This is a genomic window from Bradyrhizobium sp. SZCCHNPS1003, from assembly GCF_032381555.1.
GTDB lineage: Bacteria > Pseudomonadota > Alphaproteobacteria > Rhizobiales > Xanthobacteraceae > Bradyrhizobium.
The window spans coordinates 1-57,671 of sequence record NZ_JAUHIU010000009.1; the positions used below are offsets into that span (position 1 = coordinate 1).

47 protein-coding genes (1 of these 47 running past the window's edge) are annotated in these 57,671 nt (G+C 66.0%); 28 read left to right on the plus strand and 19 right to left on the minus strand.

Translation table 11 applies throughout. The annotated features are described in order from the left end of the window. The first annotated feature begins 462 nt into the window (after positions 1 to 462). From QX126_RS15790 to QX126_RS15805, 4 genes are all read left to right on the plus strand, one after another. Positions 463 to 1,083, plus strand: a complete 621-nt coding sequence (locus QX126_RS15790) for a glutathione S-transferase family protein (protein ID WP_315782128.1) — start codon at positions 463 to 465, stop codon at positions 1,081 to 1,083. A 162-nt stretch (positions 1,084 to 1,245) separates the two neighbouring features. Continuing rightward, positions 1,246 to 1,839 (plus strand): biliverdin-producing heme oxygenase, encoded by a 594-nt coding sequence (locus tag QX126_RS15795; RefSeq protein WP_315782130.1) that lies wholly within the window; start codon positions 1,246 to 1,248, stop codon positions 1,837 to 1,839. Continuing rightward, positions 1,836 to 4,370 carry an HWE histidine kinase domain-containing protein gene (locus QX126_RS15800; protein ID WP_315782132.1) on the plus strand — a complete coding sequence of 845 codons (2,535 nt, stop codon included), beginning with the start codon at positions 1,836 to 1,838 and terminating at the stop codon, positions 4,368 to 4,370. Before QX126_RS15795 ends, QX126_RS15800 begins: the two co-directional genes overlap by 4 nt. A gap of 433 nt (positions 4,371 to 4,803) precedes the next feature. Next, positions 4,804 to 5,820, plus strand: a complete 1,017-nt coding sequence (locus QX126_RS15805; RefSeq protein ID WP_315782134.1) for a hypothetical protein — start codon at positions 4,804 to 4,806, stop codon at positions 5,818 to 5,820. Positions 5,821 to 5,823: 3 nt separating this feature from the next. On the opposite strand, the gene QX126_RS15810 is transcribed toward QX126_RS15805, so the two are convergent. After that, entirely contained in the window at positions 5,824 to 6,957 is a 1,134-nt protein-coding gene (locus QX126_RS15810; RefSeq protein WP_315717257.1) for a site-specific DNA-methyltransferase, read from the minus strand. A gap of 384 nt (positions 6,958 to 7,341) precedes the next feature. On the opposite strand from QX126_RS15810, the gene QX126_RS15815 reads away from it, so the two are divergent. Then, entirely contained in the window at positions 7,342 to 8,262 is a 921-nt protein-coding gene (locus tag QX126_RS15815) for a neutral zinc metallopeptidase (protein ID WP_315739946.1), read from the plus strand. A 9-nt stretch (positions 8,263 to 8,271) separates the two neighbouring features. After that, the gene (gene moaB / locus QX126_RS15820; RefSeq protein WP_315739947.1) at positions 8,272 to 8,835 is read left to right on the plus strand and encodes a molybdenum cofactor biosynthesis protein B; all 564 of its coding nucleotides are present in this window, start codon (positions 8,272 to 8,274) and stop codon (positions 8,833 to 8,835) included. Between the two features lie 40 nt (positions 8,836 to 8,875). Here the strand turns inward: moaB and QX126_RS15825 are convergent, their stop codons facing one another. From QX126_RS15825 to QX126_RS15840, 4 genes are all read right to left on the minus strand, one after another. Beyond that, complete coding sequence (locus QX126_RS15825; RefSeq protein ID WP_315757052.1) at positions 8,876 to 9,289, minus strand: hypothetical protein; 414 nt, start codon at positions 9,287 to 9,289, stop codon at positions 8,876 to 8,878. A 136-nt stretch (positions 9,290 to 9,425) separates the two neighbouring features. Then, positions 9,426 to 10,355: a helix-turn-helix domain-containing GNAT family N-acetyltransferase gene (locus QX126_RS15830; protein ID WP_315782136.1), complete on the minus strand. Its 930-nt coding sequence runs from the start codon at positions 10,353 to 10,355 to the stop codon at positions 9,426 to 9,428. A gap of 64 nt (positions 10,356 to 10,419) precedes the next feature. Beyond that, complete coding sequence (locus QX126_RS15835; RefSeq protein ID WP_315739950.1) at positions 10,420 to 10,992, minus strand: glycosyl transferase; 573 nt, start codon at positions 10,990 to 10,992, stop codon at positions 10,420 to 10,422. Between the two features lie 176 nt (positions 10,993 to 11,168). Next, entirely contained in the window at positions 11,169 to 13,586 is a 2,418-nt protein-coding gene (locus QX126_RS15840) for a phosphoketolase family protein (protein ID WP_315782138.1), read from the minus strand. Between the two features lie 190 nt (positions 13,587 to 13,776). Here QX126_RS15840 and QX126_RS15845 point away from each other — a divergent pair, with 190 nt between their 5' ends. From QX126_RS15845 to QX126_RS15860, 4 genes are all read left to right on the plus strand, one after another. Continuing rightward, positions 13,777 to 14,955, plus strand: coding sequence for a PA0069 family radical SAM protein (locus QX126_RS15845; protein WP_315739952.1), 1,179 nt, complete (start codon positions 13,777 to 13,779; stop codon positions 14,953 to 14,955). Positions 14,956 to 14,974: 19 nt separating this feature from the next. Beyond that, entirely contained in the window at positions 14,975 to 15,424 is a 450-nt protein-coding gene (locus QX126_RS15850) for a VOC family protein (protein ID WP_315782140.1), read from the plus strand. Positions 15,425 to 15,499: 75 nt separating this feature from the next. Continuing rightward, positions 15,500 to 16,354, plus strand: a complete 855-nt coding sequence (locus QX126_RS15855) for a ribonuclease HII (protein WP_315782142.1) — start codon at positions 15,500 to 15,502, stop codon at positions 16,352 to 16,354. A gap of 209 nt (positions 16,355 to 16,563) precedes the next feature. Continuing rightward, positions 16,564 to 18,072 (plus strand): glycosyltransferase family 39 protein, encoded by a 1,509-nt coding sequence (locus QX126_RS15860; protein ID WP_315782144.1) that lies wholly within the window; start codon positions 16,564 to 16,566, stop codon positions 18,070 to 18,072. Between the two features lie 122 nt (positions 18,073 to 18,194). Here QX126_RS15860 and QX126_RS15865 read toward each other — a convergent pair whose 3' ends face one another. Further along, complete coding sequence (locus QX126_RS15865; RefSeq protein ID WP_315782146.1) at positions 18,195 to 19,016, minus strand: uracil-DNA glycosylase; 822 nt, start codon at positions 19,014 to 19,016, stop codon at positions 18,195 to 18,197. Positions 19,017 to 19,318: 302 nt separating this feature from the next. Here QX126_RS15865 and QX126_RS15870 point away from each other — a divergent pair, with 302 nt between their 5' ends. From QX126_RS15870 to QX126_RS15880, 3 genes are all read left to right on the plus strand, one after another. After that, positions 19,319 to 20,977 (plus strand): electron transfer flavoprotein-ubiquinone oxidoreductase, encoded by a 1,659-nt coding sequence (locus QX126_RS15870; protein ID WP_315782148.1) that lies wholly within the window; start codon positions 19,319 to 19,321, stop codon positions 20,975 to 20,977. 241 nt (positions 20,978 to 21,218) lie between these two features. Further along, positions 21,219 to 23,015, plus strand: coding sequence for a tetratricopeptide repeat protein (locus QX126_RS15875; RefSeq protein WP_315782150.1), 1,797 nt, complete (start codon positions 21,219 to 21,221; stop codon positions 23,013 to 23,015). Between the two features lie 169 nt (positions 23,016 to 23,184). Further along, on the plus strand, positions 23,185 to 24,087 hold the full coding sequence (locus QX126_RS15880; RefSeq protein WP_315782152.1) for a 4-(cytidine 5'-diphospho)-2-C-methyl-D-erythritol kinase: 903 nt from the start codon (positions 23,185 to 23,187) through the stop codon (positions 24,085 to 24,087). Between the two features lie 305 nt (positions 24,088 to 24,392). Here QX126_RS15880 and QX126_RS15885 read toward each other — a convergent pair whose 3' ends face one another. After that, entirely contained in the window at positions 24,393 to 25,403 is a 1,011-nt protein-coding gene (locus QX126_RS15885) for a polyprenyl synthetase family protein (RefSeq protein ID WP_315782154.1), read from the minus strand. A gap of 151 nt (positions 25,404 to 25,554) precedes the next feature. Between QX126_RS15885 and QX126_RS15890 the strand changes: the two genes are divergently transcribed. The 6 genes from QX126_RS15890 (at position 25,555) to glyS (ending at position 31,692) form a co-directional block, all read left to right on the plus strand. Continuing rightward, positions 25,555 to 25,782 carry a DUF2007 domain-containing protein gene (locus tag QX126_RS15890; RefSeq protein ID WP_315739960.1) on the plus strand — a complete coding sequence of 76 codons (228 nt, stop codon included), beginning with the start codon at positions 25,555 to 25,557 and terminating at the stop codon, positions 25,780 to 25,782. Further along, positions 25,775 to 26,539: a tRNA1(Val) (adenine(37)-N6)-methyltransferase gene (locus QX126_RS15895; protein WP_315782156.1), complete on the plus strand. Its 765-nt coding sequence runs from the start codon at positions 25,775 to 25,777 to the stop codon at positions 26,537 to 26,539. Before QX126_RS15890 ends, QX126_RS15895 begins: the two co-directional genes overlap by 8 nt. 242 nt (positions 26,540 to 26,781) lie before the next feature. Next, the gene (locus QX126_RS15900) at positions 26,782 to 27,684 is read left to right on the plus strand and encodes a S49 family peptidase (RefSeq protein ID WP_315782157.1); all 903 of its coding nucleotides are present in this window, start codon (positions 26,782 to 26,784) and stop codon (positions 27,682 to 27,684) included. A 107-nt stretch (positions 27,685 to 27,791) separates the two neighbouring features. Beyond that, the gene (locus tag QX126_RS15905) at positions 27,792 to 27,983 is read left to right on the plus strand and encodes a hypothetical protein (protein ID WP_315739963.1); all 192 of its coding nucleotides are present in this window, start codon (positions 27,792 to 27,794) and stop codon (positions 27,981 to 27,983) included. Positions 27,984 to 28,111: 128 nt separating this feature from the next. Continuing rightward, on the plus strand, positions 28,112 to 29,050 hold the full coding sequence (locus QX126_RS15910; RefSeq protein WP_315782159.1) for a glycine--tRNA ligase subunit alpha: 939 nt from the start codon (positions 28,112 to 28,114) through the stop codon (positions 29,048 to 29,050). 353 nt (positions 29,051 to 29,403) lie between these two features. Then, positions 29,404 to 31,692 (plus strand): glycine--tRNA ligase subunit beta, encoded by a 2,289-nt coding sequence (glyS, locus tag QX126_RS15915; protein WP_315782161.1) that lies wholly within the window; start codon positions 29,404 to 29,406, stop codon positions 31,690 to 31,692. 259 nt (positions 31,693 to 31,951) lie between these two features. Here glyS and QX126_RS15920 read toward each other — a convergent pair whose 3' ends face one another. Beyond that, the gene (locus tag QX126_RS15920; protein WP_315739966.1) at positions 31,952 to 32,305 is read right to left on the minus strand and encodes a DUF1236 domain-containing protein; all 354 of its coding nucleotides are present in this window, start codon (positions 32,303 to 32,305) and stop codon (positions 31,952 to 31,954) included. Between the two features lie 250 nt (positions 32,306 to 32,555). Here QX126_RS15920 and QX126_RS15925 point away from each other — a divergent pair, with 250 nt between their 5' ends. The 3 genes from QX126_RS15925 (at position 32,556) to QX126_RS15935 (ending at position 37,703) form a co-directional block, all read left to right on the plus strand. Beyond that, positions 32,556 to 32,711, plus strand: coding sequence for a DUF3096 domain-containing protein (locus tag QX126_RS15925; RefSeq protein WP_012042558.1), 156 nt, complete (start codon positions 32,556 to 32,558; stop codon positions 32,709 to 32,711). Positions 32,712 to 32,818: 107 nt separating this feature from the next. Then, entirely contained in the window at positions 32,819 to 35,782 is a 2,964-nt protein-coding gene (gene ppdK / locus QX126_RS15930; RefSeq protein ID WP_315782163.1) for a pyruvate, phosphate dikinase, read from the plus strand. Positions 35,783 to 36,221: 439 nt separating this feature from the next. Continuing rightward, entirely contained in the window at positions 36,222 to 37,703 is a 1,482-nt protein-coding gene (locus QX126_RS15935) for a cell wall hydrolase (RefSeq protein WP_315782165.1), read from the plus strand. Positions 37,704 to 37,707: 4 nt separating this feature from the next. Here the strand turns inward: QX126_RS15935 and QX126_RS15940 are convergent, their stop codons facing one another. From QX126_RS15940 to QX126_RS15950, 3 genes are all read right to left on the minus strand, one after another. Next, positions 37,708 to 40,053, minus strand: coding sequence for an ABC transporter substrate-binding protein (locus QX126_RS15940; protein ID WP_315757114.1), 2,346 nt, complete (start codon positions 40,051 to 40,053; stop codon positions 37,708 to 37,710). 152 nt (positions 40,054 to 40,205) lie between these two features. Continuing rightward, positions 40,206 to 41,099 (minus strand): hypothetical protein, encoded by an 894-nt coding sequence (locus QX126_RS15945; protein WP_315782167.1) that lies wholly within the window; start codon positions 41,097 to 41,099, stop codon positions 40,206 to 40,208. A gap of 850 nt (positions 41,100 to 41,949) precedes the next feature. Next, positions 41,950 to 43,548 (minus strand): L-aspartate oxidase, encoded by a 1,599-nt coding sequence (locus QX126_RS15950; protein WP_315782169.1) that lies wholly within the window; start codon positions 43,546 to 43,548, stop codon positions 41,950 to 41,952. Positions 43,549 to 43,905: 357 nt separating this feature from the next. Here QX126_RS15950 and QX126_RS15955 point away from each other — a divergent pair, with 357 nt between their 5' ends. From QX126_RS15955 to QX126_RS15975, 5 genes are all read left to right on the plus strand, one after another. After that, the gene (locus tag QX126_RS15955) at positions 43,906 to 45,153 is read left to right on the plus strand and encodes an MFS transporter (RefSeq protein WP_315739972.1); all 1,248 of its coding nucleotides are present in this window, start codon (positions 43,906 to 43,908) and stop codon (positions 45,151 to 45,153) included. A 64-nt stretch (positions 45,154 to 45,217) separates the two neighbouring features. Then, the gene (locus QX126_RS15960; RefSeq protein ID WP_315782171.1) at positions 45,218 to 46,204 is read left to right on the plus strand and encodes an MDR family oxidoreductase; all 987 of its coding nucleotides are present in this window, start codon (positions 45,218 to 45,220) and stop codon (positions 46,202 to 46,204) included. Between the two features lie 114 nt (positions 46,205 to 46,318). Then, positions 46,319 to 47,002, plus strand: coding sequence for a hypothetical protein (locus tag QX126_RS15965; RefSeq protein ID WP_315782173.1), 684 nt, complete (start codon positions 46,319 to 46,321; stop codon positions 47,000 to 47,002). A 176-nt stretch (positions 47,003 to 47,178) separates the two neighbouring features. Next, on the plus strand, positions 47,179 to 47,412 hold the full coding sequence (locus tag QX126_RS15970) for a DUF6894 family protein (protein WP_315739975.1): 234 nt from the start codon (positions 47,179 to 47,181) through the stop codon (positions 47,410 to 47,412). Positions 47,413 to 47,870: 458 nt separating this feature from the next. Further along, the gene (locus tag QX126_RS15975) at positions 47,871 to 49,559 is read left to right on the plus strand and encodes a methyl-accepting chemotaxis protein (RefSeq protein WP_315776182.1); all 1,689 of its coding nucleotides are present in this window, start codon (positions 47,871 to 47,873) and stop codon (positions 49,557 to 49,559) included. A gap of 12 nt (positions 49,560 to 49,571) precedes the next feature. Here the strand turns inward: QX126_RS15975 and QX126_RS15980 are convergent, their stop codons facing one another. From QX126_RS15980 to QX126_RS16010, 7 genes are all read right to left on the minus strand, one after another. Beyond that, a complete protein-coding gene (locus QX126_RS15980) occupies positions 49,572 to 52,256 on the minus strand; it encodes a DUF2339 domain-containing protein (protein ID WP_315782174.1) in 2,685 nt (894 codons plus the stop codon). Positions 52,257 to 52,449: 193 nt separating this feature from the next. Then, a complete protein-coding gene (locus QX126_RS15985) occupies positions 52,450 to 52,956 on the minus strand; it encodes a tyrosine phosphatase family protein (RefSeq protein WP_315739978.1) in 507 nt (168 codons plus the stop codon). A 101-nt stretch (positions 52,957 to 53,057) separates the two neighbouring features. Continuing rightward, entirely contained in the window at positions 53,058 to 53,282 is a 225-nt protein-coding gene (locus tag QX126_RS15990) for a hypothetical protein (protein ID WP_315739979.1), read from the minus strand. Beyond that, entirely contained in the window at positions 53,279 to 53,518 is a 240-nt protein-coding gene (locus QX126_RS15995; RefSeq protein ID WP_315717219.1) for a hypothetical protein, read from the minus strand. Before QX126_RS15995 ends, QX126_RS15990 begins: the two co-directional genes overlap by 4 nt. A 1-nt stretch (position 53,519) precedes the next feature. Further along, entirely contained in the window at positions 53,520 to 54,137 is a 618-nt protein-coding gene (locus QX126_RS16000; RefSeq protein WP_315782176.1) for an HD family hydrolase, read from the minus strand. Beyond that, a complete protein-coding gene (locus QX126_RS16005) occupies positions 54,134 to 54,763 on the minus strand; it encodes a DNA-3-methyladenine glycosylase I (protein ID WP_315782177.1) in 630 nt (209 codons plus the stop codon). The genes QX126_RS16000 and QX126_RS16005 overlap by 4 nt, the downstream gene beginning before the upstream one ends. 9 nt (positions 54,764 to 54,772) lie before the next feature. Further along, positions 54,773 to 55,657: a folate-binding protein gene (locus QX126_RS16010; protein ID WP_315782179.1), complete on the minus strand. Its 885-nt coding sequence runs from the start codon at positions 55,655 to 55,657 to the stop codon at positions 54,773 to 54,775. A 198-nt stretch (positions 55,658 to 55,855) separates the two neighbouring features. On the opposite strand from QX126_RS16010, the gene QX126_RS16015 reads away from it, so the two are divergent. Then, positions 55,856 to 57,190: a dihydroorotase gene (locus QX126_RS16015; RefSeq protein ID WP_315782585.1), complete on the plus strand. Its 1,335-nt coding sequence runs from the start codon at positions 55,856 to 55,858 to the stop codon at positions 57,188 to 57,190. A gap of 132 nt (positions 57,191 to 57,322) precedes the next feature. On the opposite strand, the gene QX126_RS16020 is transcribed toward QX126_RS16015, so the two are convergent. Then, positions 57,323 to 57,671: the 3' portion of a protein phosphatase CheZ gene (locus QX126_RS16020; protein ID WP_315739983.1), read on the minus strand. The gene runs 173 nt beyond the window's last position; only the last 349 of its 522 coding nucleotides appear in the window; its start codon lies off the right edge, out of view; its stop codon occupies positions 57,323 to 57,325.

Here is a 57,671-nt window from a genome sequence, read left to right on the forward strand (position 1 = left end):
GTCCGGTTCGATGAGCGGGGAAGGGAAACGGGGCGTTGCCGAATGGCCCAAGCCACCGCGCCCTTCCTCGACTCTACACGTAAAGCCCATCGCGCAGGGAATGCCGGATGACCGGCTGGACCTGTGGTGACTGCCGCCTGCTTATCTTTCTGCAGGCGGGCCATGGGTTGCGGCCAGCACCCGGCATTCCCTGCGCCCTCCTCGTTGCGAGGGTCCCTCTCGGCAACACCTCGGGCGCTGCGCGCCGCGAGAGGGTGAGGTCATGTCCTTCATCGGGATGTCCTTCATCGGGATGTCTGTCGTCGCATCGCCATCGATCGGCCCGGGTCGTGTCCGGATCCGCGCGGGTCGAGCACGCGGCCCGCAGAATGCAGATCGCCCATGACGGCGCACGCGGGCGGCCAGGGGTGGACGGTCTGGTTGGGTGCAGATAGGGTCGGACATCATCTGTCAGGGATCACCATGCTCAAGCTCTATGTCGCGCCGGGCACCTGCGCGCTCGCTTCACACATCGCGCTCGCCGAGACCGGCGCCGACTACGTCGCCGAGAAGCTCAGCTTCAAGACCAACCAGCAGAACAGCCCGGACTATCTCGCGATCAATCCCAAAGGGCGCGTGCCGGCGCTGGTGACGGAGCAGGGGGTTCTGACCGAGACGCCGGCGATGCTCGCCTATGTCGCGCAGCGCTTTCCGGAGGCGCGGCTTGCGCCGCTCGACGACATCTTCGCCTTTGCCGAGGTGCAGTCGTTCAACAGCTATCTCTGCTCGACGGTCCACATCGCCCATGCGCACAAGATGCGGGGCTATCGCTGGGCCACCGAAGAGTCCTCCTTCGCCGACATGAAGAAGAAGGTGCCGGAGACGATGAGCGCCTGCTTCGCGCTGATCGAGCAGAAGATGCTGCGCGGCCCGTGGGTGATGGGCGAGCAGTACACGATCTGCGATCCCTATCTGTTCACGATCGCGCAATGGCTCGAAGGCGACGGCGTCGACATCAACGCCTTCCCGAAGGTCGCCGCCCATTTTGGCCGCATGTCCGGGCGGCCGGCCGTCAAGAAGGCGCTGGCCGAGCTGGCGGGCTGACGGCCATCCTCGAGGCCATGGCGTCGGAACAGCCGCCCGCCAGCACGGCGCATCGGGAGAGCGGAAAAAATAGCAGCGCGAAGCCGGAACCCAGCTCCGGCCATCGACGTTGCAGGAGGCCGTGGCGCGCCTGCGACCGATCTCCTTTTCTGGGACCCCTTGATGTTGCCGGCTGCCGTTTCAGATGACCGTTTGCGCGCGACCGGCACCGAGGGCATCCGCGAGAGACTGAAGGCGGCAACGGCCTCGGCGCACCGCGCGCTGGATGAGGGGCTCGTTCATTTCGATCTCACCACCACGGCTCATTACCGCCGGTTCCTGCAGGCCAGCGCAGCCGCGCTGCTGCCGTTGGAGGCGGCGCTCGATCAGGCCGGGGTGGATGATCTGATCGAGGACTGGCCGCAGCGCCGACGATCGCAGGCGATCGCCAGCGATCTCGCGGATTTCGGTGCCGTGCCGGTTCCGATGAACCTTCCCGCCCCCTCGCTCGACCGTGCGGGCGTATTCGGCACGCTCTACGTGCTGGAAGGATCGCGGCTCGGCGCGGCCTATCTGCTGCGCATGGTCGCGGCCTCCGCCGATCCGCGGGTGAGACGCGCGACGCGCTATCTCGGCCATGGCGCGGGGCAGGGCTTGTGGCGCAGCTTCCTGTCACAATTCGCGAAAGAGAGGACGACAGCCGATGATGAAGTCAGGATGATCGTGAGTGCGCGCGCAGCGTTCGCGGTGTTTGCGAAGGCGATGGCAGCAGCATGAACGAGCCGGTCAACCTCACCAATTGCGATCGCGAGCCGATCCATGTTCCCGGGAGCGTCCAGCCGTTTGGCTTCCTGCTGGCGCTGGTGTCGGACTTCACCATCTGCATGGCTTCGGAGAACGCGCCGGACTTTCTCGGCGGCGACATCGGTTGGCTGCTGCAGCGGCCGCTCGACGCCGTGCTCTCGGAAGCCGCCGTGACGGCGATCCGTGCCCGGGTCGACTATCTCAGCGGTCCGGACGCGGTCGAGCGTGTGTTCGGCGTCGATCTTCAGGGCCGGGGCCGGCTGTTCGACCTCGCCATCCACTTTTCCGGTGCGTATCTCGTCGTCGAGGCCGAGCCGAGCCTCACCGATCCCGGCGCCAATTCGGGCGAACTGGTCCGGCTGATGCTCGGCCGCATCCGCAAGACGACGGGGATGATGGACCTCGCGCAGGAGGCGGCACGCCAGCTCAGGCTGCTGACCGGCTTCGATCGGGTGATGGTGTATCGCTTTCATCCGGACGGCTCGGGCGAGGTGATCGCCGAGGCCGCGGGCTCCGGCCTGGAGCCGTTCCTCGGGCTGCATTATCCGGCCTCGGACATTCCCAGGCAGGCGCGGCAGCTCTACCAGCGCAACTGGCTGCGGATCATCGCCGACATCGACGCCGTGCCGGCGCCGCTGCTGTCGACGCCGACGCACAATGCCGGCCTGCTCGACCTGTCGATGAGCGTGCTGCGCGCGGTCTCGCCGGTCCATATCGAATATCTCCGCAACATGGGCGTCGGCGCGTCGATGTCGGTCTCGATCCTGCGCGAAGGCAAGCTCTGGGGCCTGTTCGCTTGCCATCACTATGCGCCGCATCACCTGTCGTTCGAGAAGCGCACTGCGGCCGAGCTGTTCGGCCAGATGTACTCCTGGCTGCTCGAGGCCCGCGAGCGGGAGACCGACGTCGCCTATGAGACGCGCGCGCATCAGATCCAGGAGCGTCTGATCGAGCGTGCGGCTCTGCACGCCCACAGCAAGCGAGCGATCCTCGACTTCGTCGCCGACTATCGGCAGATGATCGAATGCGACGGCATTGCCGTGTGGTCCGATGACGAGATCACGCTCGACGGCGAGACGCCGTCCGAAGAGGAGGTGCAGGACCTGATCGGCTTCATCAACCGGACATCCCCCGGCCGCATCTGCGCCAGCGCCGAGATTGCCAAGGTGTACGCGGCGGGCGAGGCGTTCCGCGATCGCGCCGCCGGCTTCCTCGCCGTTCCGATCTCGCGCACGCCGCGCGACTGCCTGATCTTCTTCCGGCGCGAGGTGCTGCGCTCGGTCAACTGGGCGGGCGATCCCAACAAGACCTACGCCGAAGGCCCGCTCGGGCCGCGCCTCACGCCACGCAAGAGCTTCGAGCTGTGGCAGCAGACGGTGGCCGGCCAGTCGAAGCCATGGTCAGCGGCGGATCTGCGCATCGCCGAGAGCCTGCGCATCACCCTGCTGGAGGTGATCCTGCAACTGTCGGAGCTCGCCGCGCGCGAGCGCCGCGGCGCCCAGGAGCGGCAGGAGCTCATGATCGCCGAGCTCAATCACCGCGTTCGCAACATCCTCAGTCTCGTGCGCGGCCTGGTCGCGCAGAGCAAGGAGACCTCGACCTCGGTCGAGGACTTCGCCGCGGTGCTCGGCGGCCGCATCCAGGCTCTGGCGCGTGCCCACGACCAGATCACCAATCTCAACTGGGCGCCGGTTGCGCTGCGCGCGCTCTTGGAGTCGGAGGCGGGCGCCTATCTCGGCTCGCGGGCCGCGCGGGTGCGGATGGAAGGGCCGGACGTCGCGCTCGACCCCAAGGCGTTCGGGACGCTCGCGCTCGTCGTGCATGAGATGATGACGAACTCGGCGAAATACGGCGCGCTGGCCGACTCCACCGGGCAGGTTCAGGTGGCGTGGCGACTGGATCCCGGCGCAAGCCTCGTCATCGACTGGAAGGAGAGCGGCGGACCTCCGGTGCAGCCGCCGACGCGCCGCGGCTTCGGCACCACCATCATCGAGCGGTCGGTGCCATTCGATCTCAAGGGCGACGCCGAGATTCGCTTCGATCTGCTCGGCGTTCAGGCCCGCTTCATGATTCCCGCCAATTTCGTCCAGCTGGTTCCGGCGCCGACCGGCGCGGTCCCACGTCCCGAGCAGAAGCAGGAGCCGACGCCGCGTCTCTCAGGCGCCGCGCTGATCGTCGAGGACAATTTGATCATCGCGATGGGCGCCGAAGTGATTCTGCTCGAGCTCGGTGCGCGGCAAGTCGACACGGCGGCTTCGGTCGGTCAGGCGCTGAAGGCGATCGAGCGCGCGGTGCCGGGCTTCGCGCTGCTCGACATCAACCTCGGCGCGGAGAGCAGCCTGCCGGTCGGGCTCCGGCTGAAGGAGCTCGGCGTGCCCTTCATGTTCGCCACCGGCTATGGCGAGCGCGCGCCGATTCCGCCCGAGCTGTCCGACGCGCCGATCATTCAGAAGCCGTACACGCGCGAGCTGGTCGAGAAGGCGTTGACGAAGATGATGAAGTGAGCGGGGCGCGGCGTGTGGTCGATGTGCGCGTCATGTTCGCGACGGCCATGGCGAGCGTACGTCGATGAAGCGGCGAGTTTGTCCGACGCCGTCGTACACGCGTGGGACCGTCGAGAGTCATTGACTTAGATCAAGTGAGGCGCACGCGCATCAATCTCTGGACTACGCCTTGCGGTGATTGGCATTCAGGATTTCAGTCTTGGGTTTTCTCACATCCGCGTGTTGTCTCGAATGGCACAGCACGCGTATCGTCGTCGTATCAACGCGAATTCCCACTGTTGCTGCGACAAAACAGCCCAAAAATATTAAAACGCATCCAAAGGACACCGCTGTTCTAACATTGTTTCGACAAATGGAACCTCCGCAGCCTTATTCCGAACGAAGTCATCGCCGAAACGGCGCAGCGGGGGCGCGTTGAATCGTCGGAGGTGTGATGACGAATCGAACGACGAGTTTGTTGCCGCGCGTTGCTGTCGCCGTGCTGGCGGGAGTGGCTGCGGCGACAATCGAGTTTACACCGGCATCGGCTGCTGACGAATGCCTTGCAAAGCCTGCGGGAACGCCGGCGGGGAAGCACTGGTTCTATCGCATCGATCGCGCGACGAAGAAGCAGTGCTGGTATCTGCGCGACGACGATCGCGAGGCGAAGGGCGCGTCGCTCGTCACGCGCAAGCTCGCCTCGCAGAAGGAACGGGCTCAGCTCTCGTCGACCGCGGCCAATGCACGTGCCGAGATCCAATCGTCGTCCAAGGACGCCGCCGATGAGGTGAAGGTCGTGTCCTCGACACCGACCGCCGCGCCGTCTGTGCCGGCGACGTCTGCGTTTCCGTCGGTTGCCGCATTTCCGGCCGCGCCAGCGCCCGTCGCGTCAGCGCCGGCGGCGCCCGACCCGGTCGGTGCGGCCGTGAACGAATCTGCTGTTGCGACGCGTTGGCCCGACCAGTCCGGCACGCGGCCGGCAGCGGTGGAGCCCGCCGCGCCCCGCGCGTCCTCCTACACGCTCGCGGCCGCCAGTGACACGAGCGCCGCGGAAGCGGCTGCTCCCGCGACGCCGGCGCTGGCCGCTGCGGATGCCTCGCCGGCCGTGACGATCGGCATGTCCGGGGATGATGCGTCCAGGACGCGGATGTTTGCGTTCCTCGGCGCAGTCGCGATTGCGGGCTTCTCGATTAGCGTGCTGTTTGCGCGCGCCCGGGGCAGGCGGCAGCTTCGCATCGAGCCGGTGGCCGCCCGGCGCGTCACGCGTTGGCCGGCGGAGCCCGAGCTCGATCGCATGCACCTGCCGCCGGTGGACAGCTACTATCCGGCCCTGGCGGGACGCAGGGGTAAATCGTCGCAGTCCACCGCGCAGGTCTCGGTCGTGCCGCGCGACGACGTTCGCTACGACGAGCAGTACGAGGTCGAAGACCTGCTGGCGCGCTATTCCGGACAGGAGCGCCGGAATTCGTGAGCGTCAGGCGGCGGACATCTCGGAGCGGATCTCGGCGCGCAACTCGTCGATCAGCCTGAGGCCGCCCTTGGTCTCGACGTGCCAGAAGGTCCAGCCGTTACAGGCCGGCAGACCTTGCGCCACCGCGCCGATGCGGTGGATCGAACCGACCTTGTCACCCAGCATGATGGCCCCATCGGCGCGCACCAGCGCGCCGTGGCGGCGCTTGGAGTCGACGAGCTTGGTGCCGGGCGCGATCATGCCGCGCTCGATCAGCTCCGAGAAGGCGACGCGCGGCGCTTCGCGCGCCGTCATGAACGGTGCCAGCGTTGCCTCCGGCAGCGGCTCGACCGCGGCGATGCGCCGCTCTGCCGCCTTCGCATAGACCTTGTCGCGCTCGAAGCCGATGTAGCGGCGGCCGAGGCGTTTTGCCACGGCTCCGGTCGTGCCGGTGCCGTTGAACGGATCGATCACCAGATCGCCGGGTTTCGAGGATGACAGCAGCACCCGCGCCAGCAGGCCTTCCGGCTTCTGCGTCGGATGGATTTTCTTGCCATCGCCGTCCTTCAGCCGTTCCTCGCCCGTGCACAGCGGAATCAGCCAGTCCGAGCGCGCCTGGACGTCCTCGTTGGCGGCCTTCAGCACTTCGTAGTTGAACGTGTAGCCCTTCGCCTTCTCGTCCCGCGCGGCCCAGATCATGGTCTCGTGCGCGTTGGTGAAGCGGCGGCCGCGGAAGTTCGGCATCGGGTTGGACTTGCGCCAGACGATGTCGTTGAGGATCCAGAAGCCGAGATCCTGCATGATCGCGCCGACGCGGAAGATGTTGTGATAGGAGCCGATCACCCAGATCGTTGCGCTCGGCTTCATCAGGCGGCGCGCGGCGAGCAGCCAGGCGCGCGTGAAGTCGTCATAGGCGGAGAACGAGGAGAACTTGTCCCAATCGTCGTCGACCGCATCGACCTGCGATTCGTCGGGACGCTTGAGCTCGCCCTTGAGCTGCAGATTGTAGGGAGGATCTGCAAACACCAGGTCGACCGATGCGCCTGGCAGTTTCGACATCTCGGCGACGCAGTCGCCGACGATGATTCGTTGCTCTTCGAGGGTCTGAAATTTAGTGCGGGGCGCCCTTGCAGACGCCCCGCGACGCGACTCTACCATGACTCAAGAACTCTGACTCAGGCGACGCTGTCGGCGACGCGGGACCTAACAACCGACTGCCCACACATTGACCCGGCAAAGTAAAAATGGACTTAACCCGGAAAATTATTCGCATCGATGCGCACGCTTTCATCACGCGCACCAGCGACGAATTCCGTTCGTCGATGCACGATGGTCTCTGCGCAAGACGCCGATTGCGATGGGTTTTTCGCGCCGGTCGCGCGCGAGCGCAGCCGATCGAGGTTCGGCGCGGGCCGGTTTTTTTGGCGGCGCTAGGCAAAATTTGCCGGCCGGGTTATTGATTAACACAGTGGAAATTTTACCTGTTTGCCGCGTTAGGCATTTCGCGCAGAGCCGCGCAAGAATCGTGAGGAAAGGCCGCCCATGCGTTACGATGATTTCCGTCGCAGCGACGACATCGACGACCGTCGCGACGAAGGCGGCGGGATGGGCGGTGGTATGGGTCTGCCGATCGGCGGCGGCGGGCTGGGCATCGGCACTATCATCGTGCTCGGCCTGATCGGCTATGCCTTCGGCATCGATCCGCGCATCCTGATCGGCGGCGCCGAGATGCTGAGCCATGGCGGCGCGCCGACCCAGCAGGCGGACCGGCGCTCGCCGGGCCGGACGGGCGCACCCAAGGACGAGATGGGCGACATGATCTCCGGCGTGCTCGGCGAGATCGACGACCGCTGGAGCGAGATCTTCCAGGCCAGCGGCCAGAATTATACCGGGCCCAAGATCGTGCTGTTTCGCAACAGCACCAATGGCGGCCGCTGCGGCATGGCGCAGTCTGCGATGGGACCGTTCTACTGTCCGCCGGACCGGCAGATCTTCCTCGACACCAACTTCTTCCGCGAGGTTGAGACGCGCTTCCGGGGCTGCTCGGGCAGCGCCTGCAAGTTCACCGCGGCCTACATCATTGCGCACGAGGCCGGGCACCACATCCAGAACCTGCTCGGCATCCTGCCGCGCGTGACGCGGATGCAGCAGCAGTCGGACAACAAGGCCGAAGCCAACGCGCTGCAGGTCAAGGTCGAGCTGCAGGCCGACTGCCTGTCCGGGGTCTGGGTCAATCGCGAGGCCAAGAAGCGTCCGGGCTTCCTCGAGGAGGGCGACATCGACGCCGCGCTGACGACGGCCTCGGCGATCGGCGACGACACCTTGCAGCGGAAGGCGACCGGACGCGTGGTGCCGGATTCGTTCACCCATGGCTCCGCCGCGCAGCGCAAGCGCTGGTTCATGATCGGCTACCAGCAGGGCACGGTGCAGGCCTGCAATACGTTCAGCGCCAGTTCGCTGTAGGGAGACGCGATGATGGCGATCGACGAGAGCAAGAGCTTCATTCCCCTCAACATCGCCGTGCTGACGGTGTCCGACACGCGTTCGCTTGCCGACGACAAGTCCGGCACCACCCTGAGTGACCGCCTGACCGCTGCCGGCCATAGGCTCGCGGCGCGCGAGATCGTCACCGACGACGTCGAGAAGATTCGCGCGGTCGTGAAGTCGTGGATTGCCGATCCCGGCGTCGACGTCGTCATCACCACCGGCGGCACCGGCTTCACCGGCCGCGACGTCACGCCGGAAGCGATCGAGCCGCTGTTCGAGAAGCGCATGGACGGCTTCTCGATTGCTTTCCACATGCTGAGCCACGCCAAGATCGGGACGTCGACGATCCAGAGCCGGGCCACGGCCGGCGTCGCCGGCGCGACCTACATCTTCTGCCTGCCGGGATCACCGGGCGCCTGCCGCGACGGCTGGGACGGCATCCTCGCCGCCCAGCTCGACTACCGCACGCGGCCCTGCAACTTCGTCGAGATCATGCCGCGGCTCGACGAGCATCTGCGCCGGCCCAAGGCGCAGGGCGCGACGGCGTAGGACCACGGCACGACGACGCGCCGCGCGTCCATCGCACGTCTCACTTCGTTGGTACGATCTCGAAAGCGCCGCCGCCTTCGATTGCCGCGCCAATGAGGCCGCCCATCATGCTGGCGGCGAAATTCTGTCCGCGCGGTCCCACGACCATTCGATAGGTCTTGCCGGGCACGGCGGTGAAACGAATGTTCGACGAGCCCGGCGAGGACCATGTCGATACGGTGATCGTCGTGGCGCCCGGCGCAATCGGGCCGCTGTAGCTCTCGCCGCGGCCAAGGCTCGCCACCTTGGCGCCGTTGATCTCGATCGCCGCGGGCGCCGCCAAATAGAGGAAATCGGCCGTGCGCGTAATCGCGACCGTTGCGCGTCCTTTGGGCGCGGCGTGAGCCGCCGTCCCAGCCGCTACCCCCAACAAGCCTGCCAGCGCGGCAAGCGCTGCAAGCTTCGATCGCACCATCGATTCCATCACTGCTGATACTCGCCCCGTTTGGCGGGATACTACCGACGCGCGGGAACTTCGCAATCGGCATGCGCAACGTGTTGTGGGGGTGATCTCGGCCTACCGGCGGTTACTGCAACCCGGGCGGCGCGGGCTACAGCTCGAGCCGCCATGTCTCGCCCGTCAGCGGGACGCCGAACATGGCGTGCGGCTCCTCAGCGATCTTGCGAAACCCGGCGCGGGCATAGATGTCGCGCGCGGCGGTGAGAATGCTTTGCGTCCACAGCTCGATCGTCCTGTAGTTCTTCTCGCGGGCGAAGCGGATGCATTGTTCGGTCAGGGCCCGGCCGACGCCGAGACCGCGGGCCTTCTTCTCGACCAGCAGCAGCCGCAGCTTGGCGGCCTCGTCGCTGCCCTTGACCAGGAAGATCGAGCCGACCGGCTCACCCGCAAGCTCGGCGATCCAGCAGTGCTCGCGCGCCGGGTCGTAGCTCCTGATGAACTGCGCGCCGATCTCGGCGACCAACGCCTCGAACGAGACGTCCCAGCCATATTCCTCAGCGTAGACGGCGCCGTGCCGTGAAACCACCCAGCCGATGTCGCCCGGGCGATGGCTGCGCAGCAGCACCGGGGAGCGGCCCGGCGGCTGCGGCTCCAGGGCGGTCTCGATCGTCGTCATTGCACCGACCAGCCGGTCGCGCACGGATGGCGCCAGCGACGCCAGCATGGCCGCGATCTCCTTCTGCGAGCTGCGGTCGAGCCTGGCATAGGCCTGTCGTCCCTTGGCGGTGAGCCCGAGCTGCTGCTGCCTGCGATCGGTCGGCAATGGCGTGCGGGTGATCAGGCCCTGCTCGTCGAAGCTCTGGACGATGCGGCTGAGATAGCCGGCATCGAGGCCGAGCGAGAGACCGATCTCCTTGGCCGAGATGGCGTCGTACTGCGCCAGCTCATAGAGCACACGCGCTTCGGCCAGCGAGAACGGACTGTCGAGCAGATGCTGGTCCAGCGCGCCGAGCTTCCTCGTGTAGAAGCGGTTGAACGCGCGAACGGCGGCGACCTGGCCGTCGGATGGGGCAGGAATCATGTGGCACCTCCAATACTTGCCATTGTCAATCAATTGATTGACTTTGGCAAGTATCGTCCCGATGCTAGACCATGACAATCCGGCTGCGCAGCATGGTCCGCGAGGAGCGGCCGAGCTGACGCAACAGGCGCGTCTCGGCACGCTTTCGATCGGGCTGGTAGCCGCCGACCTGCCGGTAATGATCGCGGGCGATCAGCAGGCCCTGGTCGCCGAGCGGTCCGACCAGGGCCCGAGCGACCGATCGCATCCGCTCGCGCAGACTGATCGCAGCGTAAGGAGACCTGGCGTAACGGAAAACGCCGGCGCGGGGCTGGCCGGCGGCGGCGACGCTCTGGACGAACTGCCTGGTTTCGTCGATCCAGCCGGGATCGAGCATCGCGCCAGCGGGCAGAAACATCAGCCAGGGCGCCCGCGCGTTCGCGGCCCCTGCCGCGAGCGCTGCGGCCTGGGAGCCCTCGAACTTCATGAAGTGGCAGCCTGCGACGTCCGCGACACGCTCGATCACGCTGGAATCGGGCGAGCGATCGACCAGCAGCACCTCGGTGACGACACCGGCCGCGGCGCCTGGCACCAGCGCGGACAGGGTGGCCACGGCGGTCTGCTCGACACCTTCGGTCGGGATGATCACGCTCAGCATGAACCTGGCATCGTTATCTGTCGCGCCTCCAGCATGACTGTTATCATCTTGTCATAGCCAAATCAGCCCGCTGCGCTGCGGAATTTTGCAGCACGTAGCGGGTCGCGCACGTTCGGGCAACGCCGAACGATTGCTATTTCAAGGTGCTGCGTTGCTGGAGCTCGCGCTTGGCTGGTTCAGTCGCCCGCCTGTGTCGGCGTGGTGCCGCCGGCGCTGTTCGGCCAGACCCAGTCGCGGATCGTCGGCATGTCCTCGCCATGCGCCCGGATGTAGCGGGTATGCTCGATCAGCGCATCGCGGAATTTCTGTTTCACATGGGCTGCGGGCACGCTGAGGCCGGGCACGCGCTCGATCGCCTCGATGGCGAGGTGGAAACGGTCGAGCTCGTTGAGCACGACCATGTCGAACGGCGTCGTCGTGGTGCCTTCCTCGATGAAGCCGCGCACATGCATGCCGGCATGGTTGGTGCGGCTGTAGGTGAGGCGATGGATCAGATAGGGATAGCCGTGATAGGCGAAGATCACTGGCTTGTTGGCGGTGAACAGGCTGTCGAAGTCGCGGTCGCTGAGGCCATGCGGATGGTCCTGCTTCGGCTGCAGGGTCATGAGATCGACGACGTTGACGACGCGGATCTTCAGGTTGGGCAATTCCTTGCGCAGGAGGTCGACGGCTGCGAGCGTCTCCAGGGTCGGGACGTCTCCGGCGCAGGCCATCACCACGTCGGGCTCTTCGTCGGCGGGCTCGGTGCCGGCCCAAGACCAGATGCCGATGCCGGCGTCGCAATGCGTGGCGGCGTCCTGCATCGACAGCCATTGCGGCGCGGGCTGCTTGCCGGCGACGATGACGTTGATGCGGTCGTAGGTGCGCAGGCAATGGTCGGCGATCCACAACAGCGTGTTGGCGTCCGGTGGGAAGTAGATGCGGACGATATCCGCCTTCTTGTTGGCGACGAGGTCGACGAAGCCGGGATCCTGATGGCTGAAGCCGTTATGGTCCTGCCGCCAGACATGCGAGGTCAAGAGATAGTTCAGCGACGCGATCGGGCGCCGCCACGGCAGCTCGCGTGACACCTTCAGCCATTTGGCATGCTGGTTGAACATCGAATCGATGATGTGGATGAAGGCCTCGTAGCAGGAGAACAGGCCATGGCGGCCGGTGAGCAGATAGCCTTCGAGCCAGCCCTGGCAGAGATGCTCGCTCAGCACCTCCATGACGCGGCCGTCATGCGCCAGATGGACGTCATAGGGCTCGATGCCCTCCATCCACACGCGCTCGGTGACCTCGAACACCGCATCGAGCCGGTTCGACGCCGTTTCGTCGGGACCCATGATGCGGAAGTTTCGGGTCTTCGCATTCAGCGTGATCACGTCGCGCAGGAACTTGCCGAGCTCGCGTGTCGCTTCAGCGATGGTCTGGCCTGGTGAGGACACCTCGATCGCGAAAGCTTGATAGTCCGGCAGCTTGAGCTCGCGCTTGAGCAGACCGCCATTGGCATGCGGATTGGCGCCCAGGCGTCGCTGCCCTTTCGGCGCCAGCGCCTGCAATTCCGGCCTGAGACGGCCATGGGCGTCGAACAGCGTCTCCGGCTCGTAGCTCTTCAGCCAGGCTTCGAGCAGCGCGAGATGCTCCGGCTTGCTGCGGGGGTTGGCAATCGGCACCTGATGGGCGCGCCAGAAGCCTTCGACCTTGAGGCCGTCGACCTCCTTCGGCCCGGTCCAGCCCTTCGGGCTGCGTAACACGATCATCGGCCAGCGCGGCCGTTGGATCGTTGCATCCGGCTGACGCGCATTCTGCTGGATGGAGCGGATGCTCGCGAGCGCAACATCGAGCGCGTCCGCCATCTGCCGATGCATCGCCTTCGGCTCCGCGCCTTCGACGAACAGCGGCTCGTATCCGTAACCTTCAAACAGGCATTTGATCTCGGCATCGCCCATGCGGCCGAGCACGGTGGGATTGGCGATCTTGTAGCCGTTGAGATGCAGGATCGGCAGCACCGCGCCGTCATGGGCCGGGTTCAGGAACTTGTTCGAATGCCAGGACGCGGCGAGAGGGCCGGTCTCGGCCTCGCCGTCGCCGACCACGCAAGCCACGATCAAATCGGGATTGTCGAACGCCGCACCATAGGCGTGGACCAGCGCGTAGCCGAGTTCACCGCCTTCATGGATCGAGCCCGGCGTTTCAGGCGCGGCATGGCTCGGGATGCCGCCGGGGAAGGAGAACTGCCGGAACAGTTTGCGCAGGCCATCGGCATCGCGCGTGATCTCCGGATAGATCTCGCTGTAGGTGCCTTCGAGATAGGTGTTGGCGACCATGCCCGGACCGCCATGGCCGGGGCCGCAGATGTAGATGACACTGAGATCCTGCGCCTCGATGGCGCGGTTGAGATGGGCATAGATGAAGTTCAGGCCGGGCGTCGTCCCCCAGTGGCCGAGCAGGCGCGGCTTGATGTGCTCCGGTTTCAGCGGCTCGTGCAGCAGCGGATTGTCCAGCAGATAGATCTGCCCCACCGAGAGATAATTCGCCGCGCGCCAGTAGCGATCGAGCAGGTCGAGATCGTCGGCCGGGGTGGTCTGTTGGGGAGAAGTGATCTGCATGGGACCTCGCTTGCCTTCCGCTTCGCGCCTGCGGGATACTGTATGAGAGTAACGCCGCACCGTCCTGTTCCAGCGCACCTGCAGGATAGAACGGGAATGTGATGGCTGGCCTTGCGCCCGCGCAGAGCATGCGTGCGCTTTTGTTCTATTTTGTTCTTGTAATGTTCTGTTTGCGTGCTATGTCTTGGCCATGAGCCGAGCATCTTCACATGCCCTCAAGCGCCCGCCGGTCCCGGTGCCCTCCGAGCCGGCGGGCGCGCCTTCGTCAGGTCCTGGGAAGGACTTTCCCGAACTTGCGGTCGCCATCGAACGGGGCCGGCGCCGCGGCCGGGGTGCCCAATCCAACGCGAGCGGCCGCTACGAGGCGGAGGCCCGCGTTGTCTTCGATGATGGCTGGCAGAGCCTCGAGGAGCTGCCGCCGTTCAAGACGACGGTCGCGACCGACACCTCGCGCAAGGTCATCACCCGCAACGACTCGCCGGACATCGGTTTCGATCGCTCGATCAATCCGTATCGGGGCTGCGAGCACGGCTGTGTCTACTGCTTCGCGCGGCCGACCCATGCGTTTCTCGGGCTGTCGCCTGGTCTCGACTTCGAATCCAAGCTGTTCGTGAAGCCGGATGCGCCCGCGCTTCTGGAGAAGGAGCTGGCGGCCAGCGGCTACGAGCCGCGGATGATCGCGATCGGCACCAACACCGATCCCTATCAGCCGATCGAGCGCGAGCGGAAGATCATGCGCGGCATCCTCGAGGTGCTGGAAAAGGTTGGCCATCCCGTCGGGATCGTCACGAAGTCGGCGCTGGTGATGCGTGATGCCGACATCCTGGCGCGGATGGCCAAGAAGAACCTGGCGAAGGTCGCGATCTCCGTGACCACGCTGGATCCGAAGCTGGCGCGCACGATGGAGCCGCGGGCCTCGACGCCGTCGAAGCGGCTGGAGGCGCTGCAGGCGCTGTCCAAGGCCGGCATTCCGACCACGGTGATGGTGGCGCCGGTGATCCCGGCGCTCAACGACAGCGAGATCGAGCGCATTCTCGATGCCGCTGCCCATGCCGGCGTCAAGGAAGCGGCCTATGTGCTGCTGCGGCTGCCGCTGGAGGTGCGCGACCTGTTCCGGGAATGGCTACTCGAGCATTATCCCGACCGCTACCGCCACGTCTTCACCCTGATCCGCGACATGCGCGGCGGCCGCGATTACGACTCGCAATGGGGCACGCGAATGAAGGGGACAGGCCCGATGGCCTGGATGATCGGCCGCCGCTTCGAGATCGCCTGCGAGAAGCTCGGGCTGAACAAGCGTCGGACCAAGCTGACGACCGATCATTTCGTGCGGCCGAAGGGCGGTGGCCAGCAGCTCAGCCTGTTCTGAAGCGTGCGGAGAGTAAGTGATGAATGCACAAGCGAGCGTTCCGCGGTTCACCGTCATCACACTCGGTGTGTCCGAGATGCGGCGGAGCATCGCCTTCTATACATTGCTCGGCTTCGTCCGAAAATTCCGCGCGACCGGCGAGGCCGTGGCATTCTTCGAGACCGGCGGGACGGTGCTGGCGCTGTACCCGTGGGGCGCGCTCGCCGATGACGCGGGCGTGCCAGACGCACCGCGCCCTCAGGCGTTCCGAGGCGTGACGCTGGCATGGAACTGCCGCTCGGAGGCTGAGGTCGATGCGGCGCTCGCGTCGGCGGTGGAGAAAGGCGCAATGCTGCTGAAACCGGCGCAACGGACCGACTATGGCGGTTATAGCGGCTATTTCTCAGATCCGGACGGTCATGTCTGGGAAGTGGTGATCGCGCCGGGGATTGATGTCGGCGAGGATGATCGAGTGCATCTGCCGGCGTAGTCGGTCGCCGGCAGGGGGCGAATAGCGGGGAATTGAGGCCCGTTCGGGTTGCGCCGCCGCCAGCCGTTTCGCACCATGGCGGCCATGATTCGCGATCAGTCAAAGAAGCCGGGCAGGGCGAAAGCAGCGAGCTGCGCCGTGGCGAAGAGCGCCCCTGCAAAGGCCGCGACCAAGCCTGCTGCCCCGGGGGCTGCCGGCAAGTCGGGCGCCAAGTTCGGCAAGGGCGTCATCGCGGTGGCGCCGCCGAGCTTCCGGCGCGAGCGCGCGCTGTTGAAGCAGGGCGTCTGGCCGGTCGCGGGCTGCGACGAGGCGGGACGGGGGCCGCTGGCCGGTCCGGTGGTCGCTGCGGCCGTGATTCTCGACCCTGCGCGCATCCCCAGGGGTCTCGATGATTCCAAGCGCCTGAGCGCGGAGCAGCGCGAGGCGCTGTTCGACAAGATCTGCAAGACGTCGGCGTTTGCGGTGGCCGTCGCATCGCCGGCGCGAATCGATCGCGACAACATCCTGCGTGCCTCGCTCTGGGCGCTGTCGCGCGCCGTGAGGGCGCTGCCCGAGGCGCCGAAGCACGTCTTCGTCGACGGCCGCGACCGCATCGACGTCGATTGCGGCTGCGAGGCGGTGATTGGCGGCGATGGTCTGGTGATGTCGATTGCGGCCGCCTCGATCGTCGCCAAGGTCACGCGCGACCGGCTGATGTGCGCGCTGGCGCAGGATTGCCCGGGTTACGGCTTCGAGCAGCACAAGGGCTATGCTGTGCCGGAGCATCTCGCCGCGTTGGACCGGCTCGGCCCCTCGGTGCATCATCGCAGCCTGTTCGCGCCTGTCGTCGCCGCCCGGCGCAAGCATCAGCCGTGGACCGATGTGCCGGAGCCGGATCTGTTCGCGGAGGTGACCGTGGTGACATCCACCGAAATCTCGCTCGAGGTCTGATGCAGGTTGCCTCGCGGGCGCCGCGGTCTTAATAGTTTTGGTCAGCCAGCCAGCACGAAGTGTCACCCCTCGCAGCAGGGGCGGTGTTGTGCGCCCCGATCGTGCGGTATCGATTGCGGGCGTCGGACAGCGAGGCTGCTGCGGATGAGCGACGGTCCTGCCGGCCTCCTCGACGTCCTCAGCGATTCAGCCAAGCGATCCAGCCGTTCATGCGTTTCACGTCACTGGTTGTCGAACTGATCCGCGCAAGGCCGCGGCTGGTCGTCGTCATCGTGGTGCTGTGCCAGGCCCTGATGTGGCTCGGCGTCGCCATGCTGTTCTATCGCAGCCCGCCCGGCCAGCTTGCCACCACCATCGCGTTCGGACGTGAATACCAGGTCGGCACCGATCTCGGCCCGCCACTGTCGTTCTGGCTGTCGGACATCGCCTATCGTCTCGCCGGCAATCACCTGCTAGGCGTCTACGTGCTGGCCGTGCTGTGCTCGGCCCTGGGTCTGTGGGTGATGTATCTCCTGGCGGGGGCGATCGTCGGCGGCCAGCAGGCGGTGCTCGCCGTGCTGCTGACCATGACCATCACCGCGTTCGGTGCACCCACGCTGGAATTCGGTCCGGAGGTGCTGGCGCGTCCGCTCTGGGCGCTGCTGCTGCTCCATAGCTGGCGGATTCTCGGCGAGGGCCGGCGCAACGCCTGGTTTGCCTGGTCGATCGAGGCCGGCCTGCTGCTGCTGACCACCTCGGCCGCGGCGGGCCTGCTGCTGCTGATCGCCGGCTTCGTGGTCTCCACCGCGCAGGGCCGCCGGGTGCTGCGCTCGTTCGATCCGCTGTTCGCGCTGCTGGTGGTGCTGGCGCTGGCGCTGCCCTACCTCATCTTCGTGCTGCGCGCCGACAGCGTCGGGCTGCCGGCGCTGCCCGTTCTCGCCGAGCTCTCGGTGCGCGCTTGGCATTGGCTCGCCTTGGCTGGCGGGGCGCTGCTGGCGATCTCGGCCATGGTGCTGCTGGTGCTGCTCGACGCCAGCTGGATCAGCCGCAGCGAGACCGACGCCCCGATCATCTACCGCCGTTCGGTCCCGCCGCTCGCCCGCGACTTCGTCTATTGCTTCGCGATCGCACCGGCCCTGGCGGGCAGCCTGATCTCCGGCCTGTTCGGTCTGCCCACGGTGTTCGGCGGCGTCGCCGTCACCTTGACGATGGTCGGCCTCGCGCTGGTGGTCGCGTCCGGCGATCTGATCTATCTGCGCCGCCAGCGGCTGCTGCGCACGGTGTGGGCGGCTGCGGTCGCTGCACCCGCGGTTTTCGTTGCCGGCAGCGCCGTGATTCAGCCCGTGATCGGCGAGGGCGAGGTCGCGACGTCGATGCCGGCCCGCGACATCGCCCGCTTCTTCGTCGAGAGTTTTGAGCGCCGTACCAACCAGCGGCTGCAGGCGGTCGCCGGCGATCCGCAACTCGCCAGCCTGGTCGCGCTCGGTCGCCGCCGCGCGCATCTGTTCCTCGATGCCACCCCGCAGCGGACGCCCTGGGTCACGCCGGCGAAATTCGCCGAGAGCGGCGGCGTCGTGGTGTGGCGCGCCTCCGACACGGTCGGCACCCCACCGCCTGACATCGCCCAGCGCTTTCCCGGGCTGGTGCCGGAGGTGCCGCGCAGCTTCGACTGGCTGATCAACGGCCGCCAGCCGGTGCTGCGCATCGGCTGGGCCATCGTGCGGCCGAGGGGGCCTTAGCGCTTTCCATGCGAGCCGTCATTGCGGGGAGCGAAGCGACGAAGCAATCCAGGGCTGCGCGCGTGACTCTGGATTGCTTCGCTGCGCCGCTGCGCTCGCAATGACGGAAGCGAATTGGGTCCTCAGACCGCTATCACCGTCGCGATTGCGCGCAGATCCTGCCAGGACAGCCGCTTGTAGGACGGCGAGCGCAACAGATAGGCCGGATGGAAGGTCGCGATCGCGCGGATCGTCCGCTTGCCGGTGTCGTAGTCGCGCCATTTGCCGCGCACGCGCATGATGCCCTCGGTCGTACCGAGTAGCGACTGGGTCGAGGGATTGCCGAGCGTCACCAGCACATCGGGATCGACCAGCTCGATCTGGCGGCGAATGAATGGCAGGCAGATCTGCGTCTCCTGCGGCGTTGGCGTACGGTTGCCGGGCGGGCGCCAGGGAATGACGTTGGCGATGTAGACCTTGCTGCGGTCGAGCCCGATCGCGCCGATCATGCGGTCGAGCAGCTTCCCGGAGCGGCCGACGAATGGCAGGCCCTCGATGTCCTCGTCGCGGCCGGGCGCCTCGCCGACCAGCATGATGCGCGCCTGCGGATTGCCGTCGGCGAACACCAGCCGCGACGCCGTCTGCTTCAGCGCGCAGCCGTCGAAAGTCTCCAGGAGCTCGCGCAGCGCCTCCAGGGTCGGCGCCGTCCGCGCCGCCTCGCGGGCCGAGGCGACGGCCGCTTCCGGCGGAGGCGGCGGTTCTCCGCGCGGCGGAATGATCGCCGGCGCGGCCGGCCGGCCGGGCTGCGCCGGCGCCTGACGGGCGACGGGAGTCGCGGCGGGGAACGAAACCGCCTCGGGCTCGACCAGCCGGTTGATCGGCTCGTCGGCCAACGCGCAATCGACCCCGGCCTCCAGATAGAAGGCGAGCAGTTGCCGGACGTCGGGGAGGGGCTCGGGGGTCATCATGATCGATCGCCGCGGCAGTGTACGCTGCCTCGGCGCATGGCGGAATGCATTTCGGTGGTTGTCCTGCCCCGAAAAATCGGAAACAAGAGTTTGGAATAACCCAAAAAGGGACGGAACGCCCTAGTGTTCCGGCGCCAGCCGTCGCTCCCCTCCGGACCAGTCTTCAGCGAACGGTCAACGCCTTCAGGAACCCTAGTTAAGTCATTGTTGCCATTGCAGCTCCGGGTTTGACCTTTGCACGCGCCAGGGGGCGGCAGAGGTCGGGTCCCCTGCACCGGCCGGGCCTGAGATCGAGAGAGATGAGCACCGAAGAATTACCTCCGCGCGAATCCATGGAGTTCGACGTCGTCATCGTCGGCGCCGGCCCCTCGGGCCTGTCCGCCGCGATCCGGCTGAAGCAGCTCAATGCCGACCTCAACATCGTCGTGGTCGAGAAGGGCTCCGAGGTCGGCGCGCACATTCTGTCCGGTGCGGTGATCGATCCGGCGGCGCTCGACAAGCTCATCCCCGACTGGCGCTCGGACGACGATTGCCCGCTGAAGACCCAGGTCGAGGTCGACAAGTTCTTCTGGATGACCGAGAGCAGCGCGATCTCGCTGCCGGGCTTCGCGATGCCGCCGCTGATGGACAACCATCACTGCTACATCGGTTCGCTCGGCAATGTCTGCCGCTGGCTGTCGCGCAAGGCCGAGGCGCTCGGCGTCGAGATCTATCCGGGCTTCGCGGCCACCGAGGTGCTCTATGACGAGCAGGGCGCGGTGCGCGGCATCGCCACCGGCGACATGGGCATCGGCAAGGACGGCAAGCCGAAATCCTCGTTTACGCGCGGCATGGAGCTGCTCGGCAAGTACACGCTGTTCGCGGAAGGCGCGCGCGGCAGCCTGTCCAAGCAGCTGATCGCGAAATTCGCATTGGACGCCAAGAGCGAGCCGGCGAAATTCGGCATCGGCCTCAAGGAGGTCTGGCAGATCGATCCCGCCAAGCACCAGAAGGGGCTGATCCAGCATTCCTTCGGCTGGCCGCTCGACATGAAGACCGGCGGCGGCTCGTTCCTGTATCACTACGACGACAATCTCGTCGCAGTCGGTTTCGTCGTCCACCTGAACTACGACGATCCCTATCTGTCGCCGTTCGAGGAATTCCAGCGCTTCAAGACGCACCCGTCGATCCGCGGCGTGTTCGAAGGCGGCAAGCGCTTGGCCTACGGCGCACGCGCCATCACCGAAGGCGGCTATCAGTCGGTGCCGCGGCTGTCGTTCGCCGGCGGCGCGCTGATCGGCTGCGCCGCGGGCTTCGTCAACGTGCCGCGCATCAAGGGCGTGCACAACGCGATGGGCAGCGCGATGCTCGCGGCCGAGCACGTCAATGCCGCGCTCGCATCCGGCCGCGCCAATGACGAGCTGGTCAGTTACGAGAACGCCTGGCGCGGCTCGCCAGTCGGCGAGGATCTGTTCAAGGTCCGCAACGTCAAGCCGCTATGGTCGAAGTTCGGCACGGTGCTCGGCGTCGCGCTCGGCGGCTTCGACATGTGGTGCAACACGCTCGGTTTCTCGTTGTTCGGCACCCAGTTGCACGTCAAGCCCGATCGCGCGACGCTTGATCCGGCCAAGGCGCATCAGCCGAAGCCTGCGATGAAGCCGGATGGCAAGCTGACCTTCGACCGGCTGTCCTCGGTGTTCCTGTCGAACACCAATCACGAGGAAGACCAGCCGGTGCATCTGAAGGTCGCCGACATGGCGCTGCAGAAGAGCTCCGAGCACGACGTCTATGCCGGACCGTCCAACCGCTATTGCCCTGCGGGCGTCTACGAATGGGTCGAGGAGGGCACCACCCCGCGCTTTGTGATCAACGCGCAGAACTGCGTCCACTGCAAGACCTGCGACGTCAAGGATCCCAACGGCAACATCACCTGGGTTCCTCCGGAAGGAGGCGGTGGGCCGAACTACGAGGCGATGTAGCCTCGCATAACGCACGATTGCGTGAGTCGGCTGCTCCGGGGAGGGCAGCCGGCCACGATACGGCCATACTGGCGCGGTTTGACGCGGGTCACCTTCGCCAAAGGGGCCTCCGGCTGACCCGAATATCCTGCAAATCCTTGCGGTTGGCCGCCAAACGCGGCATTGTCGGCGCCTTGAAGAGCTGCCGATCGGGGTCCTGTCCGTACCGATCCGTCATTTCCAACAACCAGAGCGCACCGTGATGTTGTCAATTCGCAATCGCTGGACCGCAATTGCCGTTTCTGCCTTGCTGCTCCCCGGTGCCGTCCTGGCCCAGACGCCGGATCATCCTGCGGATAACGCCGCGAAGTTTCCGACCAGCGTCGATCTGAAGTCGCTCACCACCTCGGGCAGCTATCTGGCGGCCCGCCACGCCAGCGTCGAGCGCGACGCGGCCTCGGCGGCGGCGTTCTACCGCTCGGCGCTACGTAGCGACCCGAAGAACAACGAGCTGCTCGACCGCGCCTTCATCTCCTCGGTCGCCGATGGCGACATCGACGAGGCCGTGAAGCTGGCCGAGCGCGTGCTCACGATCGACAAGTCGAACCGCATCGCGCGCCTCGTGGTCGGCGTGCAGGACATCAAGCAGAAGAAATACACAGCCGCCCAGACCAACATCAACCAATCGGTGCGCGGGCCGATCACCGATCTCGTCGCCACCTTGCTGTCGGCGTGGGCCGCGGCCGGTGCGGGCGATTCGAAGACCGCCGTCGCCAATATCGACAAGCTGACTGGTCCCGAATGGTATCCGCTGTTCAAGGACCTCCATGCCGGCATGATCCTGGAGCTGGCCGGCAAGGAGAAGGACGCCGGCACGCGGTTCGAGCGCGCCTACAAGCTCGACGATTCGATGCTGCGGATCACCGAGGCCTATGCGCATTGGCTGTCGCGCAACAAGGATGCGGCCGCCGCGTCCGCGATCTATGAAGCCTTCGACAAGAAGCTCGCGCGCCATCCGCTGGTGCAGGAGGGCCTGCGCGAGACCAAGGCCGGCAAGAAGCTGCCGTCGCTGGTCGATTCGGCGCAGGCCGGCGCCGCCGAGGCGCTGTACGGCATCGGCGCCACTTTGAGCCGCCGCGGCGGCGAGGATCTGGCGCTGGTCTATCTGCAGCTCGCGCTGCATCTGCAGCCGAATCATCCGCTGGCGCTGCTGTCGCTCGCCGATCTCTACGAGACCGTGAAGAAGCCGCAGATGGCGATCAAGGTCTATGAGCGGGTGCCGGCGAGCTCGCCGTTGAAGCGCAATGCGCAGATCCAGCTCGCCACCGATCTCGACAGCGCCGACCGCAGCGACGAGGCGATCAAGATCCTCAAGGACGTCATTGCGCAGGATCCGAAGGATCTCGAGGCGATCATGGCGCTCGGCAACATCGAGCGCGGCCGCAAGAAGTTCGCCGATTGCGCCAAGACCTATTCGCTCGGCGTCGATTCGCTGCCGGTGAACAATGAAAAGGCCAACAGCGTCTATTACTACTACCGCGGCATCTGCCTGGAGCGCTCCAAGCAGTGGCCGAAGGCTGAGGCCGACATGCGCAAGGCCCTCGAGCTGCAGCCCGACCAGCCGCATGTGCTGAACTATCTCGGCTATTCCTGGATCGACCAGGGCATCAATCTCGACGAAGGCATGAAGATGATCAAGCGTGCCGTCGAGCAGCGGCCGGACGATGGCTACATCGTCGACTCGCTCGGCTGGGCCTATTACCGCATCGGCAATTACGAGGAGGCGGTCAAGAACCTCGAGCGCGCGATCGACCTCAAGCCCGAGGATCCGACCATCAACGACCATCTCGGCGACGCCTATTGGCGCATCGGCCGCAAGCTGGAAGCCAAGTTCCAGTGGGCCCATGCCCGCGACCTGAAGCCCGAGGCCGAGGAGCTGCCGAAGATCGAGGCCAAGATCCAGAACGGCCTGACTGATGATCCGGCACCCGCTGCGGCCAGCAACGACACCAAGGATACGCCGTCCGACGCCAAGAAGGACGACGGCAAGGGCGGCTAGTTCGTCCTGATCACGATGTGAGAGCCGTCACGGGCTCCCCGGCTTGCCGGGGAGCCCGGATGATTTTGATGAAGCGTGTGGCGGTTGCCGGCCACGTTCGTTTCGGCCTCGGGCCGCGGCGAGTTGGCATCTGAGCTCCACCACCGAACATGCTGGGGGCATTGCGCCGATGTTGGCGTCCACGGTCACCGGCGCGCTGCAGGAGCAGGGGCGCGCCAAGGTCAATCTGACCCTGCGGGTCGTCGGCCGCCGGGTCGACGGCTATCATGATCTCGAAAGCGTCGTCGCCTTTGCGGATTGCGCGGACCAGCTCACGCTGGTGCCGGGGCCGGAGCTGAGGCTGACCACGACCGGACCTCTGGCAGAGGCCTGTGGCGAGACCACGGACAATCTGGTGCTGAAGGCGGCGCGTCTGCTGGCGGAGGCCGTTCCCGGCCTGAAGCTCGGCGCGTTCACGCTGGAGAAGGTGTTGCCGGTCGCCGCCGGCATCGGCGGCGGCTCGGCCGATGCCGCAGCGGCGCTGCGGTTGCTGGCGAAGCTGAACGGCCTGTCGCTGGACGATCCGCGCCTCACTGCGGTTGCCTTGAAAACCGGCGCCGACGTGCCGGTTTGCGTGCCCTCGCGCGCCTGCACCATGACCGGCGTCGGCGAGAACCTGCAGCCGCTTGCGCTTCCCGTCCTGCCCTGCGTGATGATCAATCCGCGGGTGCCGGTCGCGACCAAGGACGTGTTCCAGGCGCTCGGCCTGAAGCCTGGCGAGCTGCTGGTCGGCGTGACCGATGTCCTCACGGCGCCGTCCTGGCCGCAGGCCGGCGCGTCGGTCGGAGACTGGATCGCTGCACTCGATCAGGTGAAGAACGATCTGGAGCCGCCCGCCCTGAAGGTGCAGTCGATCATCGGCACGGTGCTCGACGCGCTGCGCGCGAGTTCAGGCGTGCTGCTGGCGCGCATGTCCGGCTCCGGCGCGACCTGCTTTGCGATCTATGGCAGCGAGGCGGATGCAAAGTCGGCCGGCGCTGCGATCGCAGCCGCGCACCCTGAATGGTGGGTGCATGCGGGGACGCTGAGCTAGTTTGCTGGCTCGGCCCTCATTGCGAGCGAAGCATCGAGACTCTTTGCTGCGGCCCTGGATCGCGTCGTCGCTACGCTCCTCGCGATGCCGGCGCGCTGATGATTCGTAGGGTGGGCAAAGGCGCAGCCTGGCTGCAGCCCGGCACAAGGTCGTGGTGGCGCCGTGCCCGCCGTCTCACCGCGGGGCACGACGCCCGATGGTGGGCACGGCGCCATTGCAGCGTGATTGTCGCATCAGCTGGGCAGGGCGCCTTTGCCCACCCTACAGAACTTGCTTGGGTGACGGTCTCTCGGCAGACGGACGAACTAATGCGACCGCGCCAGGCAGAACGCCACCACCTGCTCCAGCGCCGCCTTCATCGGTGACGCCGGGAACAGCGCCAGCGCGTCGACGGCCATGGCGCCGTAGTGATGCGCGCGGCTGATCGTGTCCTCCAAGGCACGGTGCTTGTTCATCAGCCCGATCGCATGGTCGAGATCGTGATCGCTGATCTCGCCGCGCTCCAGCGCCTTGATCCAGAAGGCACGCTCGCTGTCGCTGCCGCGGCGGAACGCCAGCACCACCGGCAGCGTGATCTTGCCCTCGCGGAAATCGTCGCCGACATTCTTGCCGAGCTTGGCGGCCTTGCCGCCATAGTCGAGCACGTCGTCGACGAGCTGGAAGGCGATGCCGAGATTCATGCCGAAAGACCGGGATGCGGCCTGCTCGGCCTTGGGACGGTCGGCGAGCACCGGGCCGACCTCACAGGCGGCAGCGAACAGTTCCGCCGTCTTGCCGCGGATCACGGCGAGATATTCGTCCTCGGTCGTTGCGGTGTTCTTGGCGGCGGCAAGCTGCATCACCTCGCCTTCGGCAATCGTGGCTGCGGCGGCCGAGAGAATGTCGAGCGCGCGCAGCGAGCCGACCTCGACCATCATGCGGAACGCCTGGCCGAGCAGGAAGTCGCCGACCAGCACGCTGGCCTCGTTGCCCCACAGCATGCGCGCCGACAATTTGCCGCGGCGCATTTCGCTCTCGTCAACCACGTCGTCATGGAGCAGCGTCGCCGTGTGCATGAACTCGACGGCCGCGGCGAGCTTGACGTGACCATCGCCGGCGTAGTCGGTGAGATGCGCCATCGCCAGCGTCAGCATCGGCCGCAGCCGCTTGCCGCCGGAGGAGATCAGGTGGTTTGCGACCTCCGGGATCATCGTGACGTCCGAGCCGGTGCGCGACAAAATCGTAGCGTTGACCCGTTCCATGTCGGCTGCGACCAGCGCGACCAGCCCATCGATGGAGGCTCCCGATGGACTCTCGAAAGGTACGATAACCGCCACTCTGGTCTCCGATTTTGCTATGCTCGAAACGACAATAGAAACTGCGGCCGCAGGCGGCAAGGGCAGACACGGAACCTTGACCCGAGCCTTCTTGACCCGAGCCTTCTTGACCCAAGCCTTCTTGACCCAAGCCCGCATGGAGACATAACGATTGAAGGAATTGGTTCGGACCAATGATATCGTGCTGGTTTCGGCGATAGGGGCGCTGCTCGACGGCGCCGACATCCATCACCTCGTGCTCGATCAGAACATGAGCGTCATCGAAGGCTCGCTCGGCATCCTGCCGCGCAGGATCCTCGTGCATGAGGACGACAATCTCCAGGCCCGGCGACTTCTCACCGACGCCGGTCTGGCGCATGAACTGCGCCCTGATGAGTGACGCTGTCGACATTTCCGAGGATGCCGTGCTCGGCGGCCAATTGCGGCTGCGGCAGCCCACGACGGGCCATCGCGCCGGCCACGATGCAATCCTGCTGGCGGCGGCGACGGCCGCGCGTTCGGGCGATCGCGTGGTCGATCTCGGTGCCGGCGTGGGGACGGCCGGGCTGGCCTTGGCCCGGCGCGTCGGCGGTCTCAGCTTGACGCTGGTCGAGCGCGAGCCGGATCTGGCGTGCCTCGCGCGCGACAACGCACGCGCCAATGCCTTGCCGGCGGAGGTCGTGGTGCTGGACGTCGCCGCGGCCGCAGCCGCTTTCACTGCCGCAGGGCTCGGGCCCGACAGTGTCGACGTCGTGCTGATGAATCCGCCATTCCACGATGCCGCGCGCCACCGCGCCTCGCCCGACGCCGCGCGCGCGACCGCGCACATGGCAACGGCGACGACGTTGGAGATCTGGACGCATGCCGCGCGGCGGATGCTGAAATCCGGTGGCGTGCTGACCTTGATCTGGCGGGCCGATGGTTTGAGCGAGGTTGTCGCGGCGCTGGCGCGCGGCTTCGGCAGTCTTGCCGTTCAACCGGTTCACGGCCAAGCGGGCAAGCCGGCGATCCGTATCCTGGTCAGGGCCGTTAAGGGAGGGCGGGCGCCGACCCAGATTCTCGCCGGAGTGGTGCTGAACGAGGCGGCAGGCGTGCCGAATGACGAGGCCGTGCGTGTGCTGTCGGGGCAGGGGGCGCTGGCTTTGGGCACCCCCTGAACGGTTGATCGAGGTCGGGCGTTATTGCGTCTGAGCTTCCGACGGGCGTTCGGTTACCGTCGTGAAACGGATCGCAGTCAATAGAGTACCGATCAGCAGCATCAACAGGTAGACCTTCATGTATTCCTCCGCCGCACTCTGCACCTTGGCTCGCCGTGCGATTGCCCAGGAGATTGCAAGGCTCGTTCCAGCCCTTTGAATGGCAGCGGCGCGATAAAAAGTGGTTAATCCGAGGTAACAGGATGGTGGACAATTTGACACAACCAAGCGATGCGGCCGGGCTCTTCGATCACCTGAAGGCGCTGCTTCCGGCGCGGCTGCGCGGCGTACCGGTGGTGCCGGTCGTCCGCCTGTCCGGCGTGATCGGCGCAGTGACGCCGCTGCGGCCGGGGCTGACGCTTGCGGGCGTCGCCAAGGTGCTGGAGCGCGCCTTCTCCATGCGCAACGCCAAGGCCGTGGCGCTGGTGATCAATTCGCCCGGCGGCTCGCCGGTGCAGTCGCGCCAGATCTATCTGCGCATCCGCCAGCTCGCGGCGGAGAAGAAGCTGCCGGTGCTCGTGTTCGTCGAGGACGTCGCGGCCTCCGGCGGCTACATGATCGCCTGCGCCGGCGACGAGATCTTCTGCGATCCCTCCTCGATCCTCGGCTCGATCGGCGTGGTTGGCGGCTCGTTCGGGCTGCAGGACCTGATCAAGAAGATCGGCATCGAGCGCCGGCTGTATACGGCCGGCGAGCACAAGGCGATGCTCGATCCGTTCCTGCCGGAGAATCCCGACGACGTGGCGCGGCTGAAGAAGATCCAGCGCGAGATCCACGCGCTGTTCATCTCGCTGGTCAAGGAGAGCCGCGCGACCCGGCTGAAGGGCGCCGACGATGTGTTGTTCACCGGCGAGTACTGGGCCGGCGACAGCGCCGTCACGCTGGGGCTGGCGGACGCCATCGGCGACCTGCGCGCGGTGCTGCGCACCCGCTTCGGCGACAAGGTCGCAACGCCTGTCGTGGCGCCGGCGGCCGGCCTGTTGTCGGGTCTGCTCGGCCGCCGCGCCGCGGGCGCCGGCAGCCTGGGATTCGGCTGGACGGGGCTGGCCGAGGAGCTGATCTCCGCGGCAGAAACCCGGGCGATCTGGGCCCGTTTCGGGTTCTAGAGCTGGAGGCCGCGCCATTTCGCCCCTCGCAATCCGGATTGCGGGGGGAACCGGGATCGGCGACAATGGGAATCGGGGTGGCTCTGTTCATGAACGAGGATCGACCAATGCCGCCGTTCGTTGCTTTCGCGGGTATGCTGGGCGGGCTTGCCGTGGTTCGCTGGGCCTACAAGGCCGCTCAGAAGATCAACCGGGAGCTCGAAGAGGCGCGACTGTCGCGCGTCGCCGAGGCCGCGCAGACAGCCGAGATCAAGACTCTGCGCCGCGATCCCGTCACGGGCGCCTACCGGCCGGGCTGACGCGAGCCGCTGATCTTCGAACGACGGCACGTCGCCGCCGTTCGGAGACCCTATTGCCTTGATTCCTGATGTCCCCGCCGATACGGTCCGCGCGCTTTTCCGACGCCTGCGAAAGACCGATACCGACGATGGACTCGCTACCTCTGCACATGCGCCCCGAACGTTCGTTCCAGGGCTTCATCCTGGCCCTGCAGCGGTTCTGGGCCGAGCAGGGCTGCGTGATCCTGCAGCCCTACGACATGGAGATGGGGGCAGGCACCTTCCATCCGGCGACGACCCTGCGCGCGCTTGGGCCGAAGTCGTGGAATGCCGCCTATGTGCAGCCCTCGCGGCGGCCGAAGGACGGCCGCTACGGCGAGAATCCGAACCGGATGCAGCACTACTACCAGTTCCAGGTGATCATGAAGCCGTCGCCGCCGAACCTTCAGGAGCTGTACCTGAAGTCGCTCGGCGCCATCGGCATCGACGCCGCCGTGCACGACATCCGCTTCGTCGAGGACGACTGGGAGAGTCCGACCCTCGGCGCCTGGGGTCTCGGCTGGGAGTGCTGGTGCGACGGCATGGAGGTGTCGCAGTTCACCTATTTCCAGCAGGTCGCGGGCTTCGAATGCGCGCCGGTCGCCGGCGAGCTCACCTACGGCCTCGAGCGTCTCGCGATGTACGTCCAGGGCGTCGACCGCGTCTACGACCTCAACTTCAACGGCCGCGACGGCGACGCCAAGGTCACCTATGGCGACGTCTTCCTGCAGGCCGAGCGGGAATATTCGCGGCACAATTTCGAGCATGCCGACACCGACATGCTGTTCGAGCAGTTCAAGATGGCCGAGGGCGCCTGCCGCAAATATCTCGATGCCGGCTGGCGCGAGGGCAATCGTCGGGAGCACCTGATGGCGCTGCCGGCCTACGACCAGTGCATCAAGGCGAGCCACGTGTTCAACCTGCTCGATGCGCGCGGCGTGATCTCCGTCACCGAGCGCCAGAGCTACATCCTGCGCGTCCGCGAGCTCGCCAAAGCCTGCGGCGAAGCCTGGCTGCATACGGAGGCGGGCGGGGCGGGGGCTGGTTAGAGCTTCGCGGCTCGGACGCTTCATCATTCCTGGAGCGGGAGGGGCGCTCGGGAAAATAATTCCTCATTCGCATCGAGATTTGTCTTGCAGCTCAACCTCGCAACACACGCGGTGCCTCTGCTCCCCTCCCCCTTGCGGGGAGGGGGCGGGGGTGGGGGTCCCCAGGCGAGATGCCTGATGGGTCTCCACGGCCTTGTACGTGGTCGCACATGGTCGTTTGCCGACAATGATGATCTCGGCTGTGCCAACGATGCTCCCCACGACCTTCAGCGCGCGCTGACCCCCACCCCCAACCCCTCCCCGCAAGGGGGAGGGGAGTGCAGCACCGCCAGCCCTGCGAACGAGTTCTAAATATGCCCGACCTCCTTCTCGAACTGTTCTCCGAAGAAATTCCTGCGCGCATGCAGGCCAAGGCGGCCGAGGATCTGCGCCGCATGGTCACCGACAAGCTGGTCGCCGAGGGTCTCGTCTATGAGGGCGCCAAGGCGTTCGCGACGCCGCGGCGGCTGGCGCTGACCGTGCACGGCATCCCGGCGCGGCAGGCGGACCTGAAGGAGGAGCGCAAGGGCCCGCGCGTCGGCGGCGCCGATGCCGCGATCCAAGGCTTCCTCAAGGCGACCGGCCTGTCCTCGATCGAGGAGGCCACGATCCAGCGCGATCCGAAGAAGGGCGATTTCTACGTCGCGCTGATCGAGAAGCCCGGCCGCGCCACGCTCGACGTGCTCGCCGAGATGCTGCCGGTGATCATCAGAACGTTCCCCTGGCCGAAATCGATGCGCTGGGGCAAGCGCTCGGAGCGACCGGGCGCGTTGAACTGGGTGCGGCCGCTGCACGCGATCACCGCCACGTTCGGCCTGGAGACCGAGGAGCCGGACGTCATCGGCTTCGCCGTCGACGGCATCGAGGCGGGACAGACCACCTACGGCCATCGCTTCATGGCGCCCGCGCCAATCTCGGTGCGGCGCTTCGAGGACTATGAGGCCAAGCTGCTCGACGCCAAGGTCGTGCTCGATCCTGACCGCCGCAAGGACACCATCGTCACCGACGCCAAGCAGCTCGCTTTTGCGCAAGGCTATGAGCTGGTCGAGGACCCCGTGCTGCTCGACGAGGTCGCGGGCCTGGTCGAATGGCCGGTCGTGCTGATGGGCTCGTTCGATCCGGAGTACCTCAAGGTCCCCGGCGAGGTGATCCGCGCCACCATCCGCAACAACCAGAAATGCTTCGTGGTGCGCGACCCCAAGACCGGCGGGCTGGCGCCAAAGTTCATCCTGACCGCGAACATCGAGGCCACCGACGGCGGCAAGACGATCATTGCCGGCAACGAGCGCGTCATCCGCGCCCGGCTGTCGGACGCGAAGTTCTTCTATGAGACGGATCTGAAGACGAGGCTCGAGGACCGGCTGCCGAAGTTCGAGCAGATCGTGTTCCACGAGAAGCTCGGCACACAGGCAGAGCGCATTGCGCGGATAGAGAAGGTGGCGGCGGTGCTTGCCAAGTTGGTGCGCGCCGACGTCGAAAAGACGAAACGGGCCGCAAGGCTTGCAAAAGCCGATCTCTTGACAGAAGTCGTTGGCGAGTTCCCAGAAGTACAGGGTCTGATGGGCAAGTACTATGCACTCGCTCAAGGTGAGGACCCGTCCGTCGCCGCCGCTTGCGAGGAGCACTACAAGCCGCAGGGGCCTGCCGATCGTGTGCCGACTGATCCTGTTTCGGTTGCGGTGGCGCTCGCGGACAAGCTCGACACGCTGGTTGGATTCTGGGCGATTGACGAGAAGCCGACGGGATCGAAAGACCCGTATGCTCTGCGCCGCGCGGCGCTGGGCGTGATCAGGCTGATTTTGGAAAACGAACTTAGATTTCCGTTTGGAATCGTTCTGAGACTGTTGAATACGATGGCTTCGCTGAGCCAGTCTATCGAAGGGAGAACTGCCGACATCGAACGAGTAATGAGTGTGGCAGAGCAAGTCGGCTTGCTAGAGGCTGTCGAGCCCGGACTGGATAATGTCCTGGAGAAGCGCATTCAATCTCTTCGCCATTGGGATCCGTATCTTCTAGAAGCCCAAGGTGGAGATGAGAAGAAGGCCGAGCTGATACGCAAGGAAGTGGACGAGCGATCGTCTAATCTCCTCTCCTTCTTCGCCGATCGCCTCAAGGTCCAGCTCCGCGAGCAGGGCGCGCGGCATGATCTCGTCGACGCGGTGTTCGCGCTCGGCGGCCAGGATGATCTCTTGATGGTCGTCCGCCGCGTCGAGGCGCTCGGCAAATTCCTCGAGACCGACGACGGCAAGAACCTGCTTGCCGGCACCAAGCGCGCGTCCAACATCCTCGCGATCGAGGAGAAGAAGGACAAGCGCAAGTTCGACGGCGCGCCGGATGCGGCGCTCTACAGGCTGGACGAGGAAAAGGCACTGGCGAAGGCGATCGGCGAGGTTGGCTCGGAAGCCGGCGCTGCCGTCGCCAAGGAAGACTTTGCCGCGGCGATGCACGCGATGGCGAAGCTGCGGCCGGCGGTCGATGCGTTCTTCGACAAGGTGAAGGTCAACGATGACGACGCCAAGATCCGCGAGAACCGGCTGAAGCTCTTGAACGAGATCCGCAGCGCGACGCGTGCGGTGGCCGACTTCTCAAAGATCGAGGGCTGATCGCCCTATCGCAACGTAGGGTGGGCAAAGGCGCTGCCGTGCTATCCCCACGTCCCGCGATCGCAATGGCGCCGTGCCCACCGTCTCGCAGCGGAGTTGCTGCCGAATGGTGGGCACGCTGCCGCCTTCGGCGGCCGCTTTGCCCACCCTACAAGTTACGCGCCAATAAAAATTAGCCCTACCCGGCGGGGGGAACCGGGCAGGGCCTTTTACATCTGGCCGCTTGCGGGGGCGTTGGCGACCAAATGCAGCTCTATAACTATTCAACGACCTGAATGATCCGCCGCGATCGCGGTTCGACCAGGACAGTTTCGCCGTTGACCACGGTGTAGCGATAAGGTGTCGCACCGAAGCGCTGCGGAACGTCGTAATATGTAACACCGGACTCTGGCAGCACGGTGCCAACAACGACGCGATCGGGGATCACATAGTTGGGAACACGCTCGCGGACGACATATTCGCGAAACTCCGGCCGTCGCTCGACCGTGATCACTGGAGCGTCCTCCTCGACCACGACGCTGCGCCCGACGCCCGTCGTGTAGGATTGCGCCTGTGCGGCCGCCGGTATCACGAGTGCGGCCATGAGGGCAGCAAGGGTGAGATGGGTTCGCATGGGACGGGACTCCTGAGCTGTTGATCGCTGAGAGAAACCGGCGCGTGCCGGCACCTGCTTCCCAATGCCGGCAACAGGTCATCGTTCCGCGCGGGGCCACGTGGAACCGGCGGCATTTTTGCGGCAGATTCAGCGGTGGGGGAACCGGAACTCGTGCCGTGCGTCTCCTATTCCGCCACGATGGGCCAGGATAAAGTCCGGCCAAATCGAATCGCCCCAGCCTCGTCCTTCAATCATTCAGAGCTTGTCGATGACCCTGACCGTTGCCCATATCTCGCCGATCATGTCCGTGATCGCCGGCGTCCTGATCCTGATCATGCCGCGCCTGCTGAACCTGATCGTCGCGATCTTCCTCATCCTGAACGGCCTGATTGGCATGGGCCTGCTGAAGTGGCTCCACTTCTAGTCCCCAGGTTCTAGTCCCAAGGTCGGGAACCCCCGAGCTTGCGCCGCGGCGCCCAAAGTGGTGTAAGGCGCGCGATTTCTCCTCCCATTTGCGGATCGAAGCACCTCATGGCCAAAGCGGTAGCGAAGTCTAAGAAAGTTACAGCGAAATCAAAGCCTTCCAAGCCGGGCAAGGCCAAGACCGCAGCACTCGCTCCACCGCGCAAGGCGCTCAAGACGGCGTCGAAGCCCGTCGCCAAGGCCCCGGCCAAGGTCGCGCCCAGGTCTGCACCGAAAGCGCCAGTGAAAACCGCTCCGAAGAAGCCGGCCAAGACGGCTGCCAAGCCGGTCGCCAAGGCTGTGAAGGCGTCGGCTGCGAAGGCCCCGGCCAAGAGCGCGGTCACCGCGATCAAGCCGAACAAGTGGGTCTACACCTTCGGTGACGGTAAGGCCGAAGGCAAAGCCGGCCTGCGCGACCTGCTCGGCGGCAAGGGCGCCAATCTGGCCGAGATGGCCAATCTCGGCCTGCCGGTGCCTCCGGGCTTCACCATTCCGACCTCGGTCTGCACCTACTTCTACGCCAACGACAAGACCTATCCGAAGGAGCTGCAGTCGCAGGTCGACAAGGCGCTCGACTACATCGGCAAATTGACCGGCAAGAAGTTCGGCGATCCGGAGAACCCGCTGCTGGTCTCGGTGCGCTCCGGCGCCCGCGCCTCGATGCCGGGCATGATGGACACCGTGCTCAATCTCGGTCTCAACGACCGGACGGTGGAAGCGCTGGCCTCGCTGTCCGGCGATCGCCGCTTCGCCTTCGACAGCTATCGCCGCTTCATCACGATGTATTCGGATGTCGTGCTCGGCTTCGAGCACCATCACTTCGAGGACATCCTCGACAGCTTCAAGGACACCCAGGGCTATCAGCTCGACACCGATCTGAGCTCCGAGGACTGGGAGATGCTGGTCGGCAAATACAAGGACGCGGTCGCGCACGAGACCGGCAAGGACTTCCCGCAGGACCCGCACGACCAGTTGTGGGGCGCGATCGGCGCCGTCTTCTCATCCTGGATGAACACGCGCGCGGTGACCTATCGCAAGCTGCATGACATTCCGGAATCCTGGGGCACCGCCGTCAACGTCCAGGCCATGGTGTTCGGCAACATGGGCGACACCTCGGCCACCGGCGTCGCCTTCACGCGCAATCCCTCGACCGGCGAGAGCAAGCTCTACGGCGAGTTCCTGATCAACGCGCAGGGCGAGGACGTCGTCGCCGGCATCCGCACCCCGCAGGACATCACCGAGGACGCGCGTCGGGAGTCCGGCTCGGACCGGCCGTCGATGGAAGTCGCGATGCCCGACGCCTTCCACGAGCTGACCCGCATCTACACGCTGCTTGAGAAGCACTACCGTGACATGCAGGACATGGAGTTCACGGTCGAGCGCGGCAAGCTGTGGATGCTGCAGACCCGCAGCGGCAAGCGCACCGCCAAGGCGGCGCTGCGCATCGCGGTCGAGCTCGCAAATGAGGGCCTGATCTCGCAGAGCGACGCCGTGCTCCGCGTCGATCCGGCCTCGCTCGATCAGCTCCTGCATCCGACCATCGATCCCTCCGCCAAGCGCGACGTGGTCGCCACCGGCCTGCCGGCCTCGCCGGGCGCGGCATCCGGCGAGATCGTGTTCTCCTCGGACGAGGCCACCAAGCTGCAGGCCGACGGTCGCAAGGTGATCCTGGTCCGCATCGAGACCTCGCCGGAGGACATCCACGGCATGCACGCCGCCGAGGGCATCCTCACCACCCGCGGCGGCATGACCTCGCACGCCGCCGTCGTCGCGCGCGGCATGGGCAAGCCCTGCGTGTCCGGCTGCGGCACCATCCGCGTCGACTACGGCCGCGGCACGATGAGCATCGGCTCCCGCACCTTCAAGACCGGCGACGTCATCACCATCGACGGCTCCGTTGGCCAGGTGCTGGCCGGCCGCATGCCGATGATCGAGCCGGAGCTGTCCGGCGAGTTCGGCACCCTGATGGGCTGGGCGGATGCCGTGCGTGAGACCGGCGTGCGCGTCAATGCCGATACGCCGGAGGATGCGCGCACCGCGATCAAGTTCGGCGCCGAGGGCATCGGCCTGTGCCGCACCGAGCACATGTTCTTCGAGGAGACGCGCATCCGCACGGTGCGCGAGATGATTCTCTCCGAGGATGAGCAGGAGCGTCGCGCCGCGCTCGCCAAGCTGCTGCCGATGCAGCGCGCCGACTTCGTCGAGCTGTTCGAGATCATGAAGGGCCTGCCGGTCACGATCCGCCTGCTCGATCCGCCGCTGCACGAGTTCCTGCCGCACACCCAGGCCGAGGTCGAGGAAGTCGCCCGCGCGATGAACACCGATCCGCGGCGCCTGGCCGACCGCGCCCGCGAGCTGTCGGAGTTCAACCCGATGCTCGGCTTCCGCGGCTGTCGTCTCGCCATCGCCTATCCGGAGATCGCCGAGATGCAGGCGCGCGCGATCTTCGAGGCGGCGGTCGAGGCCGAGAAGCGCACCGGCGAGGCCGTCGGCCTTGAGGTCATGGTGCCGCTGATCGCCACCAAGGCGGAGTTCGACCTGGTCAAGGCGCGCATCGACGCGATGGCGCAGGCCGTGATCCGCGAGACCGGCGCCAAGCTGGAGTACCAGGTCGGCACCATGATCGAGCTGCCGCGCGCAGCGCTGATGGCCGGCCAGATCGCGGAGGCCGCCGAGTTCTTCTCGTTCGGCACCAACGACCTGACGCAGACGACCTACGGCATCAGCCGCGACGACGCCGGCAGCTTCCTCGGCGCCTACGTCGCCAAGGGCATTCTCGAGATCGATCCGTTCATCTCGATCGACCGCGAGGGCGTCGGCGAACTGGTCAAGATCGGCGTCGAGCGCGGCCGCGCCACGCGACCCAACCTCAAGGTCGGCATCTGCGGCGAGCATGGCGGCGATCCCGCCTCGGTCGCGTTCTGCCACAAGGTCGGCATGAACTACGTGTCGTGCTCGCCCTACCGCGTGCCGATCGCGCGCCTCGCCGCTGCGCAATCCGCGCTCGGCAAGGAGATCGCGAGCCAGGCCTGATCCTGCTGCGATCGATCTAATCCTGATGAAGGCCGGCACATGTTGCCGGCCTTTTTCATTGGTGAGGGTTCGTCGCGATGGGGCGCGCACGTGACGCAAGGTGCACTTCTTCTCCACCACCGCCGTCATTCCGGGGACGCTCCGGAATGACGAGTGGAGAGAGCGAACGTCGCAGTTCCGATGGAACACTCCGCCTCATGATGTGCAGATGATTTTCATTCACCGCATCTGTTGACTGAATGTTCACCGTTCTCGTCGGTGCGCTGTTTACCACACATATCGATCGCTCGGCGCTCTGCAACTTCCCCGCTTGCCTGTTTCACAATTGCAACGCGGATTAACTCCTCGGCAACCTAAACCCGATACGAAGAGAGAAGATCGAATTGCACGGAAGCACTGTTGTTCGGTCGATCCAGTAAGCGTTGCGTTGAGCGTATCGATGTTAGTTCTGCGTCCCGATCCGAAGGGCGCGCGATTTGCGTCCTTCGGACTCGGTCTCTGCGTCTTCGCTCTGATGCCGACAGAGACCGGGTATCAAGACATCGCTTCTCTGCTCGCCCGCCAGCCGGGCGTCGCCGAACGCTGGCAGAAGCGTGTGTTCTCGGCTGCGGCCTCCATTCAGCTCGCCACCTATAGTTTCGGTCGTCCGATCGGAACCTCGGCGCCGCAGGCGGTGAGCATCCGCCTCGCAAGCCTCGACGGGCGCGATCTCGACATCACCGGATCGACGCCGCGCAATCCGGCGCTGCAGGTTCCGCCACGCTATCAGGCCTCCGACTTCCCCAAGGTCGATCGCACGCTGAAGGGCGATCGTCTCGTCGTGCGCCCCCCGACGCCGTCGGCGCAGCCGACCGAATCGGCCGCGCCCGTCGAGCCTGCGCCCTCCGAGCCTGCACCCACGCCCTCGACGCAACCCAATTCGAACTCCTCGGTGTTCGGCGCCAAGACGACGGAAGCGCCGGCGCAGGCGCCACTCCCGCAGCGTTCTGCACTCGATCCCGAATTGCAGGAGGCGCTGAGCGCGCCGCCGCTCGTGCAGTACGACGCGGCGAAGTCCGAGATCCAGCCATCGGGCGAGCTGAAGCCTGCCGCCGACCAAATTCTGGCAGATGGCGCCGTCAGCTACGACGGCCTCAACATCAAGACGTCCAATCTCTATTTCGGCACGTCGTCGCTGGGCGTTGCCGCCGGAACCATGGAGACATGGCTGCCGGGCGAGGCGCCGCTGATCGTGATGCCGAATCCGGACCTCAAGCCGATGGCGGTGCTGTCACATCCGGCCGACGATGCCGCCAAGGCCGGCGATGGCGGCGAGAGCATCGCGCCGAAAGGCGAGGTCAACACCGACAATCAGCGCGACAGGACTCCGGCCGAACGGTTGAGCCTCACGGACGAGAAGGCGCGCTTCAAGTCCGAGAAGTGCCTTGCCGAAGCGATCTATTTCGAATCCCGCGGCGAGGCGGTGCGCGGCCAGATGGCCGTGGCGCAGGTCGTGCTGAACCGGGCGTTCTCCGGCTATTATCCGACGACGGTGTGCGGCGTCGTCTACCAGAACAAATACCGCCACTTCGCCTGCCAGTTCACCTTCGCCTGCGACAACAATCCGGATGTGATCCGCGAGCCCGAGATGTGGGATCGCGCCAAGAAGATCGCGAAGGCCATGCTGGACGGGCTGATCTGGCTGCCGGAGGTGGGCAAGTCGACCCACTATCATGCCTATTGGGTGCGGCCGTCCTGGGTCGCCGAGATGAAGCGCATGTACAAGTTCGGCGTTCACACCTTCTACCGGCCGAAGAAATGGGGCGACGGCAGCGACGCGCCGAGCTGGGGCACGCCGCAGCAGACCGCGGCCATTTCGGCCGAGCTCACCGAGGCCGCCAAGAGCGAGGCCGAGAGCAATCCGAACTGGACGCGGCGCTAATCATCTAGCGACGCGTCGCATTCCACTCGAGAAAGCGGCGATACAACTCGGTCTGGCGCGCCTGGTCCGGCGGCGTTGCGGCCGCCGGCTTTGCCGTGACAGGAATGCGCGGGGACGGTGCGGCGGCCGCAACCGGCTTCGACGGTTTAACGGTGGCCGTAGTGGCCGCCGGAATCCGTGTCGTCCCATCGAGCCATTCCTGCGCGGCCCGGAACCTGGTCCAGCCGGCGACCGGCGCGCGCGGCGCCATCTCCTGCCATTTCGGATGGAAGGGAGGCCGCTGTAGCTGCGACATGCGCGAGAACAGCGACTCGACCAGCAGCGACAGCCGGCGATCGCGGTCGCTTCCCGGCTGCCAATTATACGACGCCAGGATTGCCTCTGCTGCGATCGTTTCCACCGACTCGGAATTGGAGATCAGGTTGGGGTAGTCGTCCGCGGTGAGCTTGGATGGAAGGTAATCCTCGCGCAAGGTCTTGTCGTAGCCGACCGGGACGAGATGCAGATTGGCATCCGTGATCTGGCTGAGCCAGGGCACCGGCTTGCCGTCGACCGCAATCATCGCGTCGATCTCCCCCTTGCGCAACATTTCGAGCGCGATGCGTGGCTCGATATAGAGCAGATGCGGCTTGATCTCGAGCCGCTCGAACACGTTGATCGCGGTCACGAAGGTGCTGCCGTCCGGCAGGTCGACCGCAACGGTCTTGCCGTCGAGCTCCCGCATGGTGCGGATCGATCGCGGTGCCAGAACATGCATTTCCTCGTTGAACATCTTGGTGACGTAGACGAGCTGATTGCGGATGTTGCTCGCGAAGTCCTTGCGTTCGAGATAGGACAGCGTGTCCTTGCGCACGATTCCCACGTCGACGCCCTTGAGCATGAGGATGTCGGCCACCGCCTGAACCGAGCCGCTGCCGAGGACCGGCATGACCCGCAGGTTGATGCCGTCATTGAGGACCGAGGCGACGTCGGCGCCCATCTGGGAATAGGTGCTGCCATACGAGCCCGTCATCAGGCTCACCGTATTGGCGTTGAGCTGGCTCGCGAGGTCCCGCTTGGCCGACGCATAGCGGAAGATCGCCTTGAAGGAATCGCTGACCGCACCCGGGTCGATTCCGCTGCGCACCGGCCCGAACCGTTCCCAATGGCCATCGACGAAACGCTTCATCTGCATCTGCTCAATCGGCGCGTGGTCGCTGGCGCTGGTATTGGCGACGATCCCGGGAATCAACATGGGAATTGGCGTCCCCTTCAAGGAACGCGCCTGCCTCATGATGTTGTCGCGGGAGAAGTCGTCGCCGCAATTGCGCAGGACCGCAACCATCAGGTTGGCAAGCGCGTAGCCCACGATTCCCAAGCTGTTGTTCTTGCTGATTGCAGGCGCGTAGCGATCCATGAACGCGGACCACTCGGCGAAGCCGGGATCGCCGCCCTGCACACCGCCCTCGTACAGGATGGTGGCGGAAAGCAGTCCTTCCGCGTTCTGCAGGCCTGCAGGCTGCAGCACGGTGGCAACCGAATCCGAAACCGTGGGGATGATGTGCTCGGGTCTCCAGCCGAGCTCGGCGAGGCGGCGGATCGCGAGCACCGTGAATTTCGGAGTGCTGACGTCGACCAGGATGTTGGCTCCGGCGGTCTTCAGCTTCGCGATCTGCTGATTGATGTCGGCATCGGTGACCGCGTAAGCCGCTTCCGCGACGATCGGCAGCTTGCCGCCGAGCCCGTCCTTCAAACCCTTCAGATAGTCCTTGCCGAACTCGTCGTCTTGATAAAGTACACCGATGCGCGTGCCACCGGCATGTTGCTCGAGCAGATATTGCGCGTGAATATGAGCTTCAATCTGGTAGCTGGGTTGCGCTCCCATGGTCCAAGGATAGTCGCGAGGCTGATCCCAGATCGAGGCGCCGGAGCCGACGAACAATTGCGGTATCTTGTTCGCGTTGAGATAAGGCCGCACCGCCGCGCTGGTCGCTGTTCCAACGCTCGCAAAGATGACGTCGACCTTGTCTTCCTCCACCAGCCGTCGTGTCAGCTCCACCGTCTTCTGCGGATTATAGCCGTCGTCATAGGAGATGTAGGTGATCTTGCGGCCCCTGATCCCGCCCTCGTCATTCACCTTCTGGAAATAGGCGGAGATGACCTTGCTCACGCTGCCGTAGGCGGCCGCCGGCCCGCTGTAGGGCGTCGTATTGCCGATCCGGATCTCGCCCTCGGCAGCACGCGCCAGGCCTGGCACGGCGGCAAGCACGAGGAGCAACGCCACGGTCGGAGAACCCGGCGCGCCAAGCAGCCGAGGACCACGGGGCGCCGACGACAAGGCCGGTTGCAACAGACGATCAAACATTCCCATCATGGACCTCATCACGCAACACAACACTTTGCGGGGACGCGCGTCGCCCGCACGACACCATCGACCAGGATCCGGCGGTCCGCGCCCCGCCGCAATTCCTGCGCAGCGACCGGCGTGAGACCGCGCTGGATCACCCGGTTTCGAAGCTCGGGTCACTCGAGCCGCCGTCGAGCCTCGAGTGACCCGAGTTCGGCGGCTCTCGCGTACCAGGCGCGGGCCTTGGCCGGATCGGGCGCGACGCCAACGGCTTTCAGGTTGGACAAGATCGCGGGGTCATAGGTGCCGGCCAGCGTCAGTGATGCTTCGGCGTCCGCTTCCGCGACATGCGCCAGGATCAGGCGGGCACTCGCAACGTCGCCCGCGCCGATGAGATCGCGTCCGCGCTTCAGCATTTCGCTGATCTCGTTCTTGGTCAGCGCAGACGCGGCCGCCGGTGCAGGGCTCCTGGTCGCGATGGTCCGAGATGCTTTCGGCGGAATTGACTGCGGGGTCTCGCCTCCGCCCGGAGCCGGCTTGACGATCGGGACCGACGCCACGATCGAATCGGCCCGTCCGATCGTGTGCGCCGCGGCGTCCAGCGATGCTTGGCCGTCATCGGATTTCGATTTCCCCGCTGTCCCGAAGTTTCGGGGAGACGATGAAGCGGTCGCTTCAGACTTCGTAACTGTTTCAATGTTCGGAGCCTGCATGATGCGCACCGCAAAGAACGCGAGGCACGCAAGCGCGGCCACTGCGGCACCGAACCGGAAAACAGAATCGAATTCGAGCCGTTCGGGCGGAGGTGGAGGCATCACGACGGGATCGAGTGAAGGGATCTGCCAGGATCGGTCCGCTTCTGCTGGCGCCATTGGCATCGGCGCATCGTCAACCGCTGAAGCGGCTTGCCACCACGGCCGGGAGAGATCGGTGGCCGCATCCTCATCAGGCGCAGACGTCGCATGCGCGAGGCTGTTGGACAAAGCGGCAGGCTTTGCCGGGCGCCAACGTTCGCTCTGCGCATCACCCACGGTGATCCGCGATCCGCTACTCCGCAATAAGGAACTCATCCTCAACTACTCCTGCGGACACGCGCCATCGCGTCGCCCCGCAACACTCCCTGGACCGTTTGGCGCCTTTCTGCTCGGCGACTCGGCTTCCAAACCGGCGGCGAGACCGATGACCGAATCTATGGCCATGCCAAGCGGTGAATCGGCGATCTGGCAGCCGTGAATTCCCATTTCCTCGTCAGCAGGACGGACAAAACGCGCGCTACTACTTGAGCACCGCAAAATTTCGACCATCTCTTTTTCTTATTTGTACAGGTTCTGCGGTTCTTTTGCCGAAATCATGGCGAACCTGTCCAGCCATTTAGTTGGTGCTGGTAAATGCCGTCGGCGCCGGGGCGCACGAGATAATGCGGCGGCGTCTGGCCGAGAACGATCTGAAGCCATGGCGCAGGAGCATGTGGCGTATCCCCACAGATCGATGCGAATTAGTCGCGCGCGTAGAGGATGTGCTCGATCCGTGCGGCGATTCGCATCAGCGTCAGCCGGTGATCTGCTTCGACGAAAGGCCTCGTCCAACTCATTGGCGAGGGCCGCTCAGATCGTGCGCGTGATGACTACGAGCACCAGCGCAACGGTACGGCCGATTTGTTCGTCCAGCGCCCGCGGATCAATGGATGCACGCGGCCGACACGGCACGCACTAATTACATAGTGCCTGCTCCCAAATACCGGCGAGGCAGCAAATAACAACGAGTCGTGATATCTGTATTGGGCGACGATGGCTGCTTCGTCATGAGCACCGTCATTCCGGGACAAGGCCGCAGGCCCTGAACCCGGAATGACGGTGATCACGAATGACGGTGAAAACGCGACTGCCGAGCTCCGTCGTGACGCAGTCGGATCAGCTCTTGCTACGCGCTCAACGGCCGCGACTGCCGCGCCGTCGGCCGTGCCGCGAGCTCGTCGGCGATCTCGCGGGCAGCGGCCAATGTGGTCATCGTCCGCTGCGCGAAACTCGGATTCTCCGCGGGGCAGTCGGCGCGGCAATGCGCGCCGCGGCTCTCGCGCCGGCTCCAGGCCGCGGTGGCGATCAGCAGCGCGGCGCTCGCCATGTTGCGCAGCCTCGGGCTGCCGGCGTCGCGCTCCATCCTGGCAATCGCGGCGATGGCCTCCGCCAGCCGCTCCTCGTCGCGGATGACGCCGAGCTGCGCCGTCATCGTCTCGCGCAGCGAGCTCGCCGCAGCGCCGGCACAGGGGCCGGCCGGATCGGCGAACGCAATGTCCTGTAGCGTGGAGGGCGCGGTGAACGTTCGGCCGGAGATATCCGCGGCGATCCGCTGGGCGAACACCAGCGCGGCGAGCAGCGCGTTGCCGGCGATGTGGTTGGCGCCGTCCGTTGCCGTCGCTGCGACTTCACCCGCCGCCCAAAGCCCCTCGATCGAGCTGCGGCCCTGCGCGTCGACCGCGATCCCGCCCATGTGGAAATGCGCCGCCGGCGCCACCGGAATCGGCTGCCGGGTCGGATCGAGCCCCGCGGCGGTACAGGCCCGGTGCAGCATCGGATAGCGTTCGGCGACGTCGTCATCGAGCACGTCGCGCGCGTCGAGAAAGGCGCCGCGTCCGGCGATGATCTCGGCCATCACGCCGCGCGCCACCGTGTCGCGCGGGGCAAGATCGACCAGCGGATGGCGCGGCAGCATGAAGCGCTGGCCGCGCCGGTTGACCAGGATGGCGCCGGCGCCGCGCAGGCTCTCGCTCACCACCGGCGCCGGATCGTGACCGGTCATCATCGCGGTCGGATGGAACTGGACGAACTCCGGATCGGCAATCACCGCGCCAGCGCGCGCGGCGATGGCGAGGCCGATGCCGGCGGCGTGCGGCGGATTGGTGGTCGCGGCGAACAGACGGCCGATGCCGCCGGTGGCCAGCACGATTGCCGGCGCCGCGATCAGCACCGGCGCGGCCGCATCGTCGTCGGTCGGCCGCAGTTGCAGGCCACGCACCGCGCCGTCTTCCGTCAGCAGCGCGTCGGCGACATGGCCCTCGATGATGCGGATCGAGGGCGTTGCGCGCACGGCTTGAGACAGCGCGGTGATGATCGCCTGTCCGGTGAAGTCTCCGCGAACGCTGAGAATCCGTCGCGCGGTGTGCGCAGCCGCACGAGACGTCGCCAGCCTGCCGCTGTGATCACGATCGAAAGCCACGCCGAGGCGGACCAGGTCCTCGATTGCAGCCGAAGCGTCGCGCGCGAGCGCCAGCGCAGCCGTCGCGTCGACCAGGCCGCCACCGGCAGCGATCATGTCGGCGGCATGGCTATCGGGGCTGTCGCCGGATGAAACCGCTGCCGCGATGTCGGCCTGCATCGTCGCGCCGAACGAGGCCTCACCCAATGCGGTCGCGGAGATCAGCGTGACCGGCTGCGGTGCGAGCTTCAGCGCGCAGAACAGTCCGGCAACTCCGGCACCAACGATCACGACGCGGCCGGATGTCTCGATCTGATCGTGGTCCATGTGATGTCCAAATTCCACATTCCGTGCGCATGTGTACCGCGGTACCTGTTAGTTCTTCTTCAGAGACTTCCTTCGCTGTTTATCGGTGTTTGGCGACAAATAGCGGCTGTTCTGAAGGTCACTCTCGCACAGGATGAATCGTCGTTTGCGACTCGCGCACCAGGACGTTTCGCGCCGGGACAAGGACGCATGAGCGAGTTCCGCTGCGGGAACTCGCTTCGGATGACACGGACTCATGGCTGGCCGCCGCATCGAAATTTTTCATGGCTGGGTTCCGCTTTTGAGCTTGGGAGTTCAATGCAAATGCATTAATCGGAAGGCCGCGGCGGACAGCGACCGCAGCAGGGGAGGACACGGATGTCGGTACAGGCAGGCGATCTCGGCACGGCCTCCCGCAGCCAGAGCTGGCGGACGCCGGTCGTCATCATCGTGTGCGGCTGCGCGATTGCGCTGCTGAGCTTCGGTCCGCGCTCCAGCCTCGGCTTCTTCGTGCAGCCGATGAGCCGTGAATTCGCCTGGGGACGCGACGTGTTCGCGCTTGCGGTGGCGGTGCAGAACCTGTTGTGGGGGCTCGGTCAGCCGCTCGCCGGCGCGATCGCCGATCGTTTCGGCGTGATGCGCGTGATCTGTGTCGGCGCGCTGCTCTATGCCGGCGGCCTGCTGATGATGCGCTATTCCAGCTCGCCTCTGTCGCTGAACATCGGCGCCGGCGTGCTGGTCGGCTTCGGCCTGTCGGGCTGCTCGTTCAATCTCATCCTGTCGGCGTTCAGCAAGCTGCTGCCGCCGGAGCGCCGCGGCATCGCGCTCGGCGCCGGCACGGCGGCCGGCTCGCTCGGTCAGTTCCTGTTCGCTCCCTTCGGCGTCGCGCTGATCGACCAGTTCGGCTGGCAGAGCGCGCTGATGGTGTTCGCAACGCTGATGCTGTTCATCGTGCCGCTGTCGCTCGCCGTGGCGACGCCGCCGGCGGCCGAGGCCAAGCCGTCGGAGGCCGAGCAGCAGTCGTTCACGACCGCGCTGATGGAGGCGTTTGGCCACCGCTCCTACGTGCTGCTGGTGCTCGGCTTCTTCACCTGCGGCTTCCAACTCGCCTTCATCACCGTGCACCTGCCGGCGTTCCTGGTCGATCGTGGCCTGTCGGCGCAGGTTGGCGGCTGGGTGATCGCGGCGATCGGCCTGTTCAACATCATCGGCTCGCTCAGTGTCGGCTGGCTGCAGAGCCGGCTGCCGAAGCGCTACATCCTGTCCTTCATCTATTTCACCCGTGCGCTGGCGACGCTCGCCTTCATCTCGTTCCCGGTCACGGCGGCCTCCGCGATCGCCTTCGGCGCGGTCTCCGGGCTCGCCTGGCTCTCCACGGTGCCGCCGACCTCGTCGCTGGTCGCGATCATGTTCGGCACCCGCTGGCTCGCCACGCTCTATGGCTTCGCCTTCGTCAGCCACCAGGTCGGCGGCTTCCTCGGCGTCTGGCTCGGCGGCATCGTGTTCGAGCGCTACGGTTCCTATACGCCGATCTGGTGGCTCTCGATCCTGTTCGGCGTGCTGTCGGCGCTGATCAACCTGCCGATCGTTGAGAAGCCGGTCGCGCGCGCCGTTCCCGCGACCTGAGTTGCGCGGCCGACCCGATCGGCTAAACATGGCGTGAGACAAAGAAAGCGCAGGGAGTGCCGCTGTGGGAACGTTCAAGGCGATCCGGATCGACAAGGCGGACAAGGGAACGACCGCGACGCTGACGCAGTTCGATGAAGCCGAGCTGATGGACGGTGACGTCATGGTCAAGGTCGAGTGGTCGGCGCTGAACTACAAGGACGGGCTGGCGCTGACCGGCAAAGCGCCGGTGGTCCGGCGCTTCCCGATGATCGCGGGGATCGATTTTGCCGGCACGGTCGAGCAGTCCAGCCATCCCGCCTGGAAGCCGGGCGATGCCGTGATCTGCACCGGCTGGGGCATGGGCGAGACCCATCTCGGCGCCTATGCCGAGAAGGCGCGGGTCAAGGGCGATTGGCTCGTCGGCCTGCCACAGGGCCTGTCGGCCCGGGATGCCATGGCCATCGGCACCGCCGGCTTCACGGCGATGCTGGCCGTGCTGGCCCTGGAGAAGCACGGGCTGACGCCGGCCAGCGGGGCGGTGGTGGTGACGGGCGCGGCCGGCGGCGTCGGCTCGGTGGCGACGGCGGTGCTCGCCAAGCTCGGCTACCACGTGATCGCCTCGACCGGGCGCCTAGCCGAAGCCGACTATCTCAAGTCGCTCGGCGCGGCCGAAATCATCGACCGCAACGAGCTGTCCGGGCCGGCCAAGCCGCTGGCGAAGGAGCGCTGGGCGGGCGGCATCGACAGCGTCGGCTCGCATACGCTCGCCAACCTGCTGGCGATGACCCAATATGGCGGTGCCATCGCCGCCTGTGGCCTCGCTGCCGGCATGGATTTGCCATCGTCGGTGGCGCCATTCATTTTGCGCGGCGTATGCCTCCTCGGCATCGATTCGGTGATGTGCCCGCTGCCGGCGCGCAAGGCGGCCTGGCAGCGCCTCGCCACTGATTTGGATCGCGCAAAACTAGCTGAAATCACTCACGAAATTGCCTTGGACCAAGTGGCGTCGCTGGGGCCGCAGATTCTCGCGGGCCAGGTCCGCGGCCGTACGGTGGTAAGAATATCCTGAGGATGTTCAGACTTTTCAAACCATGCTGCTCCATTGTTGCCATGGTTGGTATGGTAAGCATGGGGTAAAGATACCGCCTTACCCGCTGCGTTGGGTTAAGTGGGAGTTTGATGCATGCTCGCGCGTATATTGCTGGGGACCGTGACTGCCGGTGCCGTGATTGCTCCCGCGGTTGCGGGTTCGATGACAGCCGACGAGGCCCGCAAATTCGTCGCCGGAAAGGTGTTCGCCTTCACCTGCGTCGACGGCACCCGTGGCGCGGGCCGCATCCTCGACGACATGGGCGCGGCGGGCGCGGTGCAGTTCTCCGGCTCTGGCCCGGTGCGTCATATCCGCCTGCCCGGCAACACCCTGCAGATTCGCGGCCAGAACGTTTGCGCTGCCATCAAGGGCATGCCGTTCGAGCCGTGCTTCAACCTCGACAAGAAGGACGACCGCAGCTTCCGCGGCTCGGTCTCCGGGCTCGGCGCCTTCGCCTATTGCGACTTCCAGCATCAGGGCGGAGCCACCATGCTGATGGCGCGCGCCGTGGCGCGGCCGCGCGCCGCGCGCGCTGCTGTTCCCGCTGCCGACGGCTTGCACACCGAAGTGGCGGCGCGGGTCGAGACCCCGCGGGTGGAGCGCAGCAAGGTAGAACCCCTGAAGGCGGATCCTGCGAAGGCCGCCAAGGCGGAAAGCGCGAAGCCCGAAACCGCCAAGGCCGAAAACGCCAAGGCCGAAAACGCGAAGACCGAAATTACCAGATCCGATAACGCGAAGTCGGATGCGGCGCCGGAGCTGCGTCGCTCGACCGATTAGTTGTTAGTTCACCGATTATTGAAAAACCAGTCCCCTATTAACATAGAGCAATATTTTAAGCTGACCGCACGTTAGTGGTCATTGCGCCGTAGTCGTACGGAATCTTAAATTCATGCCTCGGTAGTGACTCGTGTGCAGTTTGCAACCAGGGGGGTGGCCCACGAGAAAGGGTCGTTATGTCGCTTTATTTCTTCCGAATCAGCCAGGGCCGCTATTCTGGCGCTGCTGATCAGCCTTATGAATTCGCCAACCGGGAAACCGCCTGGAACGAGCTGACGGCTGTCTGCTCCGACCTGATCGGTGGCATCTCGAAGTCGTTGCAGCAGGGGGCCGAGTGGCAGATGGAGCTGCTCGACGAAGCCAAGCAGCCAGTGTTCCGGATCCGCCTGATGTCCGAAGCGGTCGGCTGAGTTCCAACTGTCCGGGTGATTGCGCCGCTGGCCATCGGATTCGAGGTCCGGTGCGCCGTGGCGCCAATCCGCTGAGGGCGTGTTCTCCGTCCGTCACACTTCTCGCGCTCAGACGGCGTTTGTGATGTTGCCGAACGCAGTTCGTGGTTTTGCTTCCACACGATCCGTCAACGGTATCGGGAGATCCGGTGCCTCGGGCGCCGGTTCAGGAGCACCGCGCCGTCCCTGAGAGCCATCATTTTACGCGCATTGTCAGTAATCTTACGGTTCCAGCATTAACCTCCGATAAGCCTGTTTCGCGCCCAATGAGGTCGTCAGAGACGACATGCGGGTTCGGAATTTTCGGAGCCCTCTGATCCTCTGACCTCGACCGCGCAGCGCAGCGCAGACCTGGATGTTCGGGCCGTCTCTGGCGCTGGCAGAACGCGGCCGAACCACGCAGTCAGCTGGGGTCCTCCGTGTCAACAATGTCCATTCGTACGAAGATCATTTCGGTCATCGCCTTCATGCTCGTCACCATGTGCGGGCTCGGTGTGCTCGCCGTCACCAGCATGCAGTCGATCAATGCCAACACGGTCGACATCGCCACCAACTGGTTGCCAAGCGTGCGCGCGATCGGCGAGCTGCGCGCCGACATCAACCTGCTGCGCATCGCCTTGCGCGCGCATGTGATGTCGGAGACGACCGAGGCCAAGCAGGCCGCGGAGAAGCGCGTCAACGGAATCCTCGAGACGATCAACAAGGACCGCAAGACTTACGAGCCGATGATCACCTCGGCCGAGGAACGCGCGATCTACAACAACTGGGTGCAGTCCTGGGAGAAGTACGTCGTCGCCGTCAAGCAGGTGATGGATGAATCCAACAAGAGCGTCGGAAAGATTCCGCGCGAGGCCACCGAAATGCTGGAAAAGTCGGCCGCGGCGATCGCGCGTGACGCCGACAAGTATTTCATCCAGGACATCGAGTTCAACAACAAGGGCGCCGACAACGCGACGCGGCAGGCTGCCGAGAGCTTCTCGCGCGCGATCTGGCTCGTGGTTTCGATCATTGCCGCCGCCGTCATCGCCGGCATCGCCGTCGGATTCTATCTCGTGCAGAACGTCTCGTCCGGCATCGCGTCGATCATCAAGCCGATGCAGGAGCTCGCCAAGGGCGATCTCGGCGCGGAAGTCACGCATCGCGGCGAGCCGAACGAGATCGGCGCCATGGCCGATACGCTGCAGGTGTTCAAGGAGGCGCTGATCGCCAAGAAGGAGGCCGACGAGCTCGCGGCCCACGATGCCGAGGTCAAGATCGAACGCGGCCGGCGCGTCGACAACATCACCCGCCAGTTCGAGGCGACCATCGGCGAGATCGTGCAGACGGTGTCGTCGGCCTCGACCGAGCTCGAGCATTCCGCCGGCGCGCTGTCATCCACCGCGACGCGCTCGCAGGAGATCTCGACTGCGGTTGCGGCTGCTTCGGAGGAGGCTTCGACCAACGTGCAGTCGGTCGCGTCCGCGACGGAGGAGCTGTCGTCGTCGATCACGGAGATCAGCCGCCAGGTGCAGGAATCGGCCCGCATGGCCACCGAGGCCGTCGACCAGGCGCGCATGACCAACGATCGCGTGAGCGAGCTGAGCAAGGCCGCGGCGCGGATCGGCGACGTCGTCGAACTGATCAACACGATCGCCGGCCAGACCAATCTGCTGGCGCTGAATGCGACCATCGAGGCCGCTCGTGCCGGCGAGGCCGGCCGCGGCTTCGCGGTCGTCGCGTCCGAAGTGAAGGCGCTGGCCGAGCAGACCGCCAAGGCGACCGACGAGATCGGCCAGCAGGTGTCCGGCATCCAGGCGGCGACACAGGAATCGGTCGGCGCCATCCGGGCGATCTCCACGACCATCGAGCGGCTGTCGGAAATCTCGTCGGCGATCGCGGCGGCCGTGGAAGAGCAGGGTGCCGCCACGCAGGAGATTTCGCGCAACGTCCAGCAGGCATCGGAGGGCACGCAGCAGGTTTCTGTGAACGTCGTCGACGTGCAGCGCGGCGCGACGGAAACCGGAACGGCCTCCACGCACGTGCTGGCCGCGGCGCAATCGCTGGCCTCGGACAGCGACCGGCTGAAGCGTGAGGTGGCGTCGTTCCTGGAGTCGGTGCGCGCGGCCTAATCCGACATGGCGCTACGCCGCCGGCTGAGCCGGCGGCGCCTGCTGCTGCCGTCGGAACAGCACCTTCTGGTACAGCCAGCCGATCGCGACCAGCACCAGCCCGAGCCCGATGAACGACAGCGCGCGCCACGCGCCGGTCAGCGCCGACATGTCGATCAGGAAGGCCTTCAGGATCGTCAGCGCGATCACGATGGCGGACGCCAGACGGGCGCGTTGCGACTGCACGATGATTCCGATCCCGAGCAGCACCACGCCGAAGGCGAGCCAGGCGATCGAATAGGTGTACTGCTCGGCCGCGCTGGTCGGCCCTGCCGTCAGATCGGGACCGTGATAGATCCGGCGGATCTCGAGGCTGACATAGGACAGCGCCAGGATCAGTGCGCCCGCGGCCAGCGTATTGCCATAGGCCGGCGGACGGCGGCTTGCGACCGCGTAGGACAACAGCAGCATCAGCACTGCCGGGAACGCATAGGCCAGGATCAGGATGTTGAGCAGGCCGCCCTTGATCGCGACATCCGAGATCATCGGGTTTTCGAACAGCAGCAGGCCGAGCACGGTGGCGCCGCCGGCGAAGCCGGTCAGGATCACGGCGCTGATGTTGTGCACGATGCTGCCGCTGCGCTCCCGCAGCCGCTCCAGCCCGATCGCCAGCGCCAGGGCCACGCAGACGTCGAGTCCCACTTCGGCGAGCGACGGCACCGCCAGCATGTCGCCGTCATTGACGGCGTGGCGGATCTCCAGGAAGGCGAGCAGGGTCGTGAACAGGATGGCGGCGGCCTCGACCGCGCGCAGCGGCGCGTCGTCGCCATGGCGGCGCATCAGATAGCTCGCGCCCCAGAACGACGCCGCCGGCACGCCATAGCCCCACAGCAGCCAGTTGACGATCGGCGTGGTGCCGACATCGGCGCCGACGATACGCGGATCGTAGCCGATGCGCAGCACGACGAGCCCGGCAAAGACCGCCGCCAGCGTGCGCAGGAACGGGATCGGCCGGCTCTCGAAGATCCAGGCGGTGCCGAGCGACATCAGCGCCAGCGCGATCGTCAGCCAGCCTTTCTCCAGCGCGAAGGTCAGCGCCAGCGCCAGCGCGGCCAGCGTGCCGGTCGCGAACAATGCGATCGAGGCGCTGAGGCCCGGACGCTCCTCGCGCCGGGTCAGCGCCTCGGTGGCGACGGCAAACGCGGCGGCGAGCACGACGGCGACGATCGCGAACGGAATCGAGCGGTCGAGATGGGCGATGCGCGCATAGAGCGCGACAAGAAGCGCCAGCGGCGTGAACACGCCGGCCGCCGACCACACCACCGGCACGACCGCGTTGTGCGAGCGGCCCTGCGCCAGGAAGCCGGCGCCGCCGAAGCCGAGCGCGAAGATCGCCGCCGTCACCAGATGCGACGTGACCGATGCGCCGAGCGGGTTCGGCCCCATCCCGGGCAGCGCGCCGCCCGGCAGCACCAGCAGGTCCGGATTGTCGCGCAGCGCCCATTCGGCGAATACCAGGAACACGGTGGCCGCCGCAGCGGCGACCGCGCCGACGGCGCTCGGCGCGCGCCAGGCGACCGCGAGCGTCGCCGCGACCAGCGCCGTGAAGCCGATCAGCGCCAGGCCGTCGTGGAAGGTCGCGAGCGTGACCAGCATTGCACCGAGCAGATAAACCGCCAGGCCGACGGATGAGATCGGCTCGACCTCGTCGTTCTCGGCGGCGGGTCCGAACATGAAGCCGCAGACCACGATCAGCGCGGCCAGCGCGAAACCAACAGCGACGTGGAAGACATGCGGCGCCACCGTCTCGACGCCCGCGTCGAGTCCGGGCAAGGTCCACAGGAACGACAGCCCGATCGTGGTCATCGCGAGCCAGCGCCACAGCCGCACGCGGGCCAGCGCAAAGGCGGCGGCGGTGACGATGGCGAGGTAGATGTAGAGCGCCCAGTAGTTCGGCTCGCCGGTCGACACCAGCACCGGCGTCGTGAATGCGGCGACGAGGCCGAGCCCGGCCAGCGCCGGGCCGTGCAGCAGCGCCGCCGCCAGCGTGCCCAGCGCGACGATGCCGAGCAGCACGAAGGCGATCGCGGGCGGCAGGAACTCATAGAGCGCGTAGGCCGCGTAGATCGTGGCGAAGGCGACCGCCGTGCCGGCCGCGGTCAGGATCGCCGGAATGTTGGCGATCGGCAGCGCTGCGATCTGCGAGATGCTCTCCTTGCGCCGGGTCCATTCGCCGGCCGCGAGCAGCGCGGCCGCAAACAGCGCGCCGAGTGCGACGCGCACCTCGGGGCCGACCAGGCCGGCCTCGATCGAGTAGCGCACCATGAAGAAGCCGCCGAGCGCCAAGGTCAGCCCGCCGATCCACACCACCCAGCGGGTGCCGATGCGCTCCTCGAAGCCGGCCGCAGGCTGCGGCACGGGTGGCGGGGACGCGAGCGGCGGCGGCTGTTCGGCCGCGTCGTCGCTCGCCATCGCCGCGGGCTGGAGAGCAGGCTCGGTCAGCTCCGGCAATGGCGGCGGCATTGGCGGGGCTTCAGCGGGCTCCTGAAGCGGGCTTAGCGGCGGCGCGACCACCGGCGCAGCCGCGATCGGGCGTGCCGCCTCGAGCTTGGCCAGCCGGGCCTGCACCTCGGCCAGGCGATCGGAAATCCGGCGCGCGAAGGCGAGCGCCGCGAACGCGACCAGCAGCGCGATCCAATCCAGGGGCCAATCGAACATCACGCGGGGAATCCTCAATCGATGGCGCCGATGGGCGTCAGGGGTGGAACGCGCCGGCCTGCGGGTGGACCGCTGGCGCAGCGAATCGGCCGACGGCCCACGGCGGGTCACCCGATGGCCGTCGTTCCCTCTGTGTCAAACCGCGGAACAAAAGTTCAAGGCGCGCCGGTACGCGGCTCCGCCGCGTCGCAACTCAGTCCAGATCGATCCGGAACGGCGCGCTGTCGACCATCATGGCGCCGGGCCCGATCGCGTCCAGCGCGCGCACCATGCGCCCCTGGCGGCCCAGTGCCCTGTCGGCCAGGCTGACGATCAGCCGGTTCGGCGAGGCGATCGGCGAGGCCTGGCGGATCGCCCAGGCGATATCGAGCTCGTCGCGATTGGGGTTGAGCGCGCAGGCCGTGGCGAAGGCGCTCGCGGTGGAGCGGCTGATGCCGGCATAGCAGTGGATCACCAGCGGCGCCGCGCGATCCCAGCCGCGCACGAATTCCAGCACCTGGGCGACGTGATCCTCGCTCGGCGCCATGAAGCCCGGAAGCTGCTCGGTGATGTCGTCGACCGAGACCCGCAGATGGTTTTCGGGGCGGATCGTCTCCGGCCGCTTCACCTGCTCGACATTGGCCATGATGGTCAGCACGTGGCTGGCGCCGGTCAGGCGCACGGTCTCGGGCAGGGCGGCGAGTGAGCAGACGTGGATCATGGCGAGCCTTTGGAGGCCCGATTATACGAATGGGGGCACAAGGGCAAAAGCGGGATTTGGATGTCTGCTGTCGGGCTGGCGCATATATGCGCCGACAGCCCTCAGCGCGTGTTCTTGAGCTGCCGCAGCTCCTGGCGAACCAGATGGGCCTTGCCTTCGATCTCCGCGTTCAGTCGCTCGAGATGGTCGAGGAGCCGCTCACGGTTCTGGGGGGCGATCTCGACCGGTTTCTCGGACCAGGGCCGGCGCACGAACAGGGCCACAATGGCGACGGCCAAGGCGGTCAGAAGCGGAAAGCTCAGGGCAACGAGCTGGTGCAGGGTCATCGAAGACCTCCCAGGATCCACTGACCCAGCAAATGTATGAGCACTCCGGTGATAATGCAAACGACGCCCGACCCGTAGATCAAGCCCGCGGGGGTGCTGGGCGGCAGCACCCCATAGACGAACTGGGCAAGCGGCACGAACGTCCCGGCGGTGACGATGGCCGTCGCCAGCGTGTTGACCCAGTTGGCGGCCAGCTTCAGCCGTTCGTTGCGGCGCTCGTCCGGCGTCAGCGGCATCTCAGCACGACCCCAGCACCGCGTGGAAACGGGTCAGGAACTGCTTCTCGGCCTTGGCCGCGCTCCAGGGCGTCAAATAGTCCGCCACGGTGGCATCCGGCAGGCCGGGGTCGCGACCGAACAGCTTCTTCGCCTCGCTTTCCGAGAAGCCGGCCAGCCGGGTCGCCTCCAGAAAAGCGGCGCCGCGGTCGGCCGCCTTGATCTGGCGCTCGATCTCAGGAGCAATCTCGGGCGGCAGGCCGAAGCGGATGTGGATCGCCCCGAGCAGCCGCTTCTCGACGCTCTTGTAGCCGTCGCCGAGCACCGCCTTGAATGGCGAGATCATGTCGCCGATGACGTATTCCGGCGCATCGTGCAGCAGCGCGGCGAGCCGCAGCCGGGCATCGATGTTCGGCTTGCGCGCGCGCATCACCGTCTCGACCAGCAGCGTGTGCTGCGCGACCGAGAAGATGTGCGCACCGGTGGTCTGGCCATTCCAGCGCGCGACACGCGCGAGCCCGTGGGCGATGTCGGCGATCTCGACATCGAGCGGCGAGGGATCGATGAGGTTGAGCCGCCGGCCGGACAGCATGCGCTGCCAGACGCGGTCGTGCCCGCTCGGGGCCTTGTCAGTCGTCATTTGGGAGGCTTGAGGCGTGGGCTGCGGCGCTTGCCGCTGCAGGTCTCGTGGCAGAAGCAGGTGACGAGATGGTCGTTGACCATGCCGGTCGCCTGCATGAAGGCGTAGACGATCGTGGGACCGACGAACTTGAAGCCGCGCGAGGCCAGCTCCTTGGAAATCTTGATCGACAGCGGCGTCGAGGCCGGCACGCTCGCGGTGGTCTTGAACTGATTGACCTTGGGCGCGCCGTCCATGAAGTTCCACAGCAGCTTCGAGAAGCCGGGACCCTTGTCCTGGATGTCGAGCCAGGATTTCGCGCTGAGAATCGTCCCTTCGATCTTGGCGCGGTTGCGCACGATGCCGGCATCGTTCATCAGCGCGTGGATCTTCTTGTCGGTGTAACCAGCGATCTTCTCCGGCTGGAAATCATCGAAGGCGCGGCGGAAATTGTCACGCTTGCGCAGGATCGTGATCCACGACAGCCCGGCCTGGAAGCCGTCGAGGATCAGCTTCTCGAACAGCGCGCGGTCGTCATATTCCGGCACGCCCCACTCGGTGTCGTGATAGGCGACATAGAGCGGATCGCTGCCCGGCCAGGGGCAGCGCGTCAGGCCATCGGGATGGACGACAGCAGCGCGACCCATGAGACCGGCTCAGGCGACCGTCTGTTTCGGCGCGCCCTGCAGCGCGTCGGGATCAGCGATGCGCAGAACGAGGCCGCCGGCGGTGAGCGGCGTTCCCGCCTCCAACGCCTCGGCGGCGCGGTCGATGCGCAGCAGCGCCATGCCCTTCTGCGCGGCGGCCGAGCCCATGGTGCCGACGGACTTGTCGCCGGCCAGAATCGGCGTGCCCGGCTCGGGACTCGGCCCGTCGAGCAGCACCTTCGCCGCGCGCGTGCGCGTGGTGCCGCGATGATGCATGCGGCTCACCACCTCCTGGCCGACATAGCAACCCTTGCCGATGTCGACGCCGTGCAGCCGGTCCATGTTGGTCTCGTGCGGGAAGGCATCGCCATACGTGAAGTCGAGCCCGCCGCGCGGCACGCTGCAGTCGATACGATGCGCCTCATAGGCGTCGGTCTCGACGATCTCGGCCCCGAGCCGTGCGGCGATCTCCGCGAGCGCCTCCTGCGGCGCAATGACGCGCGCGCCGAGGCGCTCATGACGCGGATCGACGAAGCTCGGCTCCGGCGTGGCGCCGATGGCGCCATCCCAGACCGCGATCACGCCGAGCTCGCCGGAGCGATTGCTGACCGCGACCTTGGCCCTGAGCTTGTAGAGATTGAGCTTGTCGGTGAGCGCCTGCGCCAGCGCGCGCGGACAGTCGAGCAGGAAGCGCTCGCCGGCGTCGGTCGCCGGCACCTGCGCCACCAGGAAATCAACGATGATCTTGCCCTGCGGCGTCAGCAGCGCGCCGAACCGGGCATCGCCGGGCGTGAGCTTGGTGACGTCGGTGGTGAAGAGACCGTTGAGGAACTTGCGTGCATCGTCGCCGCTGACCTGGACCACGCCCCGGTCGTCGAGAAACGTCGCCTTCATCCGAAAAACCTCTTGCGACAGGCCGCACTGAAACGTAAGCCGCCCAGGCATAAACCACAAGGCTGAAACGCCGCCGCGCGGTGGCTTCATTCTAAAGATCGAGACTCGCGTGCCACCGGAGGCCAGCAAATGGGCAGGCGTGCAGCATGATCGATCTGTCTTGGGGCGGTCAGGAGAATGAAATCCTATGAGGGCTTCATGAGCGCGCGCTTCGACGCCATTCTGAAATCCGGCACCGTGGTCAATCAGGACGGCGAGGGCGTCCGCGACATCGGCATTTCAGGCGGACGCATTGTCGAGATCGGCGATCTCGGCACAGCCTCGGCTGCCGAGATCATCGACTGCAAAGGCCTGCACGTGCTTCCCGGCGTGATCGACACCCAGGTGCATTTCCGCGAGCCTGGCCTCACTCACAAGGAGGACCTCGAAACCGGCTCGCGCAGCGCCGTGATGGGCGGCGTCACCGCCGTGTTCGAGATGCCCAATACGAATCCGCTGACGGTGACCGAAGAGGCGTTCGCCGCCAAGGTCGCTGCCGGCCGCCATCGCATGCATTGCGATTTCGCCTTCTTCATCGGCGGCACCCGCGAGAATGTCGAGCAGCTTCCGGTGCTGGAGCGCGCCGAGGGCTGCGCTGGCGTCAAGGTGTTCGTCGGTTCCTCCACCGGCTCGCTGCTGGTCGAGGATGATGACTCGCTCCGCCGCATCTTCCAGGTGATCCGCCGCCGCGCCGCGTTCCACGCCGAGGACGAGTACCGCCTCAACGAGCGCAAGGATTTGCGCGTCGAGAACGACCCGCGCTCGCACCCGGTGTGGCGCGACGAGGAGGCAGCGCTGCGCGCCACGCAGCGTCTCGTCAATCTCGCGCACGAGACCGGCAAGCGCATCCACGTGCTGCACATCTCCACCAAGGAAGAGATCGTGTATCTGCGCGACCACAAGGACGTCGCCACCGTCGAGGCGACGCCGCATCATCTCACCTTGGCGGCGCCGGAGTGCTACGAGCGGCTCGGCACCTACGCGCAGATGAATCCGCCGGTGCGATCAGTCGATCATCGCGACGTCATCTGGTGGGGCGTCCACCAGGGCATCGTCGACATCTTAGGCTCCGACCACGCGCCGCACACCGCGGAGGAGAAGTCCAAGACCTATCCGGCCTCGCCCTCCGGCATGACCGGCGTGCAGACGCTGGTGCCGATCATGCTCGACCACGTCAATGCCGGCCGGCTGTCGCTGCAACGTTTCGTCGATCTCACCAGCGCCGGCCCCGCCCGCATCTACAACATCGCCCGCAAGGGCCGCATCGCCGCCGGCTACGACGCCGACCTCACCATCGTGGACCTGAAGCGCAGCGAGACCATCACCAACGAATGGGTCGCCTCGAAAGCCGGCTGGACGCCGTATGATGGCCTACGCGTCACCGGCTGGCCGGTCGGCACGTTCGTCCGCGGCCAGCGCGTGATGTGGCAGGGCGAGCTGCTGACGCCAGCGACCGGCGAGCCGGTACGCTTCATGGAGACGCTGCGGCCGTAACGGCGCTGCGCGTTAGTTTGCTCCGTCATTGCGAGCGCAGCGACGCAATCCAGAGTCCTTGCGCGGCCCTGGATTGCTTCGTCGCTCTGCTCCTCGCAATGACGCGGAGCGGGCATCACGCCCGGCCGTCGTTCACGCGAACAGCTTGTCGATGTCGTCCTGGGAAATCGCCACGCCGGGCCGCTTCGGGCCCTCCAGCAAGTCTGGGACGCTCGAGGGGGCAGCAAGCTCGGTGGCCAGCCGCGCCAGCTCCTCTTTTCCCCAGATGCGGACGAGCTTGTTGATGTGGTCCTCCATGAACTGCAGCGACTTGACCACCCGCGTGATCCGCTGCCCTGTGAGGTCCTGGAACGCGCACGCCTCGAACACCTTGTTCGTGCTGTCGACGATCTCGTCGCTGACCGCCGCGGCCGTCGGGTCTTTGACGCTCTGCAACTTCGCGACGCTGGCGCCGATCGCCTCCATGCTTTCGAGGATCGCG

Bases quoted from the DNA above. Each gene is read 5' to 3' on its own strand.
- QX126_RS15860 (WP_315782144.1), top strand. From the start codon at position 16,564: ATGCGTTTCACGTCACTGGTTGTCGAACTGATCCGCGCAAGGCCGCGG.
- QX126_RS15900 (WP_315782157.1), top strand. From the start codon at position 26,782: ATGGTGGACAATTTGACACAACCAAGCGATGCGGCCGGGCTCTTCGAT.
- QX126_RS15920 (WP_315739966.1), bottom strand. From the start codon at position 32,305: ATGCGAACCCATCTCACCCTTGCTGCCCTCATGGCCGCACTCGTGATA.
- QX126_RS15990 (WP_315739979.1), bottom strand. From the start codon at position 53,282: ATGACCCTGCACCAGCTCGTTGCCCTGAGCTTTCCGCTTCTGACCGCC.
- QX126_RS15870 (WP_315782148.1), top strand. From the start codon at position 19,319: ATGAGCACCGAAGAATTACCTCCGCGCGAATCCATGGAGTTCGACGTC.
- QX126_RS15800 (WP_315782132.1), top strand. From the start codon at position 1,836: ATGAACGAGCCGGTCAACCTCACCAATTGCGATCGCGAGCCGATCCAT.
- QX126_RS15945 (WP_315782167.1), bottom strand. From the start codon at position 41,099: ATGAGTTCCTTATTGCGGAGTAGCGGATCGCGGATCACCGTGGGTGAT.
- QX126_RS15905 (WP_315739963.1), top strand. From the start codon at position 27,792: ATGCCGCCGTTCGTTGCTTTCGCGGGTATGCTGGGCGGGCTTGCCGTG.
- QX126_RS15795 (WP_315782130.1), top strand. From the start codon at position 1,246: ATGTTGCCGGCTGCCGTTTCAGATGACCGTTTGCGCGCGACCGGCACC.
- QX126_RS15825 (WP_315757052.1), bottom strand. From the start codon at position 9,289: ATGGTGCGATCGAAGCTTGCAGCGCTTGCCGCGCTGGCAGGCTTGTTG.
- QX126_RS15910 (WP_315782159.1), top strand. From the start codon at position 28,112: ATGGACTCGCTACCTCTGCACATGCGCCCCGAACGTTCGTTCCAGGGC.
- QX126_RS15830 (WP_315782136.1), bottom strand. From the start codon at position 10,355: ATGATTCCTGCCCCATCCGACGGCCAGGTCGCCGCCGTTCGCGCGTTC.
- QX126_RS15985 (WP_315739978.1), bottom strand. From the start codon at position 52,956: ATGATCCACGTCTGCTCACTCGCCGCCCTGCCCGAGACCGTGCGCCTG.
- QX126_RS15955 (WP_315739972.1), top strand. From the start codon at position 43,906: ATGTCGGTACAGGCAGGCGATCTCGGCACGGCCTCCCGCAGCCAGAGC.
- QX126_RS15875 (WP_315782150.1), top strand. From the start codon at position 21,219: ATGTTGTCAATTCGCAATCGCTGGACCGCAATTGCCGTTTCTGCCTTG.
- QX126_RS16015 (WP_315782585.1), top strand. From the start codon at position 55,856: ATGAGCGCGCGCTTCGACGCCATTCTGAAATCCGGCACCGTGGTCAAT.
- QX126_RS15970 (WP_315739975.1), top strand. From the start codon at position 47,179: ATGTCGCTTTATTTCTTCCGAATCAGCCAGGGCCGCTATTCTGGCGCT.
- QX126_RS15950 (WP_315782169.1), bottom strand. From the start codon at position 43,548: ATGGACCACGATCAGATCGAGACATCCGGCCGCGTCGTGATCGTTGGT.
- moaB (WP_315739947.1), top strand. From the start codon at position 8,272: ATGATGGCGATCGACGAGAGCAAGAGCTTCATTCCCCTCAACATCGCC.
- QX126_RS15935 (WP_315782165.1), top strand. From the start codon at position 36,222: ATGTTAGTTCTGCGTCCCGATCCGAAGGGCGCGCGATTTGCGTCCTTC.
- QX126_RS15880 (WP_315782152.1), top strand. From the start codon at position 23,185: ATGTTGGCGTCCACGGTCACCGGCGCGCTGCAGGAGCAGGGGCGCGCC.
- QX126_RS16005 (WP_315782177.1), bottom strand. From the start codon at position 54,763: ATGGGTCGCGCTGCTGTCGTCCATCCCGATGGCCTGACGCGCTGCCCC.
- QX126_RS15845 (WP_315739952.1), top strand. From the start codon at position 13,777: ATGAGCCGAGCATCTTCACATGCCCTCAAGCGCCCGCCGGTCCCGGTG.
- QX126_RS15850 (WP_315782140.1), top strand. From the start codon at position 14,975: ATGAATGCACAAGCGAGCGTTCCGCGGTTCACCGTCATCACACTCGGT.
- QX126_RS15815 (WP_315739946.1), top strand. From the start codon at position 7,342: ATGCGTTACGATGATTTCCGTCGCAGCGACGACATCGACGACCGTCGC.
- QX126_RS15865 (WP_315782146.1), bottom strand. From the start codon at position 19,016: ATGACCCCCGAGCCCCTCCCCGACGTCCGGCAACTGCTCGCCTTCTAT.
- QX126_RS16000 (WP_315782176.1), bottom strand. From the start codon at position 54,137: ATGACGACTGACAAGGCCCCGAGCGGGCACGACCGCGTCTGGCAGCGC.
- QX126_RS15980 (WP_315782174.1), bottom strand. From the start codon at position 52,256: ATGTTCGATTGGCCCCTGGATTGGATCGCGCTGCTGGTCGCGTTCGCG.
- QX126_RS15855 (WP_315782142.1), top strand. From the start codon at position 15,500: ATGGCGGCCATGATTCGCGATCAGTCAAAGAAGCCGGGCAGGGCGAAA.
- QX126_RS15965 (WP_315782173.1), top strand. From the start codon at position 46,319: ATGCTCGCGCGTATATTGCTGGGGACCGTGACTGCCGGTGCCGTGATT.
- QX126_RS15835 (WP_315739950.1), bottom strand. From the start codon at position 10,992: ATGCTGAGCGTGATCATCCCGACCGAAGGTGTCGAGCAGACCGCCGTG.
- QX126_RS15895 (WP_315782156.1), top strand. From the start codon at position 25,775: ATGAGTGACGCTGTCGACATTTCCGAGGATGCCGTGCTCGGCGGCCAA.
- QX126_RS15995 (WP_315717219.1), bottom strand. From the start codon at position 53,518: ATGCCGCTGACGCCGGACGAGCGCCGCAACGAACGGCTGAAGCTGGCC.
- glyS (WP_315782161.1), top strand. From the start codon at position 29,404: ATGCCCGACCTCCTTCTCGAACTGTTCTCCGAAGAAATTCCTGCGCGC.
- QX126_RS15925 (WP_012042558.1), top strand. From the start codon at position 32,556: ATGACCCTGACCGTTGCCCATATCTCGCCGATCATGTCCGTGATCGCC.
- QX126_RS15840 (WP_315782138.1), bottom strand. From the start codon at position 13,586: ATGCAGATCACTTCTCCCCAACAGACCACCCCGGCCGACGATCTCGAC.
- ppdK (WP_315782163.1), top strand. From the start codon at position 32,819: ATGGCCAAAGCGGTAGCGAAGTCTAAGAAAGTTACAGCGAAATCAAAG.
- QX126_RS15805 (WP_315782134.1), top strand. From the start codon at position 4,804: ATGACGAATCGAACGACGAGTTTGTTGCCGCGCGTTGCTGTCGCCGTG.
- QX126_RS15810 (WP_315717257.1), bottom strand. From the start codon at position 6,957: ATGGTAGAGTCGCGTCGCGGGGCGTCTGCAAGGGCGCCCCGCACTAAA.
- QX126_RS15940 (WP_315757114.1), bottom strand. From the start codon at position 40,053: ATGGGAATGTTTGATCGTCTGTTGCAACCGGCCTTGTCGTCGGCGCCC.
- QX126_RS15790 (WP_315782128.1), top strand. From the start codon at position 463: ATGCTCAAGCTCTATGTCGCGCCGGGCACCTGCGCGCTCGCTTCACAC.
- QX126_RS16010 (WP_315782179.1), bottom strand. From the start codon at position 55,657: ATGAAGGCGACGTTTCTCGACGACCGGGGCGTGGTCCAGGTCAGCGGC.